Origin of the sequence: Flavobacterium sp. CHNK8 (assembly GCF_019774515.1) — a bacterium.
In the GTDB taxonomy this organism is placed as follows: Bacteria; Bacteroidota; Bacteroidia; order Flavobacteriales; family Flavobacteriaceae; genus Flavobacterium; species Flavobacterium tiangeerense.
This window is the reverse complement of sequence record NZ_CP081492.1, coordinates 3,056,586-3,113,761: the sequence shown is the minus strand read 5'-3', so window position 1 is coordinate 3,113,761 and position 57,176 is coordinate 3,056,586. Positions and strand designations below refer to the sequence as shown.

Below are 57,176 nucleotides of genomic sequence, written 5' to 3'. Positions count from 1 at the left end.
GTGTTTTTAACGATAGTTGCGCCGCTCTACAAAAAAAGAAAGTTGACCAATTGCCTGTAAAATTAAAAAAACTAAAAGTGCGCAATCGCTACTTTAATTATTTAGTTTTTGAAGATGCTAACAGTAATGCTTTAGTTCAAAAACGTATTGATAAAGGAATTTGGCACAACCTATATGAGTTTCCAGTTTTAGAAACCGATAAAGAGGAAGGTTTTGATTGTGTGAATGAATATGTTCAAGAAGTGTATGGCAAAGAGAAATCAAAACCTATTATATATGAGTACAACACAAAGAGTGTCTTACACAAATTATCCCATCAGCATTTATACATTAGGTTTTGGAAGGTTCAAGTAGAAGAAACTTTAGAAAACGCAATAGATATTAAAACTTTGCGAAATTTTCCGTTCCCAATTGTTATTCATAATTTTATAGAAAAAGAATTGTTTTAAACCGTTTCCAAAAAAAATGTACCTTTGATACATACCACAAATCACAATGAACGGAACATTAAATAAGGTCATGCTTATAGGCTATCTTGGTGATGCCATCAAGATGCACTACTTTGAGGGAGGCAATTGCATAGGCAGGTTTCAGCTGGCTACTAATGAAGTATACATCAATAAAACTACCAATGAAAAAATAACTTCTACAGAATGGCACAATCTTGTAGTGCGTAACAAAGCCGCTGAACTTTGTGAAAAATACCTTTCTAAGGGAGATAAAATTTATGTTGAAGGCAGGATTAAATCACGACAATGGCAAGCAGAAGACGGGAGTACGAAGCAAACCATGGAAATTCAAGTGACTGAATTCACTTTTCTTACTACAAAAAAAGAAAGTGAAAACAATAAATCTACAGCTGCGGGTGATGATTCAAAAAACACTAATTTTGAACCCGAAAATAAGACGCTACCTATTAATGACTTGCCGTTTTAAGAAAATAGGATAGTTTCTTTTAAATAAAGTTCGATAATGATTTTAAAAAAAATAAAAAATAGCATCACGTTACTACTATTGGTTATAGTTTTATTCAGTTGTAAAGAAGAGTTATTACCAAAACCGGCAGGCTTTTTACGATTGGATTATCCAGAGGCTACTTATGTGAATTTTGCTAATGAATGTCCTTTTGGGTTTGAGATGAACTCGGAAGCAATCATTAAAAAAGAAAAAAACTGTGGTTTTACTATTACGTATCCTAAGATGAAGGCTACTATTTTCTTGACCTATAATCCTGTTCGCAACAACATAAACGCGTTATTGCGAGATGCGCAAACACTAACTTTTAAACACGTTATAAAAGCAGATGATATCTTGGAACAGCCGTACTTGAATCCAGATAAAAAAGTGTATGGTATGTTTTATCAAGTGGATGGGAATGCTGCTACAAACTCACAATTTTATGTAACAGACAGTACGAGACATTTTGTAACGGGATCTGTATATTTTTATGCCAAGCCCAATTTTGATTCAATTATGCCTGCTGCCAGTTACATAAAAAACGATATGCAGCGCCTTATGGAAACTTTAAAATGGAAATAACAGTTAGCTTATATTGTTAATATCAAAAAAAGCGTAACCTCTATCAACAAAAAAAATCCTCATGTAGAGGATTTTTTTGTTTAAAATATAATGTTTAAGATTTCATATCTTTTACCTTGTACGTTTTACCATCAGCGGCTGCCTCAACCACTTTGGTTAGTTTTTCAGGTGACTGAATGGTTTTGTCAAAAGTTACTTTGGCTTGTTTTGTTTCAAAGTTTACTGTGGCTTCTTGAACGCCTTCAAGTTGTGTTAAGTCTTCTTGAATGGTTTTGGCACAACCTATAGCACAGGTCATTCCTTCTACTGCAAAGTTTGCCGTTTGTAAATTTGCTGCAGCAATTTTCTTTGGTTTTGCGTTTGGATCTTTTTTGCCTTCAGCATCAGCAGCAATTTCAGTTCCTGGTTGTTTGTTTTCTGCGTCTTTGCATCCTACAAAAAGGGCGCAAGCAAACACTAATACTAGTATTGATTTATTGAAATTCATGGTGTTTTTATTAAAAGTTTATTTCTAAATGTGTTCACAAAATTAATTAAAAAATAAAGGCGTAATTCATAAAAAAAGTACAATTTTGGAGTAAAATTATCTATATGGAATCAAAGCAGTTAAAGTGGGCGTATCTTGTTGTTCTAGCGCTCGTGTGGGGGAGTTCTTTTATTTTGATCAAGAAAGGATTGGTAGGGTTAACAGCCATGCAATTAGGTTCGCTCCGAATTATATTTGCCTCCATTTTTTTAATTTTTATTGGTTTTAAAAGCGCTGCTAAAATACCTTCATTCAAATGGAAGTATATTGCGCTAACCTCTTTGTTTGGTACTTTTATTCCAGCCTATTTATTTGCAATTGCACAAACAGAAATTGATAGTTCTGTAAGTTCTATATTGAATTCTTTAACGCCTTTGAATACGCTTGTTATTGGCGCACTCGTTTTTGGTTTGCAGTTTAAAAGAAATCAAACCTTTGGGATATTAATAGGACTTATAGGGAGTGCTTTGTTGATTTTGAACGGTGCTTTTCATCATCCTGAGCAAAATTATTACTACGCTATTTTAGTTTTGATAGCGTCAATATGTTATGCTGTTAATGTAAATCTAATCAAGAAGTACTTGCATGATTTGAGTCCGTTGAGTATTACAACTGGAAATTTCATCGTGCTTTTGGTGCCTGCTTTTACCGTTTTACTGTTTACGAATTTCTTTTCGCAAGTGGGCGAACTTAAAGTACAGGAGTCTGTCTTGTTTATTATGATTCTAGGGGTAGTAGGGACTGGACTTGCAAATATTCTTTTCTTTAAATTGATCCAAATGTCTTCACCAGTTTTTGCTACATCAGTAACGTATTTAATTCCTGTTGTTGCTTTTTGTTGGGGATTGTTAGACCATGAAATGTTGACACCTGTGCAGCTTTTTGGTGCTTTTATTGTTTTAATAGGAGTCTATTTGTCTGCTAAAAAATAATTGTTCTTGTGACAGTTTTGCGTGAGGGAAAGCAGCAAGCTACCGAAGTAGCGCGTATTGCCCGACAGCATAAAAAAAGGGACCAACTGGCCGGTATTGCTGAGTAGGTCCCTTTTTTTATGGGGTCACGCCCAAGAAACTTTAAATCAAAAAAGGTTGCCTATTGCTAGACAACCTTTATTATTTATGCGCTGTTTGTTTATTGAAAATCAGTAGCAAGTACTCCTTCGTTAATTTTAACATCACTTATTTTAATATCAAGATCAAAACCTACATTTTGAATCATGTTAAAAGGAACTTTAACGCCTTTTACTTCTCTATAATCACTGTATGAAGTAGTTTTAGTCATGCTCTTGCCACCTTGCTCTAGTACAACTGAATCGGCTACTTTTAAACCTGAAGCCACATCATAGAACAATGTAGTTTTACCATTTTTAATTGCGTACGCATCTTTACCATTAATTGTTTCAATGTTTACCAATGTAACACCTTCTTTTGTAGCTAGTGTTAATTCTTTGATGGGAGTAGCGTCTGCTTTCATATCGTTTAGCATTTCGCCTTCAAGAATTTGTTTTTGCCCTTGCTGCATTACATAACCTCCTTTTTCATTTACCACTTGCTTCATAATACTCATAGTTCCCATGGCTAATTCTACCATTAACATTCCTTTTGAATCAGTTTTTGAAACAAAACTCAATGGAGCTGGTGCCTGTGGAATTGTAGTACTACCGTTCATCATTATGGTTTGTACTGCTTGTGCTGCTTGAAGTCCGCCAATAGCTTTGATGTAATTGTCAAGAACACTTTTTACTGTAACTCCTGCAGGAATAGCTTTCTTTAACTCTGGTTTTGCAGTTGGATTACCATATTTATCAAAATATTGTACTGGATATTTTAGTTTTTCTAATCCAGCAGCAACATCAGCAGCTTTACCAACTATGACGATACGGCTATTATCTGCTAAGAAATATTTGTTAGCTACTCTTAAAATATCATCGGCAGTTACGGCACTGATGTTTTTAATATAGTTTTCGTAGAAATCAGCAGGTAAACCTTGTGATTGGATTCTTAAAGCATAACCAGCAACAGTTTGAGGTTTTTCAATTTGCATTACAAACCTACCGATGTAACCCGCTTTTACGCTTGCTAGCATTTCCTCAGATACTTTTTCAGTTCTAATCTTTTTTAATTCTTTGAAAATTTCAACTACGGTACTGTCTGTAACAGTGTTACGCACCTGAGTAGAAGCGTTGAAAGTTCCAACTTTTTTGTCTCCATAAATGCTACTTCTGGCACCATAAGTCCATCCATGAGCCTCTCTCAAGTTCATGTTGATGTAACTATTGAAATCACCACCTAAGATTTGGTTTGCAATTAAAACAGCAAAATAATCAGGATCTGTCATTTTAAGTTTAGAAATATTCACCACGGCAACTTCTGATTGTACTGCGTTTGGCATGTCAATAAAGTTAATTTGTGTTTGAGGAACATCCTTTGGATCAGTATATGAAATTGATGGCGCAATGGCTTTTTTCCAGTTACCAAAGAATTTCTCAACCATTTTTTTAGTTTCGCTAAACTTTACGTCTCCTACTATAATAAGGTAAGCGTTACTAGGAACAAAATAGGTGTTGTAATTTGTTTTTACATCCTCTAAGGTTATGTTTTTTAGTGTTGCTTCACTAACAAACTCTCCGCTAGGATGGTTTTTTCCATAAGTCAAAACATTAATAACTCTTCTAGATACCGCTGCAACGCTTTTTTCGTTTGACTTTAATCCTTCAATAAACTTAGCTTTTTGTTTATCAAATTCTTCTTGAGTAAAAACAGGGTTCAAAGCACCGTCAGCCATTAACTCTAAAACACGTCCGGCGTATTTTGAAAGAGAACTTGCTGAAGCTCCATTAGAACTAAAATTGATGTTTGCTCCCAAGAAATCTACTTCTTCATTGAAGGCTGTTTTTGAAATTTTAGTTGTTCCGCTGCCAATCAAGGCGCTTGTCATATCAGAAACTCCTTTTTTGTCACCCTCAGTATAAGGATCGTTATCTAAAGTAAGGTTAAAGGCTACACGTGGTAATTTGTGATTTTCAACCACCATTACCTTTAAACCGTTATTTAATTCAAATGTTTGTGGCTTTCCAATTTTTATTGTTGGAGCCGCTCCTGGTTTTGGCTGAGGGATGGTCTGTCCTTGCATAATGATGGTTAAGAACAAGCTTGATATAATTAATATTGATTTTTTCATGATGAGATATCTTAGTTTTTAGCTTTGTCTTTAGATGGTACATAATCCAGAACTAATCTTTGGTTCGGATTTAAATATTTCTTTGCAACTTCTCTTATTTCTTCGCGAGTAATAGAACGGTAGATATCGATTTCAGTATTGATTAGGTTAATGTCGCCATATAACATGTAGTATGTAGCTAAATTATCAGCAATTCCGTCAATGGTTGAGTTGCTATTTACATATTGATTTTCAAATTTATTCTGTAATTTTTTCAAATCATTTTCAGAAAGTAATTCGGTTTGAAGCTTGGTGATTTCAGCATCAATCTCTGTTAATATATCTTGGGCGGTGTTTGGAGCCTGAGGTAATCCGTAAAGGATGTAGCTGCTGTAGTCCTCTTGACTGTTACTTAGAGCGCCAATTTCTAATGCCATTTTCTTGTCGTCAACAATTTTTTTGTATAATCTAGAACTTTTACCATCACTTAAAATTGTCGATATCATATCCAAAACACGTGCATCTCTAGTTTTCATAGAAGGAGTTCTGTATGCTGCTACGATTGCTGGGATTTGAATATTTGGATCTTCGTAAGTTGCTTTGATAGTTTGCGTGATTGGTTCTTCAATAAATTGAGTTCTTTGAATTGGCTCTCCTTTTTTGATTGGGCCAAAATACTTTTGGATCCATTCTTTAGCTTGCTCCGGTTTGAAGTCACCTGCAACTACTAAAACAGCATTATTTGGCACATAAAATTTCTTATTAAATGCCTGAAACTCCTCAAGGGTTGCTGCGTCAAGGTGTTCCATGGAGCCTACTGTTGTCCAACGATATGGGTGTTTTGTAAAAATGTTCTTCTTTACTTGAGCTGAGAAATTACCGTATGGTTGATTGTCAAAACGCAATCTTTTCTCTTCTTTTACTACTTCGTTTTGTGTGTTAACACCTATTTGGTTAATTATAGGGTGTAACATCCTTTCAGCTTCCATCCATAAACCAAGCTCAAGGTTGTTAGATGGAAATACTTCATAGTAATATGTGCGGTCATCGCTAGTGTTGGCGTTGTTTATACCGCCGTTTCCTGTTACAATTTTAGACCATTCTCCACGTTTGATATTTTGTGTTCCTTCAAATAATAAGTGTTCAAAAAAGTGAGCAAATCCAGTGCGTTCTGGATTTTCGTCTTTGGCTCCCACATGGTACATCACAGATGTGATAACTGTAGGTGCAGATGGATCATTGTGTAAAATTACATGTAAGCCATTGTCTAATTTGTATTCCTCAAAAGCTACTTTCTGCGCAGAAGCGACTCCTCCTAGCATAAACAAAGCACCTAAAGCCATTAATGAATTTTTCATAAGGTTAATAATTTTATTAATATGACAATTAGTAGTGCAGATATTTATTTTGTTACAGTAAAAATGCGACCCAAATAAACTTTAACATCTGTTTGATTGATAATAGAGATTATGACCTTGAAACGAAAAGTAAATCAGGTGTTTAGAGGTTTTAAATATTTTTTATAGTACGAATTGCAGGTTAAAAATATAATTGTATATTTGCAACCTTAAAAATTATTAAAACAATTCAGTATGTATGCAATCGTAGAGATAGCAGGGCAACAATTCAAAGTAAGCAAAGACTTAAAGGTTTATGTTAACCGTTTGACTAATGAAGAAGGTTCAAAAGTTTCTTTTGATAAAGTTCTTTTATTAGATGATAACGGAGCAATCACTTTAGGCGCCCCAGCTATAGAAGGTGCTTCAGTAGAAGCTAAAGTGTTACAACACTTAAAAGGAGATAAAGTTATCATTTTCAAAAAGAAAAGAAGAAAAGGATACAAAAAGAGAAACGGTCACAGACAATATCTTACTCAAATTGTAATTGAAGGTATTAGTGCATCAGGAACAAAAAAAGCAGCTCCAAAAGCTGAAAAAGTTGCTGAAGCTAAAGCTCCAAAAGCGTCTAAAAAAGGAGATGATTTGAAAATCATTGAGGGAATTGGACCTAAAGCTGCTGAAGCATTAGTTGCAGCAGGAGTTGATACTTTTGCAAAATTAGCTACTGCAACTTCTGAAGCTGTAAAAGCAATTTTAGAAGCATCAGAATCTAAATTATCTCATTTAGATCCTACTACTTGGGCTCAACAAGCACAATTAGCTGCAGATGGTAAAATGGACGAATTGAAAAAATTACAAGATGAATTAAACGGTGGTAAAGCTGTTTAATTATTTTATTAACTAATATAAAACTTATACGTCATGGCTCACAAGAAAGGTGTCGGTAGTTCTAAGAATGGTAGAGAATCAGAATCAAAACGTTTAGGCGTTAAGATTTTTGGTGGTCAAGCTGCTATTGCTGGGAACATCATCGTAAGACAAAGAGGTTCAAAACATAATCCAGGTGCTAATGTTTACATCAGTAAAGATCACACACTACACGCAAGAGTAGATGGAGTTGTTTTCTTCCAAAAGAAAAGAGATAACAAATCTTATGTTTCTATCCTTCCATTTGAAGTTGAAGCATAATTGATTTTCTCAATTATTTAAAACCCATTTCGAAAGAAATGGGTTTTTTTGTTTTTAGCTTAATTGTATTACTTCATTATTGTATTAAAGACTTGGATTAGATTTAAAATAATAAAGCTACTTGGCTTCAAATGGCAAAAGTCACTTTAAGAAATCAAATTAATAGTTGTAGCAGATTAAATGATTTATATACTATTTTTTAATTAATTTTGTATAAACCTATCAAAAAGATGAGTCTCACAAATTCTCAAATAAATACCATAAGAGTTTTTTTTTCAAAGCAGCCTGTTTTGAGAGCTTATATTTTTGGTTCTTACAGTAGAGGTAGCGAAAATAAAGATAGTGATATTGACTTATTAGTGGAGTTGGATTATAGTCAGCCTATTGGTTTGGAATTTATTCAAATGAAATTTGATTTGCAAAAACTACTTTCTAAAAAAGTAGATCTAGTTTCGGCAAGGGGACTTTCGAAATATGTGCAACCTATTCTAGATCAAGAAAAAAAACTAATTTATGCAAGATAGATTAGGTGATAAAGTGCGTTTGCTTCATATTGTAGATGCTGTAAGCGAGATAGAAAACTATATAGATGGTGTAGATTTAGATCATTTTGTGAAAAACTCTATGATGTTCAATGCTAGTTTACGACAATTAGAAATAATTGGCGAGGCCAGTAATAGATTATCAGAAAAAATACTTTTGGATAATCCGGAAATTCCTTGGGCACGAATTATAGGTTTAAGAAATCTGGTCATTCATGAATATTTCGGTATTGACGATTTCACGATTTGGAATGTCATTAAAATTAATCTTCCTGATCTCAAAGAGAAAATTATAATAGTGTTAGAAAATATAGAATAGTTGGAAAGAGTATTCGAATTGAATACAAAGAAACCATTTCGCAAGAAATGGTTTCTTTGTATCTTGCCTTTTGAGGGATGGAGACTAAGACCTTAAATATGCTATAAAAATTAATGTTTTAATTTAATTGTTTTTTGTTTTAGACATGAAGTTTTTAACTATTGCAATTTGAAATAAAATAATTCCTTATTACCGCATACTAATTCAGTATAATTACTATCTATTTTTTCGCCTACATAATATGCTTTTAATTCGCCAGTAGTTGAATTAATATTATAATCCCAAATTTCATTATTATAATTCAAAAATTCGGTAAAGGAATACGATTCTGGATTTTCTGAAAATCGGATTTTGTCGGTTTGTACTAGTTTCCATTCTTTGGCATTTTTATACAATTCAAAAAACATAATTGCTTCTGTAGTAATATGAATCATCTTGCCAACTAAATTATCTTCTCGTATTGCCCAATTGCCTTCTTTGGGGATCCATTTCCATTTTCCAATTAATTCGTTGATTTTGTTTTGTCGCAATATTCTTTTTAAGGAATCACCTTTTTTAATTGCAAAAGCTGCAATTTCGGTTATAGGATTGATATTGTTGCTAATTGCAAAAGTTATTATTGCTTCTAAATAATGACCACTCTCACTCGTTTTTATTGCTAATTTATACAGCTGTGTTTGGTATGCGCTTCGGTCATTAACTTGTGCAGTCAAGCTTTGAAAAACAATTATTAAAAGTATAACTAAGTAAGGCTTGATGGGAGTCACAATAGTTTTTTTATAATTTACTCTGGTATAATCAAATACATCGTTATGGAGTTTATCTGTGTTAATTTTTCGGTAAAAACTAATTTATTTTGACTGTCTCTTAAATGTGATTGTATAATTAGACCGTTTGGCATTTTCCTCGTTACTCTCCAAACCTCGAAAGCGGTTGAAAATGTCAATAGTGGTTGATGATCAAAAACAGTATCAAAAATATACTGTAAAGTGCCTAATTTTTTCTTTTTGGCTCTTTTTAAATCGTTGCTCAAAAAAGAGATTTGCTTGCAGGCTTTGTTGTTTATAATGGTGTCATTAACTTCTGAAAAATGATAGTTGTCTAGTTGATATAAAAATGGATAGCTGTAATTCCGAATTTCATTTCTTGCAACATAAACATTTTCATTGTTGAAAATTTTATTGCTAACTTTCTTTCGTAATTGAGCTCCATTTGAGTCGATAAATTCAATTTCTGAACTTATACTGTCTAAAATAATTCTACAAATAGAATAAGAGTTGTCTTTTGAATTAGTGTAGTACGTCTTAATACAGTTTTTAGTTGAATCTAGATGATTTGTAAATTCATAATCGATTTTACTATTAAAGAAATACGTTTTTTGGGAATAACAAATTGTGGAAATAAGCACTGTAAGTATCCAAAGATTCTTCATAACTGTCTTGTGTATTAAAGTCTAAGCTAAAGTATTAAATAATTAATTGGCGCAATTGTAAATTTATCTTTTTTTAGATGTAAACAACTTATTAGCATGAGGGATAGCAGTGGCATCCTTTTATGGAGCGCAGCGCAAAAAAAGATACAGCGTATAGCCCGACCCGTAGTCTCGTCTTTTCGGACGAGATTACGGGTCATGCCCTAAAATAAAAAACCCTCGCATTGCTGCAAGGGTTTCTCTATTTTAATTTAGCGCTAGCCACTAAGGACTAAGAACTAAAATCTAGTATCTGTAATACTCTGGTTTGAATGGACCAGCTACTTCAACACCAATATAAGCTGCTTGATCGTCACGTAAAGTTTCTAATTCAACGCCTAATTTAGCAAGGTGCAACATAGCTACTTTTTCATCTAAATGTTTTGGTAACATGTATACTTCATTGTTGTATGAAGCGCTGTTTTTCCACAATTCGATTTGAGCCAAAGTTTGGTTTGTAAATGAGTTACTCATTACAAAACTTGGATGACCTGTAGCACAACCTAAGTTTACCAAACGACCTTCGGCAAGAACGATAATATCGTTTCCAGCAATGGTGTATTTGTCAACTTGTGGTTTGATTTCAACTTTTGAAGCTCCGTGGTTAGTGTTTAACCAAGCCATGTCAATTTCGTTGTCAAAGTGTCCGATGTTACAAACGATAGTTTTATCTTTCATTTTCTCAAAGTGAGAACCTAAAACGATGTCTTTGTTACCTGTTGTTGTGATAATGATATCAGCGGTAGCAATTACTGTGTCTAATTTTTTAACTTCAAAACCGTCCATTGCAGCTTGTAAAGCACAAATTGGGTCAATCTCAGTAACCGTAACAATAGATCCAGCACCTCTAAAAGAAGCAGCAGTTCCCTTTCCTACGTCACCGTATCCGCATACTACAACTCTTTTTGCAGCAAGCATAACATCAGTTGCACGACGTACTGCATCAACTGCAGATTCTTTACAACCGTATTTGTTGTCAAATTTAGATTTAGTAACAGAGTCGTTTACGTTTATAGCAGGCATTGGTAATGTTCCCGCTTTTACTCTTTCGTACAATCTGTGAACTCCTGTTGTAGTCTCTTCAGATAATCCTTTGATACCAGCAACTAAATGAGGGTAACGGTCAATAACCATGTTTGTTAAATCTCCACCATCATCAAGAATCATGTTTAATGGCTGTCTGTCTTCACCAAAGAAAAGAGTTTGCTCAATACACCAATCAAAATCCTCTTCGTTCAATCCTTTCCAAGCGTAAACTTGAATTCCAGCAGCAGCAATTGCAGCAGCAGCTTGATCTTGAGTAGAGAAAATGTTGCAAGAAGACCAAGTTACCTCAGCTCCAAGTGCAATTAAAGTTTCAATTAAAACTGCAGTTTGAATCGTCATGTGTAAACATCCTGCAATACGAGCACCTTTTAAGGGTTGTTCGTCTTTATATTCTGCACGAAGCGCCATTAAACCTGGCATTTCAGCTTCTGCTAATTCAATTTCTTTTCTTCCCCAAGCCGCTAGGGAAATGTCTTTAACCTTGAAAGCCACGAAAGGCATAGTTGCTGTACTCATTTATAGTATATTTGTAATTACTTCGTCCGGTTGCTGTAGAGCATCGGGTGAAAATTTTTTGCAAATTTACATAATAACTTATGATTATAAAAACATTCACTCCTATTTATGAAATGTTTAGTGGTGTAATCTTTTAAAAATCAATAAAATATACAGTAAAGTTGCAACTGTTTTAGTTTTTAGGAGCTATTTCCCGCTTTACATTACAATCTTTTTTTCTCGCAAAGGCGATTCAAAAAAGGATTTTCATTGCAATCGGGGCTAAAAATCAAGATACTAACATGCCATTATTTAAAATCACGAGTTTAAATTCTAACACTAAAATTTTAGTTTGGAAAATCACAGAATCTTTTGTCGAATTACGTCAAGAAGTTGTTCTCAATGAAAATAATCAGTTGCGGTTAAACGCAATGAAGTCTGAGGTGCAGCAACGTGCCTTTCTTAGTGTTCGTAAGTTGTTACAGCAAGCAGGTTATTCAGATTTTGACTTGTATTACGACTCTTTTGGGAAGCCACATTTACACGATGGAAAATTTATATCTATTACTCATTCGCATCATTTTTCGGCCATAATTATAAGTGATGAAGCTGTAGGTGTTGATATTGAATTGCAAAGGGATAAAATACTGCGTATTGCAAATAAGTTTTGTGAGTCAGAGTTTCAATTTTTGAATCCGGACGACGCAGAATACATTAGGAAATTAACCGTTATTTGGGGTGTAAAAGAAGCTATTTTTAAAATTAGAAATGAAAAAGGCATCAGTTTTAAGGATCATATTCAGGTAAATCCTTTTGAGTTAGAAAATAAGCAGGCGCAAGCGCAATTGCATTTTGATAACGTGATTCAAGATTTCAAAATCTGTTTTGAAGAGATGGAAGACTTTACTCTAGTTTACGCATTTGAAAATTAAAACAAGCTGTAAATTTGCGAATTAGCGGTAAAACTTATGAAGAACTTATACGCCCAAATAATAAAAGCCAAAACTCAAAATCAAAAATTATTAGCGATCCTTCTAGATCCTGATAAAATTGATTTGAACACAGTGGCGATTTTAATATCAAAAATCAATCAATCACCGGCAACTCATATCTTCATTGGCGGAAGCCTTGTATGTAATAATATCATTGATGAATTGATAGTTAGGATTAAACAAGATTGTACCCTTCCAATTATTCTTTTTCCCGGAAATCCCTCGCAGATTTCAGATAAAGCAGATGCTATTTTGTTTTTGTCCTTACTATCGGGTCGCAATCCGGATTATTTGATAGGACATCAAGTAACTGCAGCACCAATTTTGAAACAAACCCAACTAGAAATCATATCTACGGGTTATATTTTAATTGAAAGTGGAAATGAAACAGCAGTAGAAAGCGTTAGTAAAACCAAGCCTTTAAAAAGTCATGATTTAGATCTAGCAGTGAATACCGCTCTAGCAGGTGAAATGCTTGGTAGTAAACTCATTTATCTAGAGGCCGGAAGCGGTGCACAACTTCCCGTGCCGATAGAAATGATTAAAAAAGTAGCACATAAGATTGAAATTCCATTGCTAGTTGGAGGAGGAATTATAGATTTGCAGGGAATTCAACGTGCTTACAATGCTGGTGCGGATCTGGTGGTTATTGGGACTGCTTTTGAAAATGATTTGAATTTTTTTAATCCTTAATCAATGGTAGATTATTTTTTTTCTCAGTACAATGAATACCCAACATTAGATATTTTTCTAGAAATTGTTGCTGTTATTTTTGGCTTATTGAGTGTGTGGTATGCTAAGAAAGACAATATTTGGGTTTTCCCAACGGGTTTAATAAGTACCTCAATATTTGTGTATTTATTATGGAAATGGGTTCTTTGGGGCGATATGATGATCAATGGCTACTATTTTATAATGAGTATTTACGGGTGGTATCATTGGACGAGAAAAGAAGGTGAAACTGTTGCTTTCCCAATTTCAAAAACTTCACCTTCTGAAAAACGAATTGCCATAATTCTTTTTATATTTACGGTGGCTTTTGTAATATTGGTGTACTATTTTTTTGATAAATTCACCACATGGTACGCTTACGTAGACACGTTTATCACGGGGATTTTCTTTGTAGGAATGTGGCTTATGGCCAAAAGGAAAGTAGAGAATTGGATTTTTTGGATAATTGGGGATCTAATTTCGATTCCCTTGTATTTTGCAAAAGGATATACTTTTACTAGCTTTCAATATTTAGTATTTACAGTAGTTGCCATTTTTGGCTATTTAGAATGGAAGAAAATCTCAAACAACGCTCAAACGGAGCTACAGAAATAAGCAAGGTAGCTTTATTTGGTCCTGAAAGTACTGGCAAAACTACATTGGCGAGGCAACTTGCGGCATATTATAAAACAGAATGGGTACCTGAGTTTGCCCGAGATTATTTGCAGCAAAAATGGAACGAAAAACAACAAATTTGTGACCTTGAAGACATGATTCCTATTGCAGTTGGTCAAGTTCAATTAGAAAATGAACTTGCGATAAAAGCAAATAAATATCTTTTTTGTGATACTAATTTGATGGTTACCAAGGTTTTTTCTGAGGTGTACTACAATTATTGTGATCCTTTATTGCACCAAGCGGCATGCCAACATGAATACGATTTGATTTTTCTCACAGACATAGATGTGCCTTGGGAAAAAGATGATTTAAGGGATAAACCTCAGGGGAGAGAATCGGTATTTGCTGTATTCAAACAAGCATTGCTTGAGCATAAAAAACCTTTTATAACGCTATCAGGAGATCAAGAATTAAGGCTAAAAAAGGCAATCCGTATTATTGATGATTTGAGATTAGCTAAGTCAATGGGTTTTTCAACAGCTGATTTTTTACAAATATACCAGCATGGAATTGCCATACAAAATATTCAAACACAATTGAATTTCTTCCGTAACGGCATTACGCCAATAGATTTAGTAAGCCCGGCTAAATTATCTCACGGCATTTTGAAATTATCAGATAAAGAGTTTGAAGAAAAAGCTGCTTTTTTTGATGCGCATAAAACGGATTTAAAACTAACTAAATTTGTTCCAGCATCAGGCGCAGCCAGCAGGATGTTTAAATTTTTGAATGAATTTTTAAATGAGTTTGATGATAAAAATGAATCTATAAACGCCTATATCAATCGTAAAAAAGCTAGTGAATTATCTATTTTTATAGTTGGAATGGAGAAATTTCCTTTTTTTGAAGCAGTTTATGCCAAATTAAAAGAGGAGTTTGAAAACTTTGATTCTTTAGATCGCAGTTTGAAAAATTTCTATTTCGTAAAAGTCCTCTTGTCCGGAGATCATTTTGATTTTGCTAACAAGCCAAAAGGCGTTCTACCTTTTCACGATTACAAAACTCATATTGCAACTCCTGTTGAGGAGCATTTAATAGAGTGTATGCATTATTCATGCTCGAATAAGGGTTCTAGTTTGCATTTTACAGTTTCAGAATCGCACCAACATTACTTTGAAACAACTGCAGCTTCTAGTAAAGTTAGAGTCGAAAAGCTTTCTAATATGGCTGTCGATGTGAGTTATTCTTATCAAAATCAAAGTACGGATACCATTGCGGTAACTCTTGATAACAAGCCATTCAGGGATGCATCAGGCCAATTGGTGTTTAGGCCAGGAGGACATGGCGCTTTAATTGAAAATCTAAATAATTTAGAGGCTGACATTGTTTTTATAAAAAATATAGATAACGTTATTCAAAATAATATAGATAAAATTACCCTTTATAAAAAAGGCTTAGCGGGCATTTTATTATTCTTACAGCAAGATGTTTTTGAGTATTTGAGAGTTTTAGAGGAAGGTGTTGTTGACGAAGAAGTTTTGCAAAACATGGTCCTTTTTATCACTAAAAAGTTGAATGTTACCATAACTACAGACTTTTTTACTGAACCTCTTGAGCGTAAAATAGAGGTGTTAAAATCCATTTTGAACAAGCCAATTCGGGTTTGTGGTATGGTCAAAAACGAAGGAGAGCCAGGCGGAGGACCTTTTTGGGTTCGGGATAATGATGGAGTGATTTCTCTGCAAATTGTGGAGAGTTCTCAAGTTGATTTAAATAATGAAGAACAAAGAAACATTGCACAAGCAGCCACTCATTTTAATCCAGTTGATTTAGTGTGCGGAATAAAGAATTATAAGAACGAAAAATTTGATTTGACTCAATTTGTCGATCCAAATAGCGGTTTTGTTGTCGAAAAAAATGCTGCTGGTATCGCTATCAAAGGATATGAGTTGCCAGGTTTATGGAACGGAGCTATGGCCAACTGGCTAACTGTTTTTGTTCAAGTGCCTTTGATCACTTTTAATCCAGTGAAAACAGTGAATGATTTATTAAAACCCTTACATCAGCCTTAAGCTCTCAAGTAATGGATAAACAACAAATAGTAGCGGAATTGAATTACAAAGCAGTACGAAGTAGTGGTGCTGGTGGACAAAATGTGAATAAAGTATCCTCAAAAGTGGTGCTTTCATTTAATTTGATGCAATCTACAGGATTAACTATAGAAGAGAAAGTACTTGTAGCTGAAAATTTAAAATCACGATTGACGGTTGACGGAATTTTGATATTGAACTGTGATGAGGATCGAAGCCAAATTAGAAATAAAGATATTGTAACAAAGCGATTCTTAAATCTAATTGCTGATGCGTTGTTTGTGCCAAAGGAACGGAAAGCTACAAGAATCCCTAAGTCAGTCATTAGAAAGAGAATTAAGGATAAAAAAAGCACTTCTGAAATTAAAAAAAACCGAAAGAAACCAGAGCTGTAGTGTTGATTTTAATAGCAATTCGCACCAAAAAAATCATAGAAAATCCCGATTTTTAAAATTTATTCCAATTCATAATTTGTTATCCACAATTTATAATTAGTTTTGCATCGTCTCAAAGGGGTGCTCTAAATAACGAGCTGAGATTATACCCAACGAACCTGAACAGGTAATGCTGTTAAGGGAAAAAATGACAACATTATTAGTTTATAAGCTACTTATTTGTCATAGGAAACAATCAATTTTTTTAATTTAACAAAAGAATAATTCCCCCTTTTATTCGTAATCTATTACGGATGAAAACTTTATTTCACCAAAATGGCCAAGAGCCAAGGGCCTATGGCCAGAAACGAAACGTAAAGCTATTTTTTACTCTTTGTGCGTTTCACTTTTCACTTTTCACTTTTTCTCAAGTAAAAGACACTACTAAAGTTAATCTGCTTGATGCCGTTTTGGTATCAGCGGTTCGCGTCACAACAAAAACACCGGTAAGTTTTAGCAATCTCAACAAAAAAGAAATTAAGTTTAGAAATTTAGGGCAAGACATACCTATTTTAATGAATTACCTTCCATCTGTAGTCACAACTTCTGATGCTGGAAATGGAGTTGGTTACACCGGTATACGAGTGCGTGGTAGTGATGCTACTCGTGTAAATGTAACCATCAACGGGATTCCTTATAACGACTCCGAAAGTCATGGAACGTATTGGGTCAATATGCCAGATTTTGCTTCATCAGTTGAAAGTTTGCAACTGCAGCGCGGTGTAGGAACTTCTACAAATGGTTCAGGTGCCTTTGGCGCAAGCCTAAATATGCTGACTGATAGTTATGCTAACGCAAGCAATGGTGAGATCTCGAATTCTTTTGGAAGTTTTAATACTCGCAAACACACAGTGAAATTCAGTACGGGTTTATTAAACGATCATTTTGAATTAGCTGGTAGAGTTTCCGCACTGAAGTCTGATGGATACGTTGACAGAGCTTCATCTGATTTAAAATCTTTTTTCTTGCAAGGAACTTATGTAGGTAAAACTACTTTGATTAAAGCGTTGGCTTTTGGAGGAAATGAAAAAACCTATCAATCATGGAACGGATTAGAGGATCTGGATGTTTTAAAAAACGATAGAACTTTTAATACGGCTGGGATGTATACTGATGAATTTGGGAATACTAGGTTTTATGATAATGAAACCGATAATTACCAGCAAGATCATTTTCAGCTGCATTGGAACGAAAAAGTATCGGCATCATGGAATACCAATTTAGCTGTCTTTTATTCTAAAGGGAAAGGCTATTATGAAAACTATAAAGAAAACGCCAAGTTTGCTGAGTACGGATTGACACCTATTTTAATAGGAGGAACCACGATCAATAAAACTGATTTGATTCGTCAAAAATGGTTGGATAATGATTTTTACGGGACTACCTTTTCGGCTAATTATAAGCAGGACAAATGGGACTTGATTCTTGGCGGAGGCTATAATAAATACGAAGGCAGTCACTTTGGTAACGTAATTTGGGCGCGTTATGCATCAACATCTGAATTAGGGGGCCGTTATTATGATGATTTTGCAACAAAAACAGATGGAAATATTTTTGCTAAAGCAAATTATCAAGTTGCAGATAAACTTAGCTTATTTGGAGACTTGCAATTGCGTAATGTACACTACAAAGCTAATGCTACAGAAACTGGTTTAGTGAATGATAATTTTAATTTTTTTAACCCAAAAGCGGGTTTGAGTTTTGAGATTGACGACAACAATCAATTGTATGCTTCTTATGCGAGAGCCAATCGTGAGCCGAATAGAACCGATTATGAAAACGGAAGCCCAAAACCAGAGAAATTGAATGATTTTGAGTTGGGATTACGTCACAATACAGTAAAGGTAAAACTGAATGCCAATGTGTATTATATGGTATACAAAGACCAATTGATATTAACAGGAGCCTTGGACGATGTGGGGGCGCCTATTCGTAAAAATAGTGGTGATAGTTATCGGTTAGGTCTGGAACTCGATGCTACAATAGCAGTTTTAGACAACTTAATTATTAGGCCTAATATGACCATTAGTACGAATAAGAATAAGGATTTCTTTTTTAGTAGAGATGGAGTTTTGACATCTTTAGGAAATACAAATATTGCTTACTCGCCTGATTTTATTGCCGGGAATATCATCACGTTTGTGCCTGTGAGTAATTTACAAGTTTCGTTTTTGTCAAAATTTGTTGGCGAGCAGTACATGGGGAACATAGATTCAGAAAAGTCTAAATTGAGATCGTATTTCGTAAATGACTTGAATTTGTCATATGAATGGAAAACTAAATCGGTTTTTAAATCGGTTATGATAAATGGTTTGATAAATAATATTTTCGATTACAAATACATATCAAATGGGTATTTTTATACGTTTGATGATGATTATTCAAATCCTCCAGCAGTATCAACGATCGAAGGAGCGGGTTATTATCCGCAAGCAGGAATTAATTTCTTAGTAGGAATGACTTTGAAATTTTAATGAATTGAATTGTTTGTTATTGGATGAAATCCTGATGGTTCGCTGTCAGGATTTTTTATTTATTGATAGAAGGAAATATCACCAAAAGTGGGTATTGTAGAAGCTTTGAAAAAGAGGTATCCTTGTGTTTGGTAGTTTTAAACTAGCATATGGTATAATCGTCAAAACGAAACTGGAGGATTCTAGGTTTAATATAGTATTTGGAGGTACTAATAATTATTTATCCGATCATTTTTAAGCAACTTTTTTGTAAAAAAGAATTTAAAATTGAGTGTTCAATAGGTAAAACAATTACTGAGGAACTATAAACTAAAAACGTACTTTCAAATTAGTATTTTTGCTATTGTTGTATTTTTCATTTTGTAAAGTTTGGTCTCTACATTCTGTTTATTGTAAAACATTTATTTGTGTCTAGTTATTAAATTTATTAAAAGTATAAACTTGTTAATTTTTAGTTAATATTTAAAGAAAATTCTTTTAAATAGTTTTTTTTTTTTTTTTGATATTTGATTTGGTTAACCAAAAAGACTATTAATAAATTTTAAAATTTTAAGAATGAAAAAATTACTATTTACCGCTCTTGCAGTGGTAGCATTTAGCGGAGCTGCAATAGCGAAAACGGGAGAGGTTAAGGAAGAATATGCTACTAGTGATGTTTTGTATACAGAACAAGGTGATGATTGTCAAGAATTTGCAGCGGACTTTATTGATGAGTATGATGCTAATCATGTGGGTGAAGAAATGGATGCATTAACTGCAAATAATGTTTATCAGGTACTTTTAGAAGTGTGCTATACAGATATGATGGGCTAATGACATTCGACTTCAGGCAAACTAAACATTTATTGTTTAGTTTGTTTTTTCATAACTTAAATTCTCAGAAAGTGTGTAGACTTTATATTTATTTAATTTTAACTTTTGCAACCATAATGAATAGTTATGGTCAGTTTGTTTCGGGTAAAATAGTATATCAAATACAGCCAATTAATTTTGACTTAAAGTCGCAGTCTGCTAAAATAAATAGTATGACTGAAAAAATGTATGAAGCGGCGCATGAGCAGTCTTTTACTTTAGAATTTAACAAAGAAAAATCTAGCTTTAAGCAAAATAAATTTTTAGTAACCTCAACTACTACTGATAAGTATACTACAAGTATGAATAATTTAGCATCGATGTTAGTTACATCCGATTTCAATTATTATTTAAACTTGATTACAAAAACCACTATTTTAGAAAAGAAAGATGGTGTTTTAATTAAAAATGAATACCAAACTAAGGATTGGGAAATAACTAAAGAGAGTAAACAAATTGGTAATTACTTATGTTATAAAGCTATTTATATTAAAAATTATTTGGGACGGAATGGTAAAGAAATAAGTATTCCCATTACTGCTTGGTTTGCGCCTAGTTTGCCTTTTACTTATGGGCCTAAAGATTATAATGGTTTGCCAGGTTTAATTTTGGAATTACAAGAAAGAAAAACTATTTATAATGCTACTTCAATTAATCTCTCTCAAGAAAAAGAATTGAAAATTGAGTTCCCAAAAGGCAAAACAATTACTGAGGCGGAATACGCTAAAAAAGTAATGTCAAATTAGTTATTTTGTTGATTGCTGTTTATTTTATTTTGTAAAGTTTGGTCTCTACATTCTGTTTATTGTAAAACATTTATTTGTGTCTAGTTATTAAATTTATTAAAAGTATAAACTTGTTAATTTTTAGTTAATATTTAAAGAAAATTCTTTTAAATAGTTTTTTTTTTTTTTGATATTTGACCTGGTTAACCAAAAAAACTATTAATAAATTTAAAAATTTTAAGAATGAAAAAATTAGTATTTACCGCTCTAGCAGTGGTAGCATTTAGTGGCGCTGCAATGGCGAAAACAGGAGAAGTTAAGGAAATTGAAATTAAAGATTTTAAAATTGAAAACAATGTAACAGCTGATCCATGTAAAGATGAACAAGATGCGGCTGTGGCTGAATGTTTAGCAAATGGATGCAGCGAAAGAGAAGCTTTTTATTTTGGAGCAAAAGCTTGGGGTGAATGCATGAAAGAAGTTGGTATTAAACCAGCCTAGATATTGCATTTAATACTGGATTAGGATTAATTGGGCTGCTTGTTAAATCTAAAGCAGCCTTAATCATTTTAAGTTTATGAAATTAATAAAATTATTTTTCTTTTTTGTTAGTCTAAGTTGTTGGAGTCAAATAAAAAGCGGTAAAATTGAATATGGTGTTCATATTTCCACATTCGAGGGTTTAGAGAAAACGACAAGAATGAAAGCTGCTTATGACAAGGCAATGGAAAACGCACCATTTTTGAATTTTGAATTGCTAATAAATACTAAAGAATCCTCCTTTTCGCTCATCGCTGGCCTCGGTATTAATGAAGATGGCTTACAATATGCGAAGTTGTTTTCTGGATATAGCGGTATGATATATCAGGATGATCTTTATTCTTATTCGGAAATTAATGGAGATCCTGGAAATTATCTCATTAAAAAAGATAAAAAAATAGAATGGAATTTAGAAAATGAAACTAAAGAAATTAATGGTTTTGTTTGTTATAAAGCAACTTCAGAAAAAAAAGTAGTCAATAGAGTGGGAGTTTTTAGATTTCCAATAATTGCTTGGTATTGTCCTCAAATCCCTTTGTCTTATGGGCCAAATGGTTATGGAGGATTGCCAGGTTTAATCTTAGAATTACAAGTTAGAAATATTTTGTTTGGTGTTAAAACAATAGATTTACAACCGGATAATAAGATTGTTGTATTAAAACGAAAAGCATTTAAAATAGTTTCAGAACAAGAATTTGAAGCTTTACTTATCAATAAATAGGTCTATCTTAAAAATAGTTTTGCTGTTAATTCTGAACGACAAAAATTTCATTTTAAAATTGCTTAAGCAGTGGTACTTTATAGTGGGGCTACAATAGCAAAAACTAGAGAAGTAAAAAAAGGGAAAACTTCCCAAAACGAAAAAAAAATGTAAATTCTTTGTATTATTATGAGGCCAAATAAGAATTAATTTCAATGCATAAAATACTCTTCTGTTTTCTTTTATTTACAACGCTCAGTTTCTCTCAATCCCGCTCCATTACTGGTGTGGTGGCTGAGGAGAACAACAAACCATTAGAGTCTGCAAACGTTATTGCAAAACCCTTACAAGAAAAAGCAAGCTTAAAATTTGCTATTGCTGATAATAAAGGACGCTACCGCTTAGAGCTGGAAAAAGCAGTGAAGTATGAAATTACGGTTTCGTACATTGGGTTTGTAGAGGAACTATTTATCCTTGAGGCAGATACTGTGGTTACTTCACACGATTTTAAATTAAAACCTACCGGAGAACAACTCAAAGAAATTGTAATCAAACACGAGTTCAAGCCCATCGAAATTAAAAAGGATACCATGACGTTTAACGTTAAAAGTTTTGCCAACGGCAACGAACGTAAAATGAAAGAAGTTCTTGAAAAACTTCCTGGCGTTGAAGTCGATAAAAACGGAGGTGTTACAGTACAAGGTAAGAAAGTTACTAAAATGTTTGTTGAAGGCAAATCTTTTTTTGGTGGGGGCTCTAAACTAGCAGTTGAAAATATTCCTGCTGATGCGCTGGATAAAATTGAAGTCATTGACCACTTTAACGAAGTGGGTTTTATGAAGCAGGTGTCGGATAGTGATGAACTGGCCATGAATGTAAAACTCAAAGCCGATAAAAAGAAATTTGTTTTTGGTGATGTTGAGGCTGGTGCCGAGGTTGGCAATGCCGATAATGGTTTTTATCTTGGCCACGCCGCTTTGTTTTATTATGCTCCTAAAACGAACCTAAGTTTTATAGGCGATTTAAACAACATTGGTAAACGCACCTTTACTTTTGATGATTTAATGCGTTTTGGTGGTGGAATGAGCACCTTTTTATCAGGTCGAAAATCACTTACTAATTTGTATTCCTTTGCCAATGACAACCAAGATGTGGTGCAGAATGTGTCTCAATTTGGCGCGTTTAACTTTAGCCATGATACCTCGTCAAAACTTTCTATTTCTGGCTTTTCTATTTTTTCGAAAGTGTTGACGGCATCACAAACCGAAAGTAAAAATGAGTATTTGCAAAACAGTGCCATTGCTTTTGAAAACCGACTGCAAGAAGGTACCAATCGCGCTGTTTTAGGAATTGGCAATATCAAACTCGATTATTCGCCTAGCGCCAAAGAAAAATGGTACTACAATGGACAGTACCAGTCGAGTAATAATGCTATTTCAAACACCATCAACTCGATTACCAATGTGAATGCGAGTATTTTTGAAACACTCAACAAAGCCGATAATACCGCCATAAAACAATACATCGAGTGGCACAAAAGTTACAATCTAAAACATACCACCACTTTAGTAATCAATCAAGCATACGATTACAACACGCCACGAACCAATTGGTTCACTGATCAGCCTTTCCTCGCTGGATTAATTCCGCTGCAAGAGGATAGCGCGTACCGCATTGAACAAGTAAAAAAAGTAAAAACCAATAGCGTTGATGCGCTTTTTAAACATTATTGGATTATCAATAATTTCAATCACTTGTATACCAATGTGGGGAATAATCACGGTAATTCCCGTTTAGAAACTAAAGAGCAGCAATTACTTACCAATGGGAACCTGAATGATTTTGCTTTAGCTGGTTTTGGCAATGCAGTAAAATACCAATTGAATGATACTTATGTAGGTTTAGAGTACAAATTTAGATTAGGAAAATGGACCAATAAACCCGGCTTGTATGCGCATTGGTATCATTTAACTACAGAGCAAAAGTCAGGAGAGCGAGTACTTACTAGAACACTTTTACAACCACAGTGGAACAGCGATTATGAGTTCAACAAATCAGAATCTTTAAATTTTGTTTATAAATTAGAAAATAGTTTTCCGCAAGTAACCCAATTAGCGGAGCAGTTTACCTTGCAAAATTATAACTTGGTTTACAAAGGAAATGCCTTATTGCAAAACGAGCGCTACCACAACGCCAACCTGCGTTACACGAAAACCAACTTGTATCGTGGTATCACTTGGAACGTCATGGCGAGTTGGAATGAAAAAGTAAGAACGATCCGTAACGAAATTCAATTGGATGGTATCAATCAGTTCAACACCCCAATTTTAAGCGATAATCCCGAGACGAATTACAATGTTAATGGCTCTTTTAGCAAAAAAATATACCGTTTTAATTTGAGGTTCAACACTAATTTTAGTTGGTTTACGTATTTCCAAACACTAAACAATACCGAAACTTTAAACAATAGAAACAATCAAAGGTTGGGCGTAGTACTGCGTACGGCACACAAAAAATGGCCGGGTTTTAGTGTAGGATACAATAAGGGATTTAGTCAGTTTTCGGGCTTGACCCAATCTCAGTTTCAAACCGATGCGATTACATCTGATTTTGACATTACCATTGCAAAGTTTTGGACGTTCAAATACAATTACGAAAATCTTAAAAACACCAACAGTAACAAGCAGAGTAATTTTTATGACATAGCCAATACTTCGTTGCGCTATCAAAAGAAAAACAGCCCTTTTGGATTTGAGTTAATGGCGAACAACCTTTTTGATAACAAGGTGAAAAATGATTTTTCCTTTTCGGATTATCTTATCAGTCAGCGTAACACTTTTGTATTGCCAAGGGTTTTCATGCTATCCGTTAGTTATAAATTATAATTTAGTTATACACACGCAGTACATCTCCATTAACTTGCACACGGTATTGTTTCATTGGGTATTGCAAGTTGCTTTGACCTGTAAACAAGCTATAGGTAACATTATCACATCCACAAACCGCATTAATTCCATTGATAGTCATGGTAGAGCACGTACTAATGGCTTGATTAGGGCAAGCAGCATCAAAGGCGTTGTAGCCACTACCAGTATTAAAAACAATCACGCCTCGTGCACCAATATTAGGGACATACACCGCATTGCTCACAAATTTAAGATTGGAATAACTAGGTAAATTCATGTTGAGGTCCATGCTGAAAGTATAATTAGGGACAAAGGGATTGTTATTGTTAACGCCAGAATCACTGCAAGAAAAAAACAAGGGAATCAATGCGAATAAGAGATGAATTTTTTTCATTTTAAAATAGTGTCAAAGTATTAGTGAAACAAATTTAATTTATTTAACTTTGACTTATATATGATTAACATATATTTATAGACGAAAAAAAATAGTAGTATCTTTGTGGAAAGAAATCCCGTCCTGATGGGATTTTTTCTATTTATATAATTAATGAAATTATGAGTACAGTATCGTATTACACCGCAGAAGGATTAAAGAAATTAAGAGAAGAATTAGATTATCTAAAAAGCGTGATGCGACCAAAAGCGTCTGCAGATATTGCTGAAGCTAGAGACAAAGGCGACTTATCTGAGAATGCTGAGTATGACGCTGCCAAAGAAGCACAAGGAATGTTAGAAATGCGTATTGCTAAATTAGAAGAGGTACACTCAAACGCTCGACTAATTGATGAAACACATTTAGACCTTTCTAAAGTTTTGGTATTATCGAATGTGAAAATCAAAAACCAAACCAACGGAATGGAAATGAAATACACATTAGTGGCTGAAAGCGAAGCAGATTTAAAAACTGGAAAAATATCAGTTACCTCACCAATTGGTAAAGGTTTGCTGGGGAAATCAGTAGGCGAAGTTGCTGAAATTACGGTGCCAAACGGTGTCTTGAAGTTTGAAATCATCGAAATCTCGAGAGACTAATTAAACATAAGAGCTTAGGTCTAATATTTTAAATTGCAACCATGTCAAGTATTTTTACCAAAATAATCAACGGAGAAATTCCTTGTTACAAAATAGCAGAGGATGAAAATTTCATAGCTTTTTTAGACGTAAACCCTAATGCTAAAGGGCATACGCTTTGTATTCCAAAACAAGAAATTGACAAAATTTTTGAAATAGATGACGATTTATATATGGGATTAATGCAGTTTTCAAAAAAAATTGCGATCGCTTTAGAGCAAGCGGTTCCTTGCAAACGCGTAGGTATGGCTGTAATAGGTCTCGAAGTTCCACATGCACACGTTCATTTGATTCCACTGAATGAAATGGATGAAATGCGTTTTCAAAATAAAGTAACGTTAACCAAAGACGAATTTGAAGCTTTGGCGGCAAGCATAAAAACCTATTTATAAAAGTTGTATCAATAGAATAATTTGGTACGCTTTTCGTTTAATAGAGAATAGGTTCAAACCTGTTCTCTTTTTTATTTTATGAAGCCTGCACTATATACTATGAAAAACATTTTTTTGTTGTTTTTTTTCTTTTTCTCCTTGTTGAGTTTTGGACAAGCAAATCCCGGCTATGCTGTGGTTGATGCAAAAATGGCGGCAATTCCTGCTAAAGCAACAACTTCTACGCAAGCAATTGCAAACTACATCAACGCTAATTTCAAAACAGAAACGGATAAAATTAGAGCTGTTTTTTATTGGACTACATCCAATATCAGCTATGATGTGGCCAATATGTTTACCGTAAATTTTAATGAAACCGAACAAGAACAAATCGCAAAGACGTTAAGAACTAAAAAAGGGGTTTGTATTCATTATGCAGTGGTTTTTAATGAGCTTTCGCAAAAAACAGGAATTCAATCCTATATCATTGAAGGTTATACAAAGCAAAACGGAAAAATAAGTGATTTAGCCCACGCTTGGATCGCTGCAAAAGTTGATAAAAAGTGGTATATATTTGATCCAACTTGGGGTTCTGGATATGTAAATAATGGTAAGTTTTCAAAAAAACTAAACAATTATTATTTTAAGGCAGCTCCTTCTACAATAATTGCTTCCCACATTCCATTTGATTATTTGTGGCAATTATCGAATTATCCAATTTCCAATAATGAGTTTTATGAAGGGAAAATTCAAATCAATAAAACCAAGAAATACTTTGATTTTGAGAATGAAATTACCAAATTTAAAGCATTATCTGAAGCGGATAAATTATTTGCATCGGCAGAAAGAATAGAGAAAAATGGGTTGAAAAACGCCATGATTTTGGAGCGTTATGAAGGAAAAAAACAACAGTTGACTTATTTGCGACAAAATACAAATATTGAAAAATTGAATACTATTGTGAATGAAATGAATCTGGCAGTTGTTCTATTGAATGATTTTATTTATTACAGAAACAATAAGTTTAAACCAGCTTTGTCAGATGCTGAAATTAGCAGCATGATTGAAACACCAAAAGAGAAACTACTCAATTGCCAGAACAATATTTACAGACTGGGATCTGTTGGTAGTCAAAATACATCTAACTTGGAATCAATTAAAAAATCAATTGGAGTAGCTTTGGCGCAAGCCGAAGAACATTCTTTGTTTGTAAAAAAATATTTGAGCAAATCTAAAATAGTCAGAAAAACAATGTTCTCTAAAGTTACCTGGTTTGGAGTTCCGTTAAACTAAATTATTTTTTTTAAAATCACTTGCATCGTGGTGCCTTTACCTATTTCCGACTGCAAAACTTTAATACTTCCTTTGTGATATTCTTCTACAATTCTTTTTGTTAACGAAAGGCCCAGTCCCCAGCCTCGTTTTTTGGTGGTAAATCCGGGTTCAAAAATGGTTTTGAATTGTTTTTTAAGGATACCACTACCGGTATCGGTAATGTTGATTTTTACTATTTCTTCCTCAGTTGTGATTTCAAGGTGTACGCTTCCTTTTCCTTTCATGGCATCAATAGCATTTTTCACCAAATTTTCCACAGTCCAGCTATATAAAATCGGGTTTAACATGACCATGATAGCAGTTTGAGGAGCATTAAATGAAAACTGAATTTGTTTTGAAAATCGAGATTGCAAATAATCATAAGATTGTTGGGTTTCATGCACAAGATCTGTAAGCTCCAGTTTGGGCTCTGAACCAATTTTTGAAAAACGATCTGTAATAGTTTGCAGACGTTCTATGTCTTTTTCGATTTCTTGCGTGGTACTAATGTCAACTTCATCTGCTTTTAAAATTTCGACCCAACCAATAAGAGAGGACAATGGCGTGCCTATTTGATGTGCTGTTTCCTTAGCCATTCCGGCCCACAATTTATTTTGCGTCGCCATTTTGGTACTGCGGTAAAAATTATAGACCAAGGCTCCAAAAAGGACAATAATTAAAACTAACGCAAGCGGATAATACTTCAGTTTGTTTAATAAGGAGGAGTTTCCATAATACAGTTTTTGAAATTTTCCAGGAACATATTCTATGACAATGGGGTCATTTTCTGATTTTAAAGTGTTTAGTATTGTGATAGCCTTTTTGCTTTTTAACAAATTTTCCTCGTCAATATTAACCGTATTAATGATGCTGTCATTTTCGGTTAGCATAATTGGGATAGAAGTGTTATTGCTAAAAATTTGTAATGGCAATTCAACCTCAGTATTTTCATCGGCGTTAATTAATGTTTTTTGGGCCTGCGCCCAAAGATTCATTTTCAAGCGCTCTTCATTCTTGAAAATTTGAAAAAAAGTATAGGTATTCCAAAGAATTAAACTAATAATAAAAAAGGAGGCGAAAATAATAACCCAGCGGGTGTTAATTCTTCTTTCGGAAAACTGCATACTAATGGATTTGAATGCTAAATATAACGAAATAAATGCGCTTGTATTTTAGTTTTTTTTCAGATTTTTTTTGGAGACATCCAAACTACTTTTTGTTTTGCTATTTTAGGGTATAAAGCTCATAACTCAATCGATTTGCTTATTTTTGTATCTCAAAATGTAACTTGAATTATGATCACAATTGACCCAAAAACTATCGATACAGCAAAATTACAAGGCTACTTGCAAAGCTCAGTAGGACCAAGACCTATTGCATTTGCCAGTACGATGGATGAAAATGGCAATGCCAATGTTTCTCCGTTTAGTTTTTTTAATGTTTTTAGTGCTAATCCACCTATTCTTATTTTCTCACCGGCACGCCGCGTGCGAGACAACTCAATAAAACACACTTTGATTAATGCCGAGGCTACCAAAGAAGTAGTGATCAATGTAGTGAACTATGATATTGTACAGCAAATCTCGTTGGCTAGTACAGAGTATGCTGATGGGGTAGATGAATTTGTAAAATCAGGCTTGACGCCAATACCATCAGAGGTTGTAAAACCGTATCGAGTAAAAGAATCTCCGGTACAATTTGAGTGCAAAGTCAATCAAATTATTGCTTTGGGTTCAGAGGGTGGTGCAGGGAATTTAGTCGTGTGCGAAGTAGTAAAAATTCATATTGACGAAGCCGTTTTAGACAGTAACGGCGCTATCGATCAACATAAAATTGACTTGGTGTCGCGTTTGGGCGGCAATTGGTATTCTAGATCCAATCAAGGACTTTTTGAAGTGCCAAAACCATTGGCAACCTTAGGGATTGGCGTAGATGCTATTCCAAATTTTATAAAAGAAAGTAAGGTTTTTAACGGAAATGATTTGGGGATTTTAGGAAATGTTGAAGCCTTGCCTACAACCGAAGAAGTTAGTATATTTGTACAGCAAAATTTTGCAGTTAAAGCTGTTTTGAGCTCAGATGATACTGAAAAAGTGCATCTTACGGCAAAAAAATACCTTAACGATAATGATGTAGTCTCGGCATGGAAGGTCCTTTTAGCCGATACTTTAAAATAGAGCATAACAATAAATATAGAGAAGATGGAAGTAACAGGAAAAATTAAAATGATCGATCAAACTAAGGAAGTTGGATCTGGAGGTTTCAAAAAAAGAGATGTTGTAGTAACAACTGATGAGCAATATCCGCAACATATTTCGGTTCAGTTTGTTCAAGATAAATGTGATTTGTTAAATAATTTTCAAGTAGGTGAAGCTGTAAAAATTGACATTAACTTGAGAGGAAGAGAGTGGACAAATGCACAAGGTGAAACGGTTTATTTTAACACTATTCAAGGATGGAGAATAGGGAAATTACAAGCGGAAAGTCCTTCTGCTCAGCAAATGCCTCCCATGCCATCTGCAGAAACATTTGCACCAGCAACTAGTTTTAACGAAGAGGAAGCAGACGATTTACCGTTTTAAGATAAATTTCCAAAGTATATAAATCCAAATTCCAAGTTGAAGCTTTCTTCATATTGGAATTTGGATTTTTTTTGAGCATTCCTGCCGTTTTCTTTATAATTTATGTCATCATGCATTACCTTTCTGATATTTTAGAATTTCCCGATGTGAACCAAGCCAATCGCGATGGCATTCTTGCTATTGGTGGGGATTTATCTCCAGAACGCCTGCAGTTAGCCTACAAAAACGGTATTTTTCCTTGGTTTGAAGTCGGTGATCCTATCCTTTGGTGGTCGCCAAATCCTAGAATGGTTTTGTTTCTTGAGGAGCTGAAAATCTCCAAAAGCATTCGCAATATTCTCAATAAAGGTGAATTTTCGGTTACCTTCAATCAAAATTTTAGAGATGTGATTTCCTACTGTCAAAAAGTAAAACGCGACGGTCAAAACGGGACTTGGATTACTAATGACATGATTGAGGCATATTGCATATTACACGAATTAGGCATTGCAAAATCAGTTGAAGTGTGGCAAGATGAAACTTTAGTAGGCGGTTTGTATGGCGTTGATTTGGGTCATGTTTTCTGCGGCGAAAGCATGTTTTCGTTAGTTTCGAATGCTTCCAAAGTGGCGTTTATTACCTTGGTAAACCACTTGAAAAAAGAAAATTATAAGCTGCTCGATTGTCAAGTTTACAATCCACATCTCGAAAGTTTAGGTTGCAGAGAAATTCCTCGCGAGGAGTTTATGCGAATTTTGCAGCAGCAGTAGGGCCTATTTCCAGCTGTTTGTTACAAGTCCTCCTTCAAAGTCTTATTTTTTCTAAAGCCATCAAAGGAGCTTCCTGCCGGTCGCTCTTTGCTGTCTCGAAAAAATAGTCTTTTCAGTCCGGGCTTTTCACGTCCATCTGGGGCAAAACGCCTGATTTTTTCAGTACTTAATGGTTTGCTGCACACAACTAAAATTGCAACTTAGTAAAACTCCAATCTAAAGTTTGATACAAAACCAATTCGTTTTTCAAAGTTGGTAAACCTATAATTAATTTTAAGGTTTCGTGTGCCATCATCGTTCCTATCATACCTGGTAAAGTGCCCAGCACACCATTCAAACTGCAATTTGGTACCTCTTTTGGATTGGGAGGCTCTGGAAATAAATCCCGAAGATTTTTACTTCCTTTGTGATTAAAAACAGCTAACTGACCTTCAAAACTTAAAATACTGCCATAAACCAAGGGTTTGCCCAAAGCTACACAAGTATCATTCACTAAATAACGAGTAGCAAAATTATCTGATCCATCCACAACCACATCAAAATCTTGGATGATTTGAACAGCGTTTTCAACATTTAGTTTCGCTTCAAAAGCTGCTACTTTAATCAAAGGATTCAACGCTTCTAATTTTTCTTTGGCCATCAACGCTTTAGATAAACCCACTTGATTTTCGGTGTACAAGATTTGTCTGTGCAAGTTGTGAATTTCTATTTTATCGAAATCAACAATCCCGATAGTTCCCACTCCTGCGGTCGAAATGTATTGTAAAATAGGACAGCCCAAACCGCCAGCACCAATAACCAAAACCCTTGCTTGCTTGAGTTTTTCTTGTCCTGAATCACCTATTTCGGGCAACATTGTTTGTCGGTTGTAACGTAAAAATTCTTGTATTACACTCATTTTATAGTATCTTAAAGTTTGAAAATCTTATATTGGAAAGTCAAAAGCTAAACTATCAAGTAAAGTCGAGTACTTATGACATTCGACTTTATGAAATTTGACTAAATGTTCTATCCCAGTCTTTCCAAACAGGTTCGTATCCATGGCTAGAAATAAGAGCGGCAATTTCCGATGCTGAACGCTCATCACTAATCTCAAATTGTTCCAAAGATTGCGGATCCACTACATAACCACCAGGATTGGTTTTGGAACCAGCACTCATACTCGTTGTGCCAAGCGGAATAATGTTATTTCTGAATTTTTCATTCTCGCGAGTCGATATAGAAATCTCTAAATCCTCATTCCATAACCGATAAGCAGAAATTAATTGCGTCAAATCTTTGTCATCCATAATAAAGTTGGGTTGAATCACTCCTTCCGCAGGACGCAATCGTGGAAAAGAAACCGTGTATTTGGTTTTCCAATACGTTTTTTGGAGATAATCCAAGTGTAAAGCATTGAAAAAACTATCAGTACGCCAGTCTTCTAATCCTAACAAAACACCCAAACCTATTTTATGAATTCCAGCAGTTCCAACTCGATCGGGCGTTTCTAAACGAAAATCGAAATTAGATTTTTTCCCTTTGGTGTGGTATTGCTTATAAACATCCCGATGGTAGGTTTCCTGATAAACCAAAACGGAATACACTCCAGCGGCATGCAATTGTAGGTATTCTTCTGTGGATAAAGGTTGCACTTCTACCGAAATAGTCGAAAAATCATTTTTTATTTGATCAATTGCATTTAGGAAATAGTTGATGTTCACGGTATAATTGGCTTCTCCAGTTACTAATAAAACGTGGTCGAATCCTGCTCTTTTCAAGGCTTCAACTTCTAGTGTTATCTCGCTTTCAGTCAGGGTTTTTCGTTTGATTTTGTTGTCTAAACTGAAACCGCAATAGGTACAAATGTTTTGGCATTCGTTGCTCAAATACAAAGGCGCATACATTTGAATGGTTTTGCCAAAACGCTTTTTGGTTAATTCGTGACTTATTTGAGCCATTTGTTCCAAATAAGCTTGGGCGGCAGGTGAAATCAAAGCTAGAAAATCATCTAGATTGCGTTTGGTTTTCGTTAAAGCGTTTTCTACTTCCTTTGCAGAGGTTTGGTAGATTTTGGTTTTAATATTGTCCCAACTATATTGTTCAAAAACCGATATAAATGTGTTCATCTTTTTAAGCTGCTTTTTTTGGCACGCAGATTTTGCAGATTTTTGCAGATTTTTTTAAATCTGTTCCTCAATTTCTCTGCGTAAATCTGCAAAATCTGCGTGCCAATTTTTAATCTTTATATTATATTTTATTTGCAATCCGCTTGATGTCTTCTAAAATCGAGATAGTATTAAATTTAACTAACGTTCGAAAACCGATTTGAATGTGTTCATTATTTTGCTTTTTTTGGCACACAGATTTTTGCGGATTTTTTAACAATTATTTTAAATTTTTATCTGCGTAAATCTGCAAAATCTGCGTGCTATTTTATTGTGATTATATTTTATTAGCAATCCGCTTGATGCCTTCTAAAATCGAGACAGTATTGAAATTAACTAACAAACCCAGTTTTTTATCAGTCAATTTTAAATAATTGGTAATTTGTTTATAATGAATAGGTGCTAAATCTTCCACAGATTTCAATTCAATAATTACTTTATCTTCAACTAATAAATCAATTTTGAAAGCAACATCTAATATGATTTCGTCATAAGGAATGGTAATTTCAAGTTGTCTCTCCACTTTTAAATCCAATTTAGTTAATTCATAGTATAGCGCACTTTCATATACAGATTCAAACAAACCTGGACCTAGTGTGTTATATACTTTGAAAATTGCTCCTCTTATTTGATATGAAATTTCATTTTCTGTCATTTTTTTGAATTTAAAAATTAGCATTAATTAAATGTATTTATTTTGTTTCAAATATGAAAAACGTAATTCTTTAGTACCTAGAGTTTTTAAATCTGTTTTCACTTTTTATCTGCGTAAATCTGTAAAATCTGCGTGATAATTTAAAAATTACTCGTACAAAAATGCTGTCAAAGGACTTGAAGCCACCGCTCGATTTACTTTTTGTGCCAATTGTGCTTCGTATGCTTTTCGTCCTGCAATTACCGCATCTTTAAAAGCTTCAGCCATCAGTTTTGGATTTCCAGCAACAGCAATAGCGGTATTGACTAAAACAGCATCGGCACCTATTTCCATTGCTTTTGCGGCATCAGAAGGTGCGCCAATTCCTGCGTCGATGATGACAGGGACTTTACTTTGTTCGATAATAATTTCTAAAAAATCGATCGTTTTTAATCCTTTGTTGCTACCAATTGGAGATCCTAAAGGCATTACCGCTGATGTTCCGGCATCTTCCAAACGTTTGCATAAAACAGGATCGGCGTGAATGTATGGCAAAACAATAAAACCTAGTTTAGCTAGTTCTTCTGTTGCTTTTAGGGTTTCAATCGGGTCGGGTAACAAGTACCTTGGATCGGGATGGATTTCGAGTTTGAGCCAATTGGTCTCCAAAGCTTCTCTAGCTAGTTGCGCTGCGAATACAGCCTCTTTCGCATTTCTTGCTCCCGAAGTATTGGGTAATAAATTAATGTTTGGATGTTTAAGATGGGCTAAAATGGCATCGGTTTCGGTTTCTAAATCGATACGTTTTAAGGCGACGGTAACCAATTCACTTCCGGATGCCAAAATAGCTTCTTCCATTTGTTGGTTGGAACCGAATTTCCCTGTTCCTAAAAACAAGCGCGATTCAAAGGTTTTATCTCCTATTTTAAATGGTAACATATAGTTTTTCGTTTAGTTGTGTGATTAATTCGGATGGATTTTCACTTTGGGTAATTAAACCCGAAACAGCAATCCCGTTAACGCCAGTTTCCATTATGCTTTCAACGTTTGTAAGTTGGATTCCTCCAATGGCATAAATGGGAATTTGTATTTCTTTAGCTTTCATCTTTTCGATAATGCTGCGGTAGCCATCAAACCCTAAAATCGGACTTAATTTTTGTTTTGTTGCTGTAAATTGGAACGGACCTAAACCAATGTAATTACAGCCATTTTCAATGTGATTTTGAATATCTTCAAAAGTATTGGCAGTTGCTCCGATAATTTTTTCACGACCTAAAATAGTTCTCGCCGCTGCTACATTCATATCAGTTAAACCTACATGAACTCCATCAGCATTTAATTGCTGTGCTAGGTGCACATTGTCATTAATGATTAAATAGGCAGAAAAAACGTCGCACAAAATTTTTGCGGTTTCTGCAACATCAAAAAGTTCGGCGGTGGACGCATTTTTGAAACGCAACTGAATCCACTCGCAACCGTTGTCGAGCGCTTTGCGAATATTGGACAATTGTTCTTCGACGGTGTTTCCTTGAGAGATATATTGTAGTTTATGGTACATAATGATATCCTAGTTTTGTGGGGTTAGATTGTAAGTAGGCTTCTATATATTTTTTGGCATTGGCACAAGCCGTTTTTAGTTCCTGTCCCAAAGCCAAATGAGCTGTAATCGCAGATGACAACACGCAACCTGATCCGTGTTTATCGAAAATTTTAGTAGTCTTTGGCGCCAGTTTCAAATGTTCATTTTCTAAAAACAAATAATCAAAGCCAATTTCGTTTGGATTGGGACCGCCTTTTAACAATACGGGGCAATGTTTTGAAAGTAAAATAGCTGTTGTTTCTGCATTAAATCCTTTAGAAGAAAATTGTAAAATCTCATTGTAATTGGGGGTAATTAAATGAATTTCTTTCAGTATTTCAATCAAAGTAGTTTGGTTTTCAATAGTTAAAAAATCAAATTCTGTAGTCGATTTTAAAACGGTATCCCAAACTATTTTTGTTTCTGGCGAAAGCTTTTTAATCAAAAGAACAACTGCTTTTAAAAATGCCAAAGAAGGTACAATTCCAATTTTTACGGCTTTTATATTGTAAGTATTAAATATTGTTTGAACAGATTGCAAAACAAAATCCAAATCCGTCCATTGTATGGCTACAAATTCATTTTCGGTTTGGATGGTGTTTGCCGTATTAATAGCAAAGCCATACACTTGATGTTGCTCGAACGTCTTTACATCTGCCAAAACTCCCGCGCCTGCTGAAGGATCGAAACCTGCAATGCTTACTACAAAAGGTCGTGACATAGTCTAAAATTTTCTATTGAATGGTTGTTGTTCCAAATACTGCCTAAAAGAGCAACATCATCAAACCCAAATGCTAATGCAGTTTTGATATTTTCGGATGTGATTCCTCCAAGAGCAATCAATGCGGTGTTGTTATTCTTTCTTTGTTTTAATTCTTTTTTGAAATCAAGATTCGAAACATAATTGGGTTTTGAAATACTTTCGAAAACAGGGCCGAAAAATGCGTAATCAAAAACACTTGATAGCGCTTCAAAATCCGACATTTTATGAATAGAGGTGGAGAGTGTGTATCCAATTTTTTTCCATTTTTTTAAATGTTCTTCGGGTGTTTCTATTCTTGTTTTTTCTGTAAAATGAATGCGATCAATTCTAAATTCGAGCGCTAATTGATGATGACTATGTAAAACCAATCGGTGTCTGAAAGCAGTTTTTATTTTTGATACAAATGTTTTCATTTCTGTTGCTGAAAAATCAGGTTTCCGAATATGAAGCAACTCCAATCCATTCTCAAAGAGAGTGTGAATGGTCTTGATTTCGTTTGCTATTGCGGTTGGATTGGAAATGACTATCATTTTTGATTAGATTCTGAAAAGGAAAAAAGAGTATAGAATATAGAAAATACACTGTGATTTAGGTCTATTCTCTATATTCTTTTATCTATTCTCTCGTCTTAAATATAAATTTCTTTTCCTTGTTCAATAAACTCTTCTGATTTTGCTGCCATTCCTTTCTCGGCTTCGGCAACGTCACGAATTTCTTGAGAAATTTTCATAGAACAGAATTTTGGTCCACACATCGAGCAGAAGTGAGCCACTTTTGCACCGTCAGCAGGCAAGGTTTCATCGTGAAATTCTCTAGCAGTATCTGGATCTAATGATAAGTTGAACTGGTCTTCCCAACGGAATTCGAAACGGGCTTTGCTCAAAGCATTATCTCGGTATTGTGAACCTGGGTGACCTTTGGCTAAATCCGCAGCGTGTGCGGCAATTTTATAAGTAATCACACCATCTTTTACATCTTTTTTGTTGGGTAAACCAAGGTGTTCTTTTGGGGTAACATAACACAACATAGCGCATCCGTACCAGCCAATCATAGCGGCTCCAATGGCAGAAGTAATGTGATCGTAACCTGGAGCAATATCAGTTGTTAATGGCCCCAAAGTGTAAAATGGAGCTTCATCACAATGTTCTAATTGCTTGTCCATATTTTCTTTAATCATATGCATTGGTACATGACCAGGTCCTTCAATAAATACTTGAACGTCGTGTTTCCAAGCGATTTTTGTTAGTTCACCCAGCGTCTCTAATTCGGCGAATTGTGCTGCATCGTTGGCATCGGCGATAGAGCCTGGACGTAATCCGTCTCCCAGGGAAAAAGCAACGTCGTATTGTTTCATAATTTCGCAAATCTCTTCGAAATGGGTATACAGAAAGTTTTCTTTATGGTGGAACAAACACCATTTGGCCATAATAGAACCACCGCGAGAAACAATTCCGGTAACGCGATTAGCTGTTAAATGAATGTAACGCAATAAAACACCAGCGTGAATGGTGAAATAAGAAACGCCTTGTTCTGCTTGTTCGATTAAGGTGTCGCGGAAAACTTCCCAAGTTAAATCTTCGGCTATTCCGTTTACTTTTTCTAAAGCTTGGTAAATTGGTACCGTACCAATTGGCACGGGCGAATTACGAATGATCCATTCTCTGGTTTCGTGAATGTTTTTTCCGGTTGATAAATCCATAATGGTATCAGCTCCCCAACGACAAGCCCAAACAGCTTTTTCTACTTCTTCTTCGATGCTTGAAGTAACTGCGCTATTCCCAATATTGGCATTAATTTTCACTAAAAAATTACGTCCTACAATCATTGGTTCGCTTTCGGGATGGTTGATGTTGTTGGGGATAATAGCTCGCCCTCTTGCTACTTCGCTACGAACAAATTCAGCCGTGATTTTAGTTTTTGGTGTATTTGCTCCAAAACTATTTCCAGCGTGTTGGCATTGCATTGCTTTTGTTTGCTCGTTTAGTTGTTCGATGCGTTGGTTTTCACGAATGGCGATGTATTCCATTTCGGGAGTGATAATGCCTTGTTTGGCGTAATATAATTGGGTCACATTGGCACCTTTTTTGGCACGCATGGGTTTGTGTAAATATTCAAAACGCAAGTGATCTAACTTTTCATCATTCAAACGTGATTTGCCGTATTCGGAGGAGATTTCGGTTAGTTCTTCTACATCATTACGGTCCCGAATCCATTGTTCGCGGATTCGGGGCAGTCCTTTGCGAATATCAATTTCGAGATTAGGATCTGTAAAAGGACCTGAAGTGTCGTAAACTGTTACCGGTGGATTTTTTTCTATTCTGCCATTGGATAGTTTAGTATCAGCGAGCGAAATTTCACGCATCGCTACTTTAATCGGGTGGATTTCTCCATCGATGTACACTTTTTTGGAATTTGGAAACGGGGTTCTAGATATTTTTTCTTCGTTGTTCATTGGTTTGTGATTATGGATTGGACACGGATGACACCGATTCGCTAAAGCGAAGACACGGATTAATACAGATTTTTTTATTTTGAGTTGAATTTGAAACTTGTCTAATGTTCGCACTGAAAACTGAACACTGCGACTGAAGACTCTTTATCCACCTTGAGTTGCGGAGATGATAAGAATGGTGTCGGTTTCCTGTATGGGATGCAAATTCCAATCGGATTTTGGAATGACGGTATTGTTTATGGCCACAGCAATTCCGTTTTGTTTTACGGGAATTTCTAAGTCAAGAAGTGCTTGAACCGTTAGGCTCTTGGCGGCAAAATGTTTTGTTTGGTTGTTGATTTTTAGTTCCATTCCTGTTGAGTTTAGTATATAGGTATACTTTAGGAATGGCTACGACGGTACCCAAATATGGTACAATGAAGTCATCTTACTTTTCCCTACGCTAGTATGAACTAGATCAGGTTCAGAGGGTAAAATCTCAGCCTACCGTGGTAGACACCCCTAAAGTGTGAAGCAAATGTAATGAAAATTATGAATTATAAATTATAAATTATGAATTTCGTTTCCAACAATTTTCTACATGGTCATTAATCATGCCTGTGGCCTGCATAAAGGCATACATAACGGTGGAACCTACAAATTTAAAACCCCGTTTTTTTAAATCCTTACTTATTGCATCCGAAAGTGGCGTTGTGGCAGGGACTTCTTTTAAGTTTCTTGGGGAGTTGTTAACGGGTGTGTGATTTACAAAAGCCCAAATGTATTGTGAAAAACTTCCAAATTCTTCTTGGATTGTAATGAAATTTTGAGCGTTGGTCACAGCCGAATAAACTTTTAGTTTGTTGCGAATGATACCTGCATCTTTTAATAATTCTTGAATTTTATCATCATTGTATTGCGCAATTTTTTTATAATCAAAGTGGTCAAAAGCAACTTTGAAATTTTCTCTTTTGTTCAAGATAGTAATCCAACTTAGACCTGCTTGAAAGGTTTCTAGCAGTAAAAATTCAAATAGAGTAGTGTCATCATATACGGGAACACCCCATTCTTCGTCATGGTATTTCATGTATAAATCACTGGAATGACACCAGCCGCAACGTATTTTATCAGTTATAATCATTCTTTTTCGGTGGCTAAATATTTTTTAATAGTGTAGTGACCTAGGTAAATTAAGGGAGTTAAGAGTATGGCTGTGCCTAGCTTAAAGGTATAGCCAGTTAAGGCTGAGGTTAGGAAGGTTTCAAAGTTGATTTTGCCGGGCAACCAAAATGCAATTCCCAATACGATAAAAGAATCAAACAGTTGCGAAATTATGGTGGAACCCGTAGCTCTAAGCCATATTTTTTTATTTCCGGTTCGGTTTTTAAAAAACCAAAAAACAGTAACGTCTATTAATTGTGATATAAGAAAAGCAATGATACTGCCCACAATAATCCACATACTTTGACCGAAAACGGCGGTAAATTGAGCATCGTTCACAGGGCTAATTCCTTTGGCTGCTGGAATACTCATGGCCAGCAGTAAAATAATAAACGAATACGCAATTAATCCAGCTGTGATTAGGGATAATTTTTTCACTCCTTTTTCGCCAAAATAATCGTTAATTAAATCCGTAGTTAAAAAGACAATCGGCCAAGGCAAAATACCGATACTCATTACAAACGGACCTATTTGTATCAGTTTTCCACCAATCAATTCAGCAGTGACGGCATTAGTGATAAATATTCCAGAAAGGATGATAAAGACAACTTCTTTTTTGGTTTTAAACATAGAATAAGCTTTTTCCAAATTTAGTCATTTTATTGAAATTTTAGCTGAAGGTAATTTCAAATAAAAAACCCCATTCCAACAGAATTGAAATGGGGCTTTGTATTAAAAAATGAAATCAAATAGCAATTATTTGAAATCAAATAGTCGCTATCCTAAAGAAGCTCTTTTGAAACCTGTAATTTCAACATTGAAATCTTTAACGTAATCACCAACTTTTTTACTATCATCTTTGATGAAATTTTGATCTAGCAATGCTTTTTCTTGATCTAAAGTAGTGTTGTCAGAGATAAAACGTTGGATTTTACCAGGAATAATTTTGTCCCAAATTTGCTCTGGTTTACCTTCAGCTTTCAATTCAGCTTTAGCATCTTCTTCAGCTTGTTTGATAACTTCTTCAGTTAATTGAGAGAAAGAAATATATTTAGGAACATTTTTTAAAGTTTTTCCTAAACGTTTTGCTTCTTCATTTTCTTTTTCAATGATCGCAATACGAGCAGCTAATTCAGACTCAACAAAAGCAGGATCAAAATCTTTGTAAGATAATGTATCAGCTCCCATTGATGCTACTTGCATAGAGACGTCTTTAGTCAAAACTTCTGCATTTGGTACAGCAGCAGAAATAGCAGTTAATGCAGCAATTTTGTTAACGTGAACATAAGATCCAACAAAAGCACCTTCTAAAATTTCAAAACCACCGATTTCGATTTTTTCACCTATAACACCAGTTTGCTCGATTAATTTTTCAGCAACAGTAATTCCGTTGAAATCTGAAGCCAAGAATTCTTCTTTAGAAGAGAAATTGATCGCTTTTTCAACTAATTCTTTAGCCAAAGTTACGAAAGATTCATTTTTACCTACGAAATCTGTTTCGCAGTTTAAAGTGATGATAGCTCCTTTAGTGTTATCAGCATTGATAAAAGAAACAGCAGCTCCTTCAGAAGACTCACGGTCAGAACGATTAGCAGCAACTTTTTGACCTTTTTCTCTAAGGTTTTGGATTGCTTTATCGAAATCTCCCTCAGCTTCAACTAAAGCTTTTTTACAGTCCATCATTCCGGCACCTGTAGTTTGTCTTAATTTGTTTACGTCTGCAGCAGTAATTGTTGCCATAATATTTTGAATTTTAATGTTAAAAGTAAAAATTCCAATCTTTAAATCCCAAATTCCAATGTTATCAGATAGTTATTTTCTGATTTTGGAATTTGGAATTCAAAATTTGGAATTCAAAATTTGATTTATTCTTCAGTTGCAGTTGCAGCTGGAGCTTCTGCAGTTTCAGTAGCTGGAGCAGCAACTTCAGCAGTAGCTTCAGTTTCTTTTTCAGTACCTCTATCAGAAAGTCCTTCGATAATTGCAGATGTAACTAAAGTTAAAATTTTGTCAATTGATTTAGAAGCATCATCATTTGCAGGAATTACATACTCTACTTCACGTGGATCAGAGTTAGTATCAACCATTGCGAAAACTGGAATGTTTAATTTTTGTGCTTCTTTTATAGCGATGTGTTCTGCTTTGATATCTACTACGAACAATGCAGCCGGTAGTCTAGACATGTCAGCGATTGAACCTAAGTTTTTCTCTAATTTAGCACGAAGACGATCTACTTGCAAACGCTCTTTTTTAGATAAAGTCATGAAAGTACCATCTTTCTTCATTTTATCAATAGTAGCCATTTTTTTAACAGCTTTACGGATAGTTACAAAGTTAGTTAGCATTCCACCAGGCCATCTTTCAGTGATGTAAGGCATGTTTGCAGCTTTTGCTTTTTCAGCAACGATGTCTTTTGCTTGTTTTTTGGTAGCAACAAATAATATTTTTCTACCTGATGCAGCGATTTTTTTCAAAGCTTCATTAGCTTCTTCAATTTTTGCTGCAGTTTTATATAGATTGATAATGTGAATACCATTACGTTCCATATAGATGTAAGGAGCCATGTTTGGGTCCCATTTTCTAGTCATGTGTCCAAAGTGTACACCTGCTTCTAGTAAGTCTTTAACTTCTATTTTGTTTGCCATTTTGTTCTAGTTTACGTTCTGTTGATTAGCAATAAGCTTCTTTGATACGACTTTAGGCTTTTGCCTTTAAGACTTTCGACTTATTTAGATGCTAAACTATTTCCTACCTCGGTAGGAGAGCAACAACAACTGTGTTTTTAAATTTTTATGTTAAATTTATTTTAACATATTTCAGTTTAAGCTGATAATAATACCAGCGTTTGAACTTGATAATCTGAAAAATAACCAGATTGAATATTAACGCTTAGAGAATTGGAATCTCTTACGAGCTTTCTTCTGACCGAATTTCTTACGTTCAACCATTCTTGGATCTCTTGTTAATAAACCTTGTGGTTTAAGGATTCCTCTGTTTTCAGCATCAACTTCGCACATTGCACGTGCTAATGCCATTCTTACAGCCTCTGCTTGTCCTGTTGAACCACCTCCGTAAACATTAACTTTTACGTCAAAGTTGCTTACATTTTCTGTCATAGACATTGGTTGTAATACTTTGTACTGTAAAGTTGCAGTTGGGAAGTAAGTTTCAAATGCTTTTTTGTTTACCGTGATTACTCCTGTTCCTTCTGAAACGTATACACGTGCAACAGCGGTTTTTCTTCTACCGATTTTGTGAATAACTCCCATTACTTAAGATCGTTAAGGTTAACTGTTTTCGGTTTTTGAGCGCCTTGTTTGTGCTCTGAACCTACAACAACATTTAAATTTCTAAAAAGCTCTGCTCCTAATTTGTTTTTAGGCAACATCCCTTTTACAGCTTTTTCAACTAATAATGCAGGGTTTTTAGATTGCAAAACTTTAGCAGTTAAAGTTCTTTGACCTCCTGGGTAACCAGTGTGACGGATGTATGTTTTTTCATCCATTTTGTTACCTGTAAGGTTAATTTTTTCTGAGTTGATAACAATTACGTTATCTCCGCAGTCCACATGTGGTGTGTAACTTGGCTTGTACTTACCTCTTAAAATCATTGCGACTTTTGAAGCAAGACGTCCTAAGTTGTGACCATCTGCATCTACAACAATCCACTCTTTTGTAACTGTGGCTTTGCTTGCTGACTGTGTCTTGTAGCTTAATGCGTCCATAATATTTTTTTAATTAAACATTCCATCCCCAATAAAGGGGTTGCAAAAGTACAATTAATTATTTTAAATACAAATACCTTAAAAGATTATTTTGTTGTGTGCTTAGTACTGATTATCAAATGTATATTAATATTTTTTTTGCGTTTTATAATTCATCTTTTTTAAATTGGTTTTATTCTTCTATTTATTGTTCTGTATTGGTGCATTTTTTTTGTTGTTACAATTACTTTTTTGAACTTAATGCGTTATTTTTGTCAATAGATTGAATTTTTTACAAATTATACTATCTTGTACTTTAACTTTATACTGAATTTTTAATATGAAAGCCAAAGCAACTTTAAAACAAATCGCGAAGGAACTTAACGTTTCTGTTTCTACTGTGTCTAAGGCATTAAACGATAGTCCAGAAATTAGTGAGCTAACGAAGGTTAAAATAAAGGAATATGCGAAGCTTAAAAACTATAAGCCTAACATTATTGGGTTGAACCTTAAAAATAGAAAGACAAAAACTATAGGCGTCATAATACCTAACATTCTTAATTCTTTTTTTGCCAAAGTATTTAGTGGTATTGAGAAAATAGCTGATGAAAAAGGGTATAATGTGATCATGTGTATTTCTAATGAATCTTTGGATAAAGAAGCACATACTCTAGAAATGTTAAGTAACGGTACTATTGATGGTTTTATAGTGTCTGTATCTGAGGAAGCTCAAAAAGCTCAAGATTATCAGCATTTCACTACCATAATTAATGACGGAACTCCTATTGTAATGTTTGATCGAATTGCAGATGGGGTAGATTGTGATAAGGTAATTGTAGATGATTTTGATTCGGCACTTCATGCCACCCAGCAACTTTTGAACTTGGGTTGTAAAAATATTGCCTTACTTTCTTCTATTGATAATTTGAGTGTGGGTAAATTAAGAACTGATGGCTATTTAAAAGCACTATCTAATAATGGTATAGCTGTTAATCCTGATATTATGATTAGAACAGACTCAGAGCTTGATCTTAAAAATAAAATTGATTCTATATTTGAAAATCCAATTGATGGAATTTTTGCATTGGATGAGAATGATTCAGTTGCAGCATTAAGAGTTGCATTAAAAAAAGGATTCAAAGTACCCGAGGATATTTCTATAATTGGTTTTGCAGACGGAATTTTAGCGTCTAGAAGATTATCGCCTAGTTTGACAACAGTTAGTCAACATGGTATAGAAATAGGTGAAGTAGCAGCTAAGTTACTTATTAAGAGGTTGGAATCAGAGGAAGAGCATCTTCCTTATGTGACAAAGGTGATTAAAACCAAATTAAAAGAAAGAGAGTCGACTAAAAAAGTGCAATAGTGTTGTTTTCTATCGAAGTACTTAATAGTTAATATCACTGTTAGTTTTTGTTGAAATAAATAAAAAATTCATCAAATTTTAAACTGAATATTTGAACTTTCTAATTTTTTTATAAATTTACTTTCATATTCTAAAAAAGACCTTTAGTGATTGTGAGATCATATATTATTAAATTAAAAAATAAATTATGTTAGAAATTCTTTTTATGATTCTCGTGGTTTTTTATTTTGTATTCTGGATATACTCCTTGTATACGGTTATAAACTTAACAACAGTTTCTTCGGTAACTAAAATGCTTCTTATTCTTTCGCTAATTGTTTTACAACCATTGGGTGTATTAGTTTTCTGGTCATACAAAATTTTAAGCAATAAAAAAGCTGTCGCAATTTAGAAAGCTCATTATAATTTTTAAGTGTTCCTTAAAAACGAATAGTACATTATAAACCTCAAAAAAAATCTCTAATTGCTTAATTAGAGATTTTTTATTTGCGGTATATTTTATTAATGTGCTTCTAGCCAGTCTTTACCGGTGCCAATTTCTACTTCCAGTGGCACAACAAGTTGGAAGGCATTTTCCATTTCGTGTTTAATCATGGGTTGTATTTTTTCTAGCTCATCATTATGTACATCAAATACGAGTTCATCATGAACTTGCAATAACATTTTGCTTTTCCAATTTTCACTTTTTAACCTTTTATGAATGTTGATCATTGCAATTTTGATAATATCGGCAGCACTTCCTTGAATAGGAGCGTTTACGGCATTTCGTTCTGCACCACCACGCACTATGGCGTTTTGAGAGTTGATATCTTTTAAATACCTACGACGTCCCAAAATGGTTTGGACATAACCATGATCTCTTGCAAAGTCTACTTGATCCTGTATATACGATTTTAATTTTGGATAGGTTTGGTAATACGCTTCAATCAATTCGGCACTTTCTTTACGGGACAGACTAGTTTGATTGCTTAGTCCAAATGCTGATACACCATAAACAATCCCAAAATTTACGGTTTTAGCATGACTTCTTTGTTCGCGAGTTACTTCTTCAAGCGGCACGTTAAACACTTTTGATGCTGTAGATTTATGAATGTCTTCGTTGTTTTGAAACGCTTTTATCATATTTTCTTCTCCACACAAAGCTGCAATGACGCGCAATTCAATTTGTGAATAATCGGCAGATACTAGGGTGTGATTTTCATCTCTTGCAACAAATGCTTTCCTAATTTGGCGACCACGTTCCGTGCGTATTGGGATGTTTTGTAAATTAGGATTATTAGAGCTTAACCTTCCGGTAGCTGCTACGGTTTGCATATAGTCTGTATGGATGCGTTTAGTAACGGCGTCAACTTGGTTTGGTAAGGCATCTACATAGGTGTTTTGCAATTTCACTAACTGTCTCCACTCTAGAATGTCCTTTACTATTTGATTTTCTGGGGCAAGATAGCTGAGTATTTCCTCGCCGGTAGCGTATTGCCCTGTTTTGGTTTTCTTTTGTTTAACTCCACCAATTTTTAATTTGTCAAATAAAATATCTCCTAATTGTTTAGGTGATGCCAAATTGAATTTTTCACCTGCAGTTTCATAAATGCTTGCTTCTAAAATTTTGATATCGTCATCAAGTGTTTTAGAAAGCGACTTAAGGAAATCTACATCAACCCGAATACCTTCTTTTTCCATATCGGCAAGTACTTTTACCAATGGGATTTCTATTTCTTCAAAAAGTTTTTTAGTTTCGGTTTGTTCTAGTTCTTGGGTAAAAATATTTTTAAGTTGCCAAGTGACATCAGCATCTTCAACGGCGTATTCTTTAATTTCTTCGAGAGCTACGTCACGCATTGATTTTTGATTTTTCCCTTTTTTTCCAATAAGAGCCTCGATAGATTGAGGTGAATATTTTAAATAAGTCTCGGATAAGATATCCATATTATGACGCATATCTGGATTAATTAGATAATGTGCAATCATGGTGTCAAATAACTTTCCTTTTACTTCTACCTTATAGTTGGATAGAATTTTCAAGTCGTATTTTAGATTTTGACCAATTTTTTCAATGTTTTCATTTTCAAAAAATGGAATGAATTTATCTATCAAAGCTTGTGCTTCTTCTTGATTTTCTGGAAACGGAACATAAAATCCTTTCCCTTTTTCATAAGAAAAAGAAATCCCCACTAGTTCTGCATGCAGTGCATCAAGACCAGTAGTTTCGGTGTCAAAACATACTGAAGTTTGTTTTTGTAAATTTTGCAACAGTAATTTTAGGCCTAAATCACCTTGAATAATTTGATAGGAATGCTCAGTATTTGTTAGCGTACTGTAAAATTGATTTCTATTCTCATCTGAAGTACCGTCTTGATCATTCGATCCAAAAAGATCAAATTGATCATCATTCTTTGTTGGCTTCTTATAAAGTTTGGCATCTGTTTCGGCTCCGTTATTTTGTGCAAGCGGAGATGGACTTTTAAAAATAGCATCAAATTGCTCAGCCATTCTTCTAAATTCCAGTTCATTGAATAAGGCGTCTGTTTTTTCTACATCGGGCTTAGAGAGCTCATAGTCATTTTCATTAAAAACCACTGGGCAATCCAGTAATATAGTTGCTAATGTTTTAGATAACAATCCTTTTTCTTTATTGGCTTCAATATTCTCTTTCATTTTTCCTTTTAGCTTGTCTGTATTTGCTAAAAGGTTTTCCATGCTGCCAAATTCTTTCAAAAGTTTTTTTGCTGTCACTTCACCTACGCCTGGTAAACCAGGAATGTTATCTGCAGTATCGCCCATCATGCCAAGAAAATCAATAACTTGTTCAGGTCTTTCAATTTCAAACTTAGCCAAGACTTCGGGTACACCCCAAATTTCAATACCGTTTCCCATTCGGGCTGGCTTGTACATAAAAATGTTTTCAGAAACTAGTTGTGCAAAATCCTTATCAGGTGTAACCATAAAGACCTGGTAATTCTCTTTTTCAGCTTGCTTAGCAATTGTTCCTATTAAATCATCGGCTTCATAACCACTCACCTCTATAATAGGTATGTGCATGGCCTTGAGTAATTCTTGAATATAAGGTACGGCAATTTTTATCGCTTCGGGAGTAGCATCTCTGTTGGCTTTGTATTCTGGGAAAAGGTCATTTCTTAAAGCGCTTCCTCCCTTATCAAATGCTACAGCAAGGTGATCTGGTTTTTCACGTTTTATAACATCCATCAATGAATTCATAAAACCCATAATGGCTGATGTGTCCATACCTTTTGAGTTAATACGTGGGTTTTTGATAAAAGCATAGTATCCACGAAATATTAATGCGTAAGCATCAAGTAAAAAAAGACGTTTTTGTTGAGACATAGTAGTTTTTTTGTAAAGTTCAAAAGTACAAAACTTGTATGATTATGAACCTTAGCTTTTCAATTTTTATGCATTTGTATTTCATTACACCTTGGCTAGAATTTTTAGGATAAATAACTTTAAAAATAAAAATGCTATTCACTTATTGTAAGATTTGTTACTTTTAAATGAGATAATAATGTATTTAGTCGGTTAAAAATGCATTTAATCGATATTTTATTTTTATATTTACAATAAGTTTAAAACCAAACAATGTTGTAGTTTTTTAATATCTTAAATACATTTTGATCATGAAAGAAAATTATTTTACAAAAAGAGTGTTTCAAGTTGCTCTATTATTTTTCTTGATACTAGCAGCAAATACTTTTGCACAAGTAGGTGTAGGAACTATTACTCCTCATGCAAGTTCAGTACTTGATGTTTCGTCAACCACTCAAGGAATGCTTACGCCAAGAATGACTACAGCACAGCGCTTAGCCATTGCATCTCCAGCTGATGGCTTGATGGTTTATGATACTGATTTGAAATCATTTTACCATTACAATCAAGGGATCACTTCTTGGAACCAGGTCAGTAGTGCTACAACAGGAAGATCAAAATTTAAACTCATTAAATCGACCGATGTGCTTGCAACAGTTTTAGCTGCTGAAAAAACCGCAGGATCAAATGCCAAATATGTCTTGGACCCAAATACCTATTACGAAATAAATGGAACAGTGACTTTTGATTTACCAATAGATTTAAATGGGGCTTATATTTCAGGTGAGGATTCGGCGGATGATAAAATAGTTAGGACTTCTGGGAACCTTTTTGATGGTGCTACGGGCGGAAGTCTCAGGAACGTTACCATTCAGGTTACTGGCGGTGGTAAAGTTTTTAACCTAAGTGGCACAGCTGCCCAAACGCTAATTTTTAGAGATGCACTCGTTCTTGGTTGTTCTAACGTTGGTTCTATATCTGGTTTTGGCTTGGTTTTCGTTAGTATAGTGCAATATGCGGGTAACACTACAGGTATTGTTTATGATAATATTACTAGAGTTTTAATCAGCAATGCAGGATGGTTTGGAAATAACTTGGGAACATATGAGAAATTTACTGGTACTTTTTCCCTAATTGAAAAACAAGGAGGCTTTTCTGAGGTGAATCTTGCTGCAGTTGGAGTAGATGTGTCAGATCCTTCGCTAACAATTACTGGCGATGCAGTAATGGAAACGGTTGTTTTTACTGGCACCCTTTCTACAGGAAAGTATGTAAATGGTTATACCACTGGCACGTATCCTGGATATAACTTTAACAACAGTTGGAACGTGCGTTGTGCAGGTATCCCAACTGAAACTGATGCTAGTGCAGTAGGTGAATTCTCTGTAGATTATGCTGTAGGCTCAGGCGCAGCTACAACTTTTAATACCTCAAACCCTAGCAATACGCTAAAAGTTCAAGGAGTTTCTACTTCATCTAATTTGTATCGATTTTCTAATGGAGGACAGAATAACAAATTGCAATATCTAGGGAAAAAGAAACGTTTTTTTCAAGTAACAGGTTCTATTTCTTTTCAAGTGACTAATCCTGGTACTTATATAATTTATGTTGCGCTCAATGGTACACCAGTTTCTAAATATAAGATCTACGGACGCGGAACTGTTGCAAGTGATATTGTGGTATTACCATTAAATGCTTTGATTGAAATGAATACTAATGATTATGTTGAAATATATGCACAGCGTTTTACGTCAACATTAACTTCAGATAATATGATTACTCCTAACATGACACTTGTAATAAAGTAATATTATTTCTTATTCAAACTTTTTCTTCAACCCCAAAGTGTTTTTTGGGGTTTTTTATGAATTGAAAGTATCATCAACCGTTAAATTTTATTTAATACAAGTCTTGTTTGCTTTTTTCTTTTGTTATTTTGTCTTAAATATTTTCAAATGATTTTTCGTGTAGTCTTATTGTGTTTGTTTCTTTTGGTTTTAGAAATTTATACTTTTCAAGTTTTTAAAACCATCATTAAGAACAAGTCCATTTTATATAGTATTCAAATTGCTAGTGTTGCTTTTTCAATATACATTGTTTACGCCCTAATGCAATTTGATAGGAGCGTAGGACAAACACAAAAAACAATGTTTACTATGGCGTTGTTGCTTTTGGTTTATCTTCCTAAAATTATTTTTACAATTGTACTTTTAGGAGAAGATCTGTACCGGTTAGGTGTGGGAACTTTGAACTATTTTTCAAATTATGATGAAAGCAAAGATTTTTTTAACTCACGTAGAAAATTTGTGAGTCAAATAGGTTTAGGTCTTGCTGCTGTACCTTTTCTGTCTCTTATATATGGTATTACAGTTGGTAAGTATAATTATAAAGTAATCAAGCAACGTATTTTTTTTCCGGATTTACCAGATGCCTTTGATGGATTTACGATTACGCAAATATCAGATGTTCATAGTGGTAGTTTTGACAATCCAGATAAAATACAACACGCAATTGATTTGATCAATGAGCAAGGTTCTGATTTAATATTGTTTACGGGTGATATTGTAAATACGCATGCCAAAGAGATGCACCCTTGGATAGAAACGTTCAACAAAATCGATAAACACGAGTACGGAAAATTTTCTGTATTAGGGAATCATGATTATGGGGAATATGTAACTTGGAAAACCGAGCAAGAAAAAGAGGAGAACTTTGAGGATATAAAAAAGCTTTACGGACAAATAGGCTTTAACTTATTGCTTAACGAGCATACTTTTATAAAGAAAGGCAATGATCAAATAGCTCTTGTAGGTGTTGAAAATTGGGGTCACAATTTTAAACAAGCTGGAGATTTAGACAAAGCATCTGGATCATTACAAAAACAAGATTTTAAAATACTTATGAGCCATGATCCTTCACACTGGAACAAAGTTGTTCAGCACGATAAAAGACATTTTCAACTTACGCTTTCTGGCCATACTCATGGAATGCAATTTGGTATTGAAATTCCAGGTTATTTCAAATGGAGTTTAGTGCAATACGTATATGAACAATGGGCGGGTTTATACGAAAATGTTGGTAGGTATGTTTATGTAAATAGAGGTTTTGGTTTTCATGCCTATCCTGGAAGAGTAGGAATCATGCCGGAAATAACAGTAATTGAACTAAAAAAAGCCCCTAATGTGGCATAATTCGTTAAAAATGTTACATTTGTATATTATCAATCTCTTTTATTTCATTTAGAAAACTAAATATTAAGGTTTATGTCAAAATTTGGAGAACTTTTACATACTCAAGTGCCCGTATTAATTGATTTTTATACGGATTGGAATGAATCTTCGGTAGCCATGCATCCTGTTATAAGAGATGTAGCAGCTGCTCTTGGCGATAAAGCTAAAGTGATAAAGATAGATGTTGATAAAAACCAAGAATTAGCAAATGCACTGCGAATTAAAGGACTCCCAACATTGATGATTTACAAGCAAGGCCAAATGATCTGGAGGCAATCTGGAGAACTCGATGCAAATACTCTTATTAGTATTGTTCAAGAACAGTATTAATCATTATTTCCTATAAAACTTTCGCTTCATAGTTATTGTCCTGTAAATATTGTAAGGTTGCAGGTAAAACGTATTTTAGTTTTTCAAAAGCTTTTATACTATCGTGAAATACAACAATACTCCCTGGCTGCAGGTTCATAACTACATTATTCAAACATTCTTGCTCTGTAATATTTCTATCAAAATCAGCGCTTAATACATCCCACATAATTATTTTATAGCCCAATTTTAATAAAGCTTTTGATTGAGTCGTTTTCATTTTACCATATGGTGGACGAAAAATTTTAGAATTTGAATTTCCATTATTGTCAATGATTTCCTGACAAAGCTGCGCGTTGTCGATGAAGTTTTGCGTTGATGTCTTCCATCCGTTTAAGTGGTTGTAGGTGTGATTCCCTATAGTATGGCCTTCACTTATGATTTTTTTGAATATATCGGGATATTTACGAATGTTATCACCTATACAAAAAAATGTAGCTTTAAAATGGTGTTTTTTTAACTCCTCAAGTACCCATGTCGTTACTTCGGGGGTGGGACCGTCATCAAAAGAGAGATATACCACTTTTTCTGTACTTGGAATGTCCCAAATCCATTTTGAGAAAAGTGTCTTAATTAGTTTATTAGTTTTTACCCAGTACAATTTCATCTCAAAAAAAGTTAAAAAAAATAGCGACATGATTGCCGCTATTTTAAATGCTGTTTTATTTATTCTCTATCACGTTCAAAACGTTCAAACATTTTTATGTAAGTATTAAATGTAGCTCTGTGCTTGTTGTAGAACTCTAAGTCATTATTCTCTTTCATTACTTTTAGTAAGCTTCTGTATCGCTCTATATCTGTAACAATAGGAATTACTATACTGGACTGGTCACTAGCTTTTAACCCGCCGTAATAATTAAGATTCTCACGGTATTTTTGAGTTAATTTATCTAGTAATTGTTGTGCTTTTACTTTTTCACCTGTTTTATAATATCCATCAGCAAAAGGCTCTACAAGAGAATAGTAATCAAAATATTCCACAGGAAGTTTAGTCATAGCTAGATTTATGACTTTTTTAGCTTTCTCAGTTTTACCTTCCTTGATAAGCTGTTTCATCAATCGAGACAAGTAAGATCTATAATTAATACTGTTGCGTCTGGTTTCTGGATCATGATAAATAGTTGGGCTTTCTCCGTTACCCCATTCCCATTTCATAACAATATCATACATTTTATCTGAATCCAATTGTCCCATGTCAAGAGGGCTTGCATCTTTAGGTAAAGTAGTTTTAACAGGAACTAGTTTGTATACCATTCCTTCTAGTTGTAAGTACTCTTTCATCCAAATATAATCTTCGTTATCAAAGGCACCACCACTAAAATAGATAGGGCGTTTCCAGTTGTTATTTGCAACTATATCTAGCATCATCAATCGGTTTTTATACAAGGCATTCTTGCTAACATCAATGTCAATGTATGGAACTATAGAATCAAAGTATTGCGCTGAAACAACTTTATTTTTGATAATTGTATTTTTATCAACTGGAATTCTGATTTTGTTAGTAGGATAAAAATGAATCGTTTGTCCGTTTTGCATTTCAACCGTTGATTTTGGATTTTTAATAAAATCAATCAAATCTTTAATATCCCAACGAGTATCTATTTTAGGGATAAATGCTACGTAGTCTAATTTGTCACCCACGTATTGATCATGCGTAAATGAAATCGGCAATGCATCTGATTCGTATGTTTTGGTTTTCATTTGATCAATATACCAATCGGTCATGAACAAACTAGTATTTACAATTTTAATGTCAGTTCTTACACCTTCAATTTCTTGGGCATACCATAATGGGAAAGTATCGTTATCCCCAATGGTGAACAAAATAGCATTAGGATCACATGAGGTTAAGTATGCTTTTGCCATGGCTACTGCAGTAGATTTGCCTGAACGGTCATGATCATCCCAGTTTTGAGAAGCCATTAATACGGGAGCGGCAAGTAAACAAGCGCTAATCATTATTGGTCCAGCAATTTTTGGGGCTAAGTATTTTTGAGCGCTCTCATATAATGCATATACGCCAAAACCAATCCAGATAGCAAATACATAAAACGATCCTACAAGAGCATAATCTCGCTCTCGTGGTTCAAATGGTCTCTCGTTGAGGTATATTTTCAATGCAATTCCTGTAAAAAGAAATAAGGCAAGTAGAACGTAAAAGCTCCTTAAATCTTTATTGGCATGATACATTAAACCAATAAGTCCTAGAATAAAAGGTAAAAAGAAATATACATTTCGACCTTTGTTGTTAACCACATCCGAAGGTAGGTTATCTTGGCTTCCTAAATGCAATTCATCTATAAAGGATATCCCGCTCAACCAGTTTCCATCAAGATAATCGTATCTTCCTTGCACATCATTTTGTCTACCAACAAAATTCCACATTAAATACCTCCAGTACATATAGCCAAATTGATACTCAACCATAAAACCTAAATTGTCAACAGTGGTAGGTTTGTCAATAAGTAAATAATCGCCATAACTTTTCAAGAATTTAACGTATCCTTCATTGTCAATTTGTTGTTGCGCATAAGCTTGTCTGAACTCGTTTACAATTTTTTCAGTTTCATTTTTCAGTTGGGCTATGGCTTTGTTGTAATCTTCTTCGCTTAATTGGCTAGGGTCAATACCATATTTGGCAAGATCGTCTTCATAAGGATAATCAGGATTTAATCTAAATGCTGGAGGATTTGAAAAGTTCATATAATTCTCAATATGATCAGCACTCCACATTCTTGGTAAGATGGTTTTGTGATTGTCATCAGAATTTTGGTCTGCGTTTTTGAAATTATTTACAATAACGTATTTACCAGTTTTATAATCACGCTCGTAATTTGGTGCTTTGTCTAAATACGGATTGTCTTTGTCTAGACCAGCAAAATTCTCAGTGTATTGTGGACCATAAAATAAAGGATTTACTCCGTATTGTTCTCTGTTGTAATAGGCAAGAACTTCGCGAGCATCCGATGGTTTGTTTTCATTTATTACTGTATTTGCATTGGCACGAATAGGTAACATCATCCAGGTGGAAAAACCAATTAGGATGAAAAGGATACATAGCAGTAAAGTATTATATGTTACTAGCTGTTTTTTCTTAGTGTATTGCAAACCAAAATAAAACAAAACAGCTATTAACAAGGCTACGAACAATGTCCCAGAGTCAAAAGGTAATCCTAAATTATTTACCATAAAAACTTCGGTTTTACCAAAGAAAGCCATCGTTAGTGGTAGTAACAATTTAAAAATAAATAACAAAATAGAAATCACTACGACATTCGCAATAATGAAACTTTTGATAGTCACCTTTTCATAATTTTTGAAAAAATATAAAAACCCAATTGCAGGAATGGTTAATAATGCCATAAAGTGCACTCCAAAAGAAAGTCCCACTACAAGTGAAATAATGAGCAACCATTTATTACCTCTTGGTTTATCCATGTCTTGTTCCCAGCGCAAACCAAGCCAAAACAATAATGCAATCAACAGTGAGGCCATAGCATACACTTCGGCTTCAACGGCATTGTACCAAAAACTATCTGAGAAAGTGTACGCCAATGCGCCTACAAATGAACTTCCTAAAATAACAATATCATTGTTTGAATTTAATTCAGTCGTAGATGCAAATCGACCAACAATTTTTCTCAAAATCATTGATGAAGACCAGAACATAAATAAAATAGTAAAGGCACTAGAAAAAACAGATACCATATTTACCATCAATGCAATCTTGGTATTATCTAAAGCAAACATGGCAAAAAAGGCTCCAATCATTTGGTACAAAGGAGCGCCCGGCGGATGACCCACTTCTAATTTTGCAGCTGTAGCAATATACTCTCCGCAATCCCAAAAACTCATGGTAGGTTCAACCGTCAAAGTATATGTTATCAATGCTATCCCAAAAGTAATCCAACCAATGATCGTATTCCATTTGTTGAAATTGAATGCTGTTTTATCCATGTATCAAATATTATATTATTTAAGTTACAAAGAAAATGTTTTTTTGTTTAACCCACATAGCATTAACATTATTTTCTAAAAAACTATCTCTAATTAATAACGTGTTGATTATGAATATTTTTCAACTAAATCAAGAACTTTTTTTAAAACGGAATGAATTTTTTTTGATAAAAATGTAAAAAAAATTTGTGCAAACTAAAAAATAGTATAAATTTGCACTCGCTAAGCAATAATACAGCAAAGCATTTTACTGGTCTATGGTGTAATGGTAACACAACTGTTTTTGGTGCAGTCTTTCTAGGTTCGAGTCCTAGTAGACCAACTTAAAAAAAACCTCTCAATCGAGAGGTTTTTTTGTTTAGAATACGTTTTGAATTTAGATTCTGAAAGTAAGAACCGGTCTAGATTCATGATTTATCAATCCTTGACTAATGCTCCCGCTAAAAAAGTGGGATAATCTTGTTCTTCCGTGTGTGCAAATGCTAATTAAGTCGGCTTCTTTACTTTTAGCAAAATTAGTAATGCCGTTTTCAACATTCGTATCATTGTATACGTGGGTGGAGTTGTTTTCTAAATCATGTTTTCTAAGGAATTTTTCTAAAATTTGATCGCTTTTTTGAGTGGTTTTAAAACTGTTTGGAGTATTAATCATGACTAAAAGCAGTTTTGCATTTGTATCTTGACTAAATTTCAGCAGTTTCTTAAAAGGTTTTTTGGTTTCTTTCGAAAAATCAGATGCGAAAACTATTTTTTCGATCTGAAATTCGCCGGGATCTTTCTTGATAACTAAAACGGGAGCTTTGGATAGCCGAACTACTTTCTCGGTATTTGAGCCTATTAATAAGTGTTCTGTGTTTGAGCTTCCGTGTGAGCCCATAATAATTAAATCAATTTCGTTAGTTTCATTAAAGGATAAAATTCCAGAAAATGCTTTCTCTAGCTGAACGCTACTTTCTACCACAATGCCGTCTAGGTAAGATTGTGATTTTATATTCTCCAGTCTTTCATTTGCCTTTCGAATAAATAAAATTACTTCAGGAATGCTTTTTCCGCTCGAAACAGCATCGCTCATTTGGCTAGGAAGTTCTAATAAATGTAAGAGATAAATAGATGCGTTGTTTTTTTTAGCAAGTTGAGCTGCGGCTTTTAATGCGTATTCAGCTTGTTCAGAAAAATCAGTGGGAACTAAAATGTGTTTCATAATCAAATAGGTGTTAAATTATGGCAATCAACAAGTTGTTTTTAACTTGATATTAAAGATAAGAATTTTTTTTAAAGCGGTCAATTATTTTAATTTGTAAAAAAACACTATCTTTGCACCGTTATTTATTAAAAACTAGATAATGAGGGGACGAATAGTCCCCTCTTTTTATAAAAATATGACATTTAAAGAAAAGTTACATTCAGTTTTGAGCGACTGCTTAGCAGAGAAGCCCTCGATATTTCTAATTGACCTAGTAGTTACAGATGCTTTTAAAGTTATTGTTGCGCTAGATGGAGATCAAGGTGTGGCCTTGCAAGACTGTATTGATGTGAGTAAATATATTGATAGTAAACTAGATAGAGAAGAGCAAGATTATTCTCTTGAAGTGGCCTCAGTAGGAGTTGGATCTGCCTTGAAACAAGTAAGGCAATACAAGAAAAATATAGGTAGAACCTTGATTGTGAAGACAAATACAGAAATTATTGAAGCAGAATTAGTAGATGCTAATGATGATTTTGTAATTTTGTCATGGCAAGCAAGAGAGCCTAAAAAAATA

At 34.3% G+C, this 57,176-nt stretch carries 57 protein-coding genes, 1 tRNA gene and 2 riboswitches (2 of these 60 cut by a window edge); of the genes, 31 read left to right on the top strand and 27 right to left on the bottom strand.

Going from position 1 to position 57,176, the window contains the following annotated elements; genetic code table 11:
* The 3 genes in view from mutY to gldD are tightly spaced (at most 46 nt apart) and all read left to right on the top strand, a layout consistent with a single transcriptional unit that may run on beyond the window.
* On the top strand, window positions 1–449 hold the final stretch of the coding sequence (gene mutY, locus K5V07_RS13570; RefSeq protein ID WP_221917909.1) for an A/G-specific adenine glycosylase. The gene continues 592 nt to the left of window position 1, outside the view; only the last 449 of its 1,041 coding nucleotides appear in the window; the start codon falls outside the window, past its left edge; it ends in the stop codon at window positions 447–449.
* Between the two features lie 46 nt (window positions 450–495).
* Window positions 496–936 (top strand): single-stranded DNA-binding protein, encoded by a 441-nt coding sequence (locus K5V07_RS13565; protein WP_158728750.1) that lies wholly within the window; start codon window positions 496–498, stop codon window positions 934–936.
* A gap of 39 nt (window positions 937–975) precedes the next feature.
* Window positions 976–1,539 carry a gliding motility lipoprotein GldD gene (gene gldD / locus K5V07_RS13560; RefSeq protein WP_221918189.1) on the top strand — a complete coding sequence of 188 codons (564 nt, stop codon included), beginning with the start codon at window positions 976–978 and terminating at the stop codon, window positions 1,537–1,539.
* Window positions 1,540–1,633: 94 nt separating this feature from the next.
* Here gldD and K5V07_RS13555 read toward each other — a convergent pair whose 3' ends face one another.
* Window positions 1,634–2,026: a heavy-metal-associated domain-containing protein gene (locus K5V07_RS13555; RefSeq protein ID WP_221917908.1), complete on the bottom strand. Its 393-nt coding sequence runs from the start codon at window positions 2,024–2,026 to the stop codon at window positions 1,634–1,636.
* A gap of 104 nt (window positions 2,027–2,130) precedes the next feature.
* Here K5V07_RS13555 and K5V07_RS13550 point away from each other — a divergent pair, with 104 nt between their 5' ends.
* Window positions 2,131–2,997, top strand: coding sequence for a DMT family transporter (locus tag K5V07_RS13550; RefSeq protein ID WP_221917907.1), 867 nt, complete (start codon window positions 2,131–2,133; stop codon window positions 2,995–2,997).
* Window positions 2,998–3,196: 199 nt separating this feature from the next.
* On the opposite strand, the gene K5V07_RS13545 is transcribed toward K5V07_RS13550, so the two are convergent.
* Together K5V07_RS13545 and K5V07_RS13540 are read right to left on the bottom strand one after the other, a co-directional pair.
* Window positions 3,197–5,245: a pitrilysin family protein gene (locus tag K5V07_RS13545; protein WP_255577974.1), complete on the bottom strand. Its 2,049-nt coding sequence runs from the start codon at window positions 5,243–5,245 to the stop codon at window positions 3,197–3,199.
* Window positions 5,246–5,256: 11 nt separating this feature from the next.
* Entirely contained in the window at window positions 5,257–6,582 is a 1,326-nt protein-coding gene (locus tag K5V07_RS13540; protein ID WP_221917906.1) for a pitrilysin family protein, read from the bottom strand.
* Window positions 6,583–6,816: 234 nt separating this feature from the next.
* Between K5V07_RS13540 and rplU the strand changes: the two genes are divergently transcribed.
* The 4 genes from rplU to K5V07_RS13520 all read left to right on the top strand — a co-directional run bounded on the left by rplU (window position 6,817) and on the right by K5V07_RS13520 (window position 8,613).
* The gene (gene rplU, locus K5V07_RS13535) at window positions 6,817–7,452 is read left to right on the top strand and encodes a 50S ribosomal protein L21 (protein WP_221917905.1); all 636 of its coding nucleotides are present in this window, start codon (window positions 6,817–6,819) and stop codon (window positions 7,450–7,452) included.
* 33 nt (window positions 7,453–7,485) lie between these two features.
* Window positions 7,486–7,752 (top strand): 50S ribosomal protein L27, encoded by a 267-nt coding sequence (rpmA, locus tag K5V07_RS13530; RefSeq protein ID WP_086453627.1) that lies wholly within the window; start codon window positions 7,486–7,488, stop codon window positions 7,750–7,752.
* A 230-nt stretch (window positions 7,753–7,982) separates the two neighbouring features.
* A complete protein-coding gene (locus K5V07_RS13525; protein ID WP_221917904.1) occupies window positions 7,983–8,276 on the top strand; it encodes a nucleotidyltransferase family protein in 294 nt (97 codons plus the stop codon).
* Window positions 8,266–8,613, top strand: coding sequence for a DUF86 domain-containing protein (locus tag K5V07_RS13520; RefSeq protein WP_221917902.1), 348 nt, complete (start codon window positions 8,266–8,268; stop codon window positions 8,611–8,613). The genes K5V07_RS13525 and K5V07_RS13520 overlap by 11 nt, the downstream gene beginning before the upstream one ends.
* Window positions 8,614–8,771: 158 nt before the next feature.
* On the opposite strand, the gene K5V07_RS13515 is transcribed toward K5V07_RS13520, so the two are convergent.
* The 3 genes from K5V07_RS13515 to ahcY form a co-directional block, all read right to left on the bottom strand.
* Window positions 8,772–9,380 (bottom strand): hypothetical protein, encoded by a 609-nt coding sequence (locus K5V07_RS13515; protein WP_221917900.1) that lies wholly within the window; start codon window positions 9,378–9,380, stop codon window positions 8,772–8,774.
* A 17-nt stretch (window positions 9,381–9,397) separates the two neighbouring features.
* Window positions 9,398–10,045, bottom strand: coding sequence for a hypothetical protein (locus K5V07_RS13510; RefSeq protein WP_221917898.1), 648 nt, complete (start codon window positions 10,043–10,045; stop codon window positions 9,398–9,400).
* 285 nt (window positions 10,046–10,330) lie between these two features.
* Window positions 10,331–11,647, bottom strand: a complete 1,317-nt coding sequence (ahcY, locus tag K5V07_RS13505; protein WP_221917897.1) for an adenosylhomocysteinase — start codon at window positions 11,645–11,647, stop codon at window positions 10,331–10,333.
* A 281-nt stretch (window positions 11,648–11,928) separates the two neighbouring features.
* On the opposite strand from ahcY, the gene K5V07_RS13500 reads away from it, so the two are divergent.
* From K5V07_RS13500 to K5V07_RS13450, 11 genes are all read left to right on the top strand, one after another.
* Complete coding sequence (locus K5V07_RS13500) at window positions 11,929–12,558, top strand: 4'-phosphopantetheinyl transferase superfamily protein (RefSeq protein WP_221917895.1); 630 nt, start codon at window positions 11,929–11,931, stop codon at window positions 12,556–12,558.
* 36 nt (window positions 12,559–12,594) lie between these two features.
* Window positions 12,595–13,311, top strand: a complete 717-nt coding sequence (locus tag K5V07_RS13495; protein ID WP_221917893.1) for a geranylgeranylglyceryl/heptaprenylglyceryl phosphate synthase — start codon at window positions 12,595–12,597, stop codon at window positions 13,309–13,311.
* A 3-nt stretch (window positions 13,312–13,314) separates the two neighbouring features.
* Window positions 13,315–13,944: a nicotinamide riboside transporter PnuC gene (pnuC, locus tag K5V07_RS13490; protein WP_221917892.1), complete on the top strand. Its 630-nt coding sequence runs from the start codon at window positions 13,315–13,317 to the stop codon at window positions 13,942–13,944.
* Window positions 13,899–16,019, top strand: a complete 2,121-nt coding sequence (locus tag K5V07_RS13485) for a DUF4301 family protein (protein WP_221917891.1) — start codon at window positions 13,899–13,901, stop codon at window positions 16,017–16,019. The genes pnuC and K5V07_RS13485 overlap by 46 nt, the downstream gene beginning before the upstream one ends.
* 11 nt (window positions 16,020–16,030) lie before the next feature.
* A complete protein-coding gene (arfB, locus tag K5V07_RS13480) occupies window positions 16,031–16,432 on the top strand; it encodes an alternative ribosome rescue aminoacyl-tRNA hydrolase ArfB (RefSeq protein ID WP_221917890.1) in 402 nt (133 codons plus the stop codon).
* 106 nt (window positions 16,433–16,538) lie between these two features.
* Window positions 16,539–16,632, top strand: a riboswitch (TPP riboswitch).
* A gap of 93 nt (window positions 16,633–16,725) precedes the next feature.
* A complete protein-coding gene (locus K5V07_RS13475; RefSeq protein ID WP_221917888.1) occupies window positions 16,726–18,945 on the top strand; it encodes a TonB-dependent receptor in 2,220 nt (739 codons plus the stop codon).
* Between the two features lie 555 nt (window positions 18,946–19,500).
* Window positions 19,501–19,758: a hypothetical protein gene (locus tag K5V07_RS13470; RefSeq protein ID WP_221917887.1), complete on the top strand. Its 258-nt coding sequence runs from the start codon at window positions 19,501–19,503 to the stop codon at window positions 19,756–19,758.
* Window positions 19,758–20,543 carry a GLPGLI family protein gene (locus tag K5V07_RS13465; RefSeq protein ID WP_255577973.1) on the top strand — a complete coding sequence of 262 codons (786 nt, stop codon included), beginning with the start codon at window positions 19,758–19,760 and terminating at the stop codon, window positions 20,541–20,543. Before K5V07_RS13470 ends, K5V07_RS13465 begins: the two co-directional genes overlap by 1 nt.
* Window positions 20,544–20,765: 222 nt before the next feature.
* On the top strand, window positions 20,766–21,023 hold the full coding sequence (locus K5V07_RS13460; protein ID WP_221917885.1) for a hypothetical protein: 258 nt from the start codon (window positions 20,766–20,768) through the stop codon (window positions 21,021–21,023).
* 76 nt (window positions 21,024–21,099) lie between these two features.
* Window positions 21,100–21,783 (top strand): GLPGLI family protein, encoded by a 684-nt coding sequence (locus K5V07_RS13455; RefSeq protein ID WP_221917883.1) that lies wholly within the window; start codon window positions 21,100–21,102, stop codon window positions 21,781–21,783.
* 194 nt (window positions 21,784–21,977) lie between these two features.
* Entirely contained in the window at window positions 21,978–24,647 is a 2,670-nt protein-coding gene (locus K5V07_RS13450) for a TonB-dependent receptor (RefSeq protein ID WP_221917882.1), read from the top strand.
* A gap of 1 nt (window position 24,648) precedes the next feature.
* Here K5V07_RS13450 and K5V07_RS13445 read toward each other — a convergent pair whose 3' ends face one another.
* Window positions 24,649–25,062, bottom strand: coding sequence for a hypothetical protein (locus K5V07_RS13445; RefSeq protein ID WP_182648343.1), 414 nt, complete (start codon window positions 25,060–25,062; stop codon window positions 24,649–24,651).
* A gap of 161 nt (window positions 25,063–25,223) precedes the next feature.
* Here K5V07_RS13445 and greA point away from each other — a divergent pair, with 161 nt between their 5' ends.
* The 3 genes from greA (at window position 25,224) to K5V07_RS13430 (ending at window position 27,403) form a co-directional block, all read left to right on the top strand.
* Entirely contained in the window at window positions 25,224–25,700 is a 477-nt protein-coding gene (gene greA / locus K5V07_RS13440) for a transcription elongation factor GreA (protein WP_221917881.1), read from the top strand.
* Between the two features lie 41 nt (window positions 25,701–25,741).
* Window positions 25,742–26,131 (top strand): HIT family protein, encoded by a 390-nt coding sequence (locus K5V07_RS13435; RefSeq protein ID WP_221917880.1) that lies wholly within the window; start codon window positions 25,742–25,744, stop codon window positions 26,129–26,131.
* Window positions 26,132–26,230: 99 nt separating this feature from the next.
* Window positions 26,231–27,403, top strand: coding sequence for a transglutaminase domain-containing protein (locus tag K5V07_RS13430; protein WP_221917879.1), 1,173 nt, complete (start codon window positions 26,231–26,233; stop codon window positions 27,401–27,403).
* Here K5V07_RS13430 and K5V07_RS13425 read toward each other — a convergent pair.
* On the bottom strand, window positions 27,400–28,548 hold the full coding sequence (locus K5V07_RS13425) for a HAMP domain-containing sensor histidine kinase (RefSeq protein WP_221917878.1): 1,149 nt from the start codon (window positions 28,546–28,548) through the stop codon (window positions 27,400–27,402). The two genes, K5V07_RS13430 and K5V07_RS13425, sit on opposite strands and share 4 nt — an antisense overlap.
* Before the next feature lie 171 nt (window positions 28,549–28,719).
* On the opposite strand from K5V07_RS13425, the gene K5V07_RS13420 reads away from it, so the two are divergent.
* The 3 genes from K5V07_RS13420 (at window position 28,720) to aat (ending at window position 30,755) form a co-directional block, all read left to right on the top strand.
* Window positions 28,720–29,601, top strand: a complete 882-nt coding sequence (locus K5V07_RS13420; protein WP_221917877.1) for a flavin reductase family protein — start codon at window positions 28,720–28,722, stop codon at window positions 29,599–29,601.
* 24 nt (window positions 29,602–29,625) lie between these two features.
* A complete protein-coding gene (locus K5V07_RS13415) occupies window positions 29,626–30,006 on the top strand; it encodes a DUF3127 domain-containing protein (RefSeq protein WP_086453648.1) in 381 nt (126 codons plus the stop codon).
* Window positions 30,007–30,116: 110 nt separating this feature from the next.
* Window positions 30,117–30,755 carry a leucyl/phenylalanyl-tRNA--protein transferase gene (aat, locus tag K5V07_RS13410; protein WP_221917876.1) on the top strand — a complete coding sequence of 213 codons (639 nt, stop codon included), beginning with the start codon at window positions 30,117–30,119 and terminating at the stop codon, window positions 30,753–30,755.
* A 187-nt stretch (window positions 30,756–30,942) separates the two neighbouring features.
* On the opposite strand, the gene K5V07_RS13405 is transcribed toward aat, so the two are convergent.
* The 15 genes from K5V07_RS13405 to rplM all read right to left on the bottom strand — a co-directional run bounded on the left by K5V07_RS13405 (window position 30,943) and on the right by rplM (window position 43,194).
* Complete coding sequence (locus K5V07_RS13405) at window positions 30,943–31,653, bottom strand: HesA/MoeB/ThiF family protein (RefSeq protein ID WP_221917875.1); 711 nt, start codon at window positions 31,651–31,653, stop codon at window positions 30,943–30,945.
* 88 nt (window positions 31,654–31,741) lie between these two features.
* A complete protein-coding gene (gene thiH / locus K5V07_RS13400) occupies window positions 31,742–32,863 on the bottom strand; it encodes a 2-iminoacetate synthase ThiH (RefSeq protein WP_221917874.1) in 1,122 nt (373 codons plus the stop codon).
* 316 nt (window positions 32,864–33,179) lie between these two features.
* Complete coding sequence (locus K5V07_RS13395; RefSeq protein WP_221917870.1) at window positions 33,180–33,557, bottom strand: GxxExxY protein; 378 nt, start codon at window positions 33,555–33,557, stop codon at window positions 33,180–33,182.
* Window positions 33,558–33,704: 147 nt separating this feature from the next.
* Window positions 33,705–34,475 (bottom strand): thiazole synthase, encoded by a 771-nt coding sequence (locus K5V07_RS13390; protein WP_221917866.1) that lies wholly within the window; start codon window positions 34,473–34,475, stop codon window positions 33,705–33,707.
* Entirely contained in the window at window positions 34,462–35,094 is a 633-nt protein-coding gene (locus K5V07_RS13385) for a thiamine phosphate synthase (RefSeq protein ID WP_221917864.1), read from the bottom strand. The genes K5V07_RS13390 and K5V07_RS13385 overlap by 14 nt, the downstream gene beginning before the upstream one ends.
* Window positions 35,084–35,836 carry a hydroxymethylpyrimidine/phosphomethylpyrimidine kinase gene (locus K5V07_RS13380; RefSeq protein ID WP_221917859.1) on the bottom strand — a complete coding sequence of 251 codons (753 nt, stop codon included), beginning with the start codon at window positions 35,834–35,836 and terminating at the stop codon, window positions 35,084–35,086. The genes K5V07_RS13385 and K5V07_RS13380 overlap by 11 nt, the downstream gene beginning before the upstream one ends.
* Window positions 35,818–36,408, bottom strand: coding sequence for a thiamine phosphate synthase (locus K5V07_RS13375; RefSeq protein ID WP_221917858.1), 591 nt, complete (start codon window positions 36,406–36,408; stop codon window positions 35,818–35,820). The genes K5V07_RS13380 and K5V07_RS13375 overlap by 19 nt, the downstream gene beginning before the upstream one ends.
* A 98-nt stretch (window positions 36,409–36,506) precedes the next feature.
* Window positions 36,507–38,330, bottom strand: a complete 1,824-nt coding sequence (gene thiC, locus K5V07_RS13370; protein ID WP_221917857.1) for a phosphomethylpyrimidine synthase ThiC — start codon at window positions 38,328–38,330, stop codon at window positions 36,507–36,509.
* 144 nt (window positions 38,331–38,474) lie between these two features.
* Window positions 38,475–38,681 carry a sulfur carrier protein ThiS gene (thiS, locus tag K5V07_RS13365; RefSeq protein ID WP_144889617.1) on the bottom strand — a complete coding sequence of 69 codons (207 nt, stop codon included), beginning with the start codon at window positions 38,679–38,681 and terminating at the stop codon, window positions 38,475–38,477.
* Window positions 38,682–38,747: 66 nt separating this feature from the next.
* A riboswitch (TPP riboswitch) is annotated at window positions 38,748–38,843 on the bottom strand.
* Window positions 38,844–38,880: 37 nt separating this feature from the next.
* Window positions 38,881–39,450 (bottom strand): DNA-3-methyladenine glycosylase I, encoded by a 570-nt coding sequence (locus K5V07_RS13360; protein ID WP_221917856.1) that lies wholly within the window; start codon window positions 39,448–39,450, stop codon window positions 38,881–38,883.
* Window positions 39,447–40,100: a queuosine precursor transporter gene (locus K5V07_RS13355; protein ID WP_182648310.1), complete on the bottom strand. Its 654-nt coding sequence runs from the start codon at window positions 40,098–40,100 to the stop codon at window positions 39,447–39,449. The genes K5V07_RS13360 and K5V07_RS13355 overlap by 4 nt, the downstream gene beginning before the upstream one ends.
* Window positions 40,101–40,247: 147 nt before the next feature.
* Window positions 40,248–41,210 (bottom strand): translation elongation factor Ts, encoded by a 963-nt coding sequence (gene tsf / locus K5V07_RS13350; protein WP_221917855.1) that lies wholly within the window; start codon window positions 41,208–41,210, stop codon window positions 40,248–40,250.
* A gap of 125 nt (window positions 41,211–41,335) precedes the next feature.
* Entirely contained in the window at window positions 41,336–42,115 is a 780-nt protein-coding gene (rpsB, locus tag K5V07_RS13345; protein ID WP_221917854.1) for a 30S ribosomal protein S2, read from the bottom strand.
* A 237-nt stretch (window positions 42,116–42,352) separates the two neighbouring features.
* Window positions 42,353–42,739 carry a 30S ribosomal protein S9 gene (rpsI, locus tag K5V07_RS13340; protein ID WP_086453662.1) on the bottom strand — a complete coding sequence of 129 codons (387 nt, stop codon included), beginning with the start codon at window positions 42,737–42,739 and terminating at the stop codon, window positions 42,353–42,355.
* On the bottom strand, window positions 42,739–43,194 hold the full coding sequence (gene rplM / locus K5V07_RS13335) for a 50S ribosomal protein L13 (RefSeq protein ID WP_114754884.1): 456 nt from the start codon (window positions 43,192–43,194) through the stop codon (window positions 42,739–42,741). Before rplM ends, rpsI begins: the two co-directional genes overlap by 1 nt.
* Before the next feature lie 319 nt (window positions 43,195–43,513).
* On the opposite strand from rplM, the gene K5V07_RS13330 reads away from it, so the two are divergent.
* A complete protein-coding gene (locus K5V07_RS13330; protein WP_182651368.1) occupies window positions 43,514–44,539 on the top strand; it encodes a LacI family DNA-binding transcriptional regulator in 1,026 nt (341 codons plus the stop codon).
* 501 nt (window positions 44,540–45,040) lie between these two features.
* Here the strand turns inward: K5V07_RS13330 and polA are convergent.
* A complete protein-coding gene (gene polA, locus K5V07_RS13325; protein WP_221917853.1) occupies window positions 45,041–47,881 on the bottom strand; it encodes a DNA polymerase I in 2,841 nt (946 codons plus the stop codon).
* A gap of 290 nt (window positions 47,882–48,171) precedes the next feature.
* Between polA and K5V07_RS13320 the strand changes: the two genes are divergently transcribed.
* The 3 genes from K5V07_RS13320 (at window position 48,172) to K5V07_RS13310 (ending at window position 51,420) form a co-directional block, all read left to right on the top strand.
* Window positions 48,172–49,668 (top strand): hypothetical protein, encoded by a 1,497-nt coding sequence (locus K5V07_RS13320; RefSeq protein ID WP_221917852.1) that lies wholly within the window; start codon window positions 48,172–48,174, stop codon window positions 49,666–49,668.
* A gap of 147 nt (window positions 49,669–49,815) precedes the next feature.
* On the top strand, window positions 49,816–51,051 hold the full coding sequence (locus tag K5V07_RS13315; RefSeq protein ID WP_221917851.1) for a metallophosphoesterase: 1,236 nt from the start codon (window positions 49,816–49,818) through the stop codon (window positions 51,049–51,051).
* Between the two features lie 72 nt (window positions 51,052–51,123).
* Entirely contained in the window at window positions 51,124–51,420 is a 297-nt protein-coding gene (locus tag K5V07_RS13310; protein WP_144889597.1) for a co-chaperone YbbN, read from the top strand.
* Window positions 51,421–51,430: 10 nt separating this feature from the next.
* On the opposite strand, the gene K5V07_RS13305 is transcribed toward K5V07_RS13310, so the two are convergent.
* Together K5V07_RS13305 and K5V07_RS13300 are read right to left on the bottom strand one after the other, a co-directional pair.
* Window positions 51,431–52,066, bottom strand: a complete 636-nt coding sequence (locus tag K5V07_RS13305; RefSeq protein WP_221918187.1) for a polysaccharide deacetylase family protein — start codon at window positions 52,064–52,066, stop codon at window positions 51,431–51,433.
* A gap of 59 nt (window positions 52,067–52,125) precedes the next feature.
* Entirely contained in the window at window positions 52,126–55,416 is a 3,291-nt protein-coding gene (locus tag K5V07_RS13300; protein WP_221917850.1) for a DUF2723 domain-containing protein, read from the bottom strand.
* Between the two features lie 251 nt (window positions 55,417–55,667).
* Between K5V07_RS13300 and K5V07_RS13295 the strand changes: the two genes are divergently transcribed.
* Window positions 55,668–55,738, top strand: a tRNA-Gln gene (locus K5V07_RS13295).
* 54 nt (window positions 55,739–55,792) lie between these two features.
* Here the strand turns inward: K5V07_RS13295 and K5V07_RS13290 are convergent.
* Window positions 55,793–56,617, bottom strand: a complete 825-nt coding sequence (locus tag K5V07_RS13290) for a universal stress protein (protein ID WP_221917849.1) — start codon at window positions 56,615–56,617, stop codon at window positions 55,793–55,795.
* A 178-nt stretch (window positions 56,618–56,795) separates the two neighbouring features.
* On the opposite strand from K5V07_RS13290, the gene rimP reads away from it, so the two are divergent.
* Window positions 56,796–57,176: the 5' portion of a ribosome assembly cofactor RimP gene (gene rimP, locus K5V07_RS13285; protein WP_086454356.1), read on the top strand. 84 nt of this gene lie beyond the right edge of the window; the window shows 381 of its 465 coding nt (coding positions 1–381); its start codon is at window positions 56,796–56,798; its stop codon lies beyond the right edge, outside the window.

What these genes read in the sequence shown, in the direction of transcription:
- K5V07_RS13565 (WP_158728750.1), top strand. Translation starts at nt 496, where the DNA reads ATGAACGGAACATTAAATAAGGTCATGCTTATAGGCTATCTTGGTGAT.
- K5V07_RS13555 (WP_221917908.1), bottom strand. Translation starts at nt 2,026, where the DNA reads ATGAATTTCAATAAATCAATACTAGTATTAGTGTTTGCTTGCGCCCTT.
- K5V07_RS13550 (WP_221917907.1), top strand. Translation starts at nt 2,131, where the DNA reads ATGGAATCAAAGCAGTTAAAGTGGGCGTATCTTGTTGTTCTAGCGCTC.
- K5V07_RS13545 (WP_255577974.1), bottom strand. Translation starts at nt 5,245, where the DNA reads ATGAAAAAATCAATATTAATTATATCAAGCTTGTTCTTAACCATCATT.
- K5V07_RS13540 (WP_221917906.1), bottom strand. Translation starts at nt 6,582, where the DNA reads ATGAAAAATTCATTAATGGCTTTAGGTGCTTTGTTTATGCTAGGAGGA.
- rplU (WP_221917905.1), top strand. Translation starts at nt 6,817, where the DNA reads ATGTATGCAATCGTAGAGATAGCAGGGCAACAATTCAAAGTAAGCAAA.
- rpmA (WP_086453627.1), top strand. Translation starts at nt 7,486, where the DNA reads ATGGCTCACAAGAAAGGTGTCGGTAGTTCTAAGAATGGTAGAGAATCA.
- K5V07_RS13525 (WP_221917904.1), top strand. Translation starts at nt 7,983, where the DNA reads ATGAGTCTCACAAATTCTCAAATAAATACCATAAGAGTTTTTTTTTCA.
- K5V07_RS13520 (WP_221917902.1), top strand. Translation starts at nt 8,266, where the DNA reads ATGCAAGATAGATTAGGTGATAAAGTGCGTTTGCTTCATATTGTAGAT.
- K5V07_RS13510 (WP_221917898.1), bottom strand. Translation starts at nt 10,045, where the DNA reads ATGAAGAATCTTTGGATACTTACAGTGCTTATTTCCACAATTTGTTAT.
- ahcY (WP_221917897.1), bottom strand. Translation starts at nt 11,647, where the DNA reads ATGAGTACAGCAACTATGCCTTTCGTGGCTTTCAAGGTTAAAGACATT.
- K5V07_RS13500 (WP_221917895.1), top strand. Translation starts at nt 11,929, where the DNA reads ATGCCATTATTTAAAATCACGAGTTTAAATTCTAACACTAAAATTTTA.
- K5V07_RS13495 (WP_221917893.1), top strand. Translation starts at nt 12,595, where the DNA reads ATGAAGAACTTATACGCCCAAATAATAAAAGCCAAAACTCAAAATCAA.
- pnuC (WP_221917892.1), top strand. Translation starts at nt 13,315, where the DNA reads ATGGTAGATTATTTTTTTTCTCAGTACAATGAATACCCAACATTAGAT.
- K5V07_RS13485 (WP_221917891.1), top strand. Translation starts at nt 13,899, where the DNA reads ATGGAAGAAAATCTCAAACAACGCTCAAACGGAGCTACAGAAATAAGC.
- arfB (WP_221917890.1), top strand. Translation starts at nt 16,031, where the DNA reads ATGGATAAACAACAAATAGTAGCGGAATTGAATTACAAAGCAGTACGA.
- K5V07_RS13475 (WP_221917888.1), top strand. Translation starts at nt 16,726, where the DNA reads ATGAAAACTTTATTTCACCAAAATGGCCAAGAGCCAAGGGCCTATGGC.
- K5V07_RS13470 (WP_221917887.1), top strand. Translation starts at nt 19,501, where the DNA reads ATGAAAAAATTACTATTTACCGCTCTTGCAGTGGTAGCATTTAGCGGA.
- K5V07_RS13465 (WP_255577973.1), top strand. Translation starts at nt 19,758, where the DNA reads ATGACATTCGACTTCAGGCAAACTAAACATTTATTGTTTAGTTTGTTT.
- K5V07_RS13460 (WP_221917885.1), top strand. Translation starts at nt 20,766, where the DNA reads ATGAAAAAATTAGTATTTACCGCTCTAGCAGTGGTAGCATTTAGTGGC.
- K5V07_RS13455 (WP_221917883.1), top strand. Translation starts at nt 21,100, where the DNA reads ATGAAATTAATAAAATTATTTTTCTTTTTTGTTAGTCTAAGTTGTTGG.
- K5V07_RS13450 (WP_221917882.1), top strand. Translation starts at nt 21,978, where the DNA reads ATGCATAAAATACTCTTCTGTTTTCTTTTATTTACAACGCTCAGTTTC.
- K5V07_RS13445 (WP_182648343.1), bottom strand. Translation starts at nt 25,062, where the DNA reads ATGAAAAAAATTCATCTCTTATTCGCATTGATTCCCTTGTTTTTTTCT.
- greA (WP_221917881.1), top strand. Translation starts at nt 25,224, where the DNA reads ATGAGTACAGTATCGTATTACACCGCAGAAGGATTAAAGAAATTAAGA.
- K5V07_RS13435 (WP_221917880.1), top strand. Translation starts at nt 25,742, where the DNA reads ATGTCAAGTATTTTTACCAAAATAATCAACGGAGAAATTCCTTGTTAC.
- K5V07_RS13430 (WP_221917879.1), top strand. Translation starts at nt 26,231, where the DNA reads ATGAAAAACATTTTTTTGTTGTTTTTTTTCTTTTTCTCCTTGTTGAGT.
- K5V07_RS13425 (WP_221917878.1), bottom strand. Translation starts at nt 28,548, where the DNA reads ATGCAGTTTTCCGAAAGAAGAATTAACACCCGCTGGGTTATTATTTTC.
- K5V07_RS13420 (WP_221917877.1), top strand. Translation starts at nt 28,720, where the DNA reads ATGATCACAATTGACCCAAAAACTATCGATACAGCAAAATTACAAGGC.
- K5V07_RS13415 (WP_086453648.1), top strand. Translation starts at nt 29,626, where the DNA reads ATGGAAGTAACAGGAAAAATTAAAATGATCGATCAAACTAAGGAAGTT.
- aat (WP_221917876.1), top strand. Translation starts at nt 30,117, where the DNA reads ATGCATTACCTTTCTGATATTTTAGAATTTCCCGATGTGAACCAAGCC.
- K5V07_RS13405 (WP_221917875.1), bottom strand. Translation starts at nt 31,653, where the DNA reads ATGAGTGTAATACAAGAATTTTTACGTTACAACCGACAAACAATGTTG.
- thiH (WP_221917874.1), bottom strand. Translation starts at nt 32,863, where the DNA reads ATGAACACATTTATATCGGTTTTTGAACAATATAGTTGGGACAATATT.
- K5V07_RS13395 (WP_221917870.1), bottom strand. Translation starts at nt 33,557, where the DNA reads ATGACAGAAAATGAAATTTCATATCAAATAAGAGGAGCAATTTTCAAA.
- K5V07_RS13390 (WP_221917866.1), bottom strand. Translation starts at nt 34,475, where the DNA reads ATGTTACCATTTAAAATAGGAGATAAAACCTTTGAATCGCGCTTGTTT.
- K5V07_RS13385 (WP_221917864.1), bottom strand. Translation starts at nt 35,094, where the DNA reads ATGTACCATAAACTACAATATATCTCTCAAGGAAACACCGTCGAAGAA.
- K5V07_RS13380 (WP_221917859.1), bottom strand. Translation starts at nt 35,836, where the DNA reads ATGTCACGACCTTTTGTAGTAAGCATTGCAGGTTTCGATCCTTCAGCA.
- K5V07_RS13375 (WP_221917858.1), bottom strand. Translation starts at nt 36,408, where the DNA reads ATGATAGTCATTTCCAATCCAACCGCAATAGCAAACGAAATCAAGACC.
- thiC (WP_221917857.1), bottom strand. Translation starts at nt 38,330, where the DNA reads ATGAACAACGAAGAAAAAATATCTAGAACCCCGTTTCCAAATTCCAAA.
- thiS (WP_144889617.1), bottom strand. Translation starts at nt 38,681, where the DNA reads ATGGAACTAAAAATCAACAACCAAACAAAACATTTTGCCGCCAAGAGC.
- K5V07_RS13360 (WP_221917856.1), bottom strand. Translation starts at nt 39,450, where the DNA reads ATGATTATAACTGATAAAATACGTTGCGGCTGGTGTCATTCCAGTGAT.
- K5V07_RS13355 (WP_182648310.1), bottom strand. Translation starts at nt 40,100, where the DNA reads ATGTTTAAAACCAAAAAAGAAGTTGTCTTTATCATCCTTTCTGGAATA.
- tsf (WP_221917855.1), bottom strand. Translation starts at nt 41,210, where the DNA reads ATGGCAACAATTACTGCTGCAGACGTAAACAAATTAAGACAAACTACA.
- rpsB (WP_221917854.1), bottom strand. Translation starts at nt 42,115, where the DNA reads ATGGCAAACAAAATAGAAGTTAAAGACTTACTAGAAGCAGGTGTACAC.
- rpsI (WP_086453662.1), bottom strand. Translation starts at nt 42,739, where the DNA reads ATGGGAGTTATTCACAAAATCGGTAGAAGAAAAACCGCTGTTGCACGT.
- rplM (WP_114754884.1), bottom strand. Translation starts at nt 43,194, where the DNA reads ATGGACGCATTAAGCTACAAGACACAGTCAGCAAGCAAAGCCACAGTT.
- K5V07_RS13330 (WP_182651368.1), top strand. Translation starts at nt 43,514, where the DNA reads ATGAAAGCCAAAGCAACTTTAAAACAAATCGCGAAGGAACTTAACGTT.
- polA (WP_221917853.1), bottom strand. Translation starts at nt 47,881, where the DNA reads ATGTCTCAACAAAAACGTCTTTTTTTACTTGATGCTTACGCATTAATA.
- K5V07_RS13320 (WP_221917852.1), top strand. Translation starts at nt 48,172, where the DNA reads ATGAAAGAAAATTATTTTACAAAAAGAGTGTTTCAAGTTGCTCTATTA.
- K5V07_RS13315 (WP_221917851.1), top strand. Translation starts at nt 49,816, where the DNA reads ATGATTTTTCGTGTAGTCTTATTGTGTTTGTTTCTTTTGGTTTTAGAA.
- K5V07_RS13310 (WP_144889597.1), top strand. Translation starts at nt 51,124, where the DNA reads ATGTCAAAATTTGGAGAACTTTTACATACTCAAGTGCCCGTATTAATT.
- K5V07_RS13305 (WP_221918187.1), bottom strand. Translation starts at nt 52,066, where the DNA reads ATGAAATTGTACTGGGTAAAAACTAATAAACTAATTAAGACACTTTTC.
- K5V07_RS13300 (WP_221917850.1), bottom strand. Translation starts at nt 55,416, where the DNA reads ATGGATAAAACAGCATTCAATTTCAACAAATGGAATACGATCATTGGT.
- K5V07_RS13290 (WP_221917849.1), bottom strand. Translation starts at nt 56,617, where the DNA reads ATGAAACACATTTTAGTTCCCACTGATTTTTCTGAACAAGCTGAATAC.